Below are 57671 nucleotides of genomic sequence, written 5' to 3'. Positions count from 1 at the left end.
GATCTGGCGCATAATGGGCTAAAATCCGCGTGATCCCGTCGCCGCCCCGTTCCTACTGGCGCGGCAATCGGATATAAAAACCGCAACAGACCCAAATGGGTCAAAGTCGGGGTGAAACGTGCGGTTATTCAGGTCAATGTTGTCAGGGACAGCCCTGTTTTGCGCGCAGATGGCGGCGGCGCAGGACGTCACGCTGGTGCTGGATGATCCAGAATTGCGATCCGTGGTGCGGGATGCGTCCCTGACGCTGCAATTGCGCAATGATGCGGATGCCAGTGCGGCTGATTATGTCGCGGCTGCACGGGTGGATTACCGGCGGATTCTGACCGGGCTATATTCCCAAGGTTATTACAGCGGAACCGTATCGATATTGATTGATGGGCGCGAGGCAGGCACGCTTGCGCCGTTGGATGCGCCCCGTCAGATCACGCAGGTACAGATCATCGTCGATCCCGGCGCGGCGTTTGTGTTTGGACAGACCGATCTGGGCCCCCTGCCAGAAAATGCGGTTCCCCCCGAAACCTTTGCGCCCGGCCAGCCCGCAAAAACCGGCGAAATCAGCAATGCGGTTGATCAGGGCATCACCGCTTGGCGCAGCCAGGGTCACGCACTGGCACAGCGATCTGATCAACGGATACTTGCCCATCACCCGGATCATCGTCTGGATGTGGCGATCAACATCGATCCCGGTCCTCAGTTGCGGTTTGGCCCCCTAACGATCACTGGCAACACCGCCGTTCGCACCGACAGAATTGATGAAATCGCGGGGCTGCCATCCGGCATTTTTGACCCCCAAGAGGCAGAGCGCGCCGCGTCCCGATTGCGGCGCACCGGTGCATTTCAATCCGTGGCGCTGATCGAAGGCGATACAATCGTCAACGGCGATCAGCTGCCTTATGAATTGCAAGTGGTTGAAATGCCCCAACGCCGGTTGGGCTTTGGCGTCGAATATTCCACCGTAGAGGGGCTGACCCTGTCCAGTTTCTGGCTACATCGCAACCTGTTGGGCGGGGCGGAACGACTGCGCGCTAATGGCGAAGTCACCGGCATCGGTGGCACAACCGGCGGGATCGATTACGAATTGGGCCTGACCTATGGCCGCCCTGCCACGCTTAATCCCGATACGGATTTATACGCTGAATTGCTGGCCCAACGCATTGATGATCCGGGCTATGCGCTGGATCAATTCAGCGCAGAAGTCGGCCTGACCAAAACCATCCATGACTGGCTTAGCTACAATGTTGGGGTGGGCTATCTGACGGCGGATGTGTCCGACGATCTGGGGGTTCGCACCTATCAATATCTGACCTTTCCTGTTTCGGCACAAGCGGATCGGCGTGACAATGCGCTAAATCCCAGTGACGGCTGGTATGCCCGTGTCGAACTGACACCCTTTTCGCGCATTGATGCCAATGACAAAGGTGGACGGCTTTATGGGGATGGGCGGCTTTATCGCACGGTTGGCAATGACCGCGCTGTTTTGGCCTTTCGCAGCCAAATCGGCAGCGTGTTTGCCGTGACCGCGGATCGGGCACCTGCGGATTATCTGTTTTTCTCAGGCGGGGGGGGCACGGTGCGTGGCCAACCCTATCAATCCTTAGGCGTGGCGGATGGCGCGGATCTGATTGGCGGGCGATCCTTTCTTGGGTTCCAGACCGAAGCCCGCATAGACGTGACCGACAGCATCGGGGTTGTGGGGTTTTATGATACGGGGTTTATCGGGGCAGATGCGTTCGATTTTACCAACGGGGATTGGCATTCTGGGGCTGGATTGGGCGTGCGGTATGAAACCGGGATCGGGCCTATTCGGCTGGATGTCGCGGCCCCTGTTTCTGGCGACAACAGCGGTGGCGTTCAGTTTTACATCGGTATCGGGCAGGCCTTTTGATGCGCCGGGTGTCTTTTTCTTGCGCAATTAGCTTTTGCACAATTGGCCCCATCTGCGCGTTGATGTTGGTGGCCCCCATCGGGGCGGCGGCGCAGAACCTGGGTGACACAGACCAACCTGACAAAGGCTGGCTGGTTGAACTGTTACAAGACAACCTGTCAGATGCCGGGCGAGACGTGCAAATTGACGGGTTTCGCGGCGCGCTTTCATCCACCGCCGAGATCGACAAACTGACCATTTCGGATGTGGATGGCGCGTGGCTGATCGCGCAGAACCTGTCACTGGATTGGGATCGCGCGGCTTTGTTTAATGGCGTTTTGGATGTCACATCATTGCGTGCGGACCACATCCATATCTTACGCGCGCCGGTGCCCGACCCCAATGCCCCGATCGCGTTGCCCACGGCCACCGCCACGCCCTTTTCCCTGCCCGACCTGCCCATTGCCATCAAACTGGATGCGTTGAACATCCAAGATATCCAACTGGACGCAGCCCTATTGGGTCAGGAAATGCACCTGCAACTCAGCGGCAATGCAAATCTGGAAAACGGAGCAGGCACAACAGCGTTTCAGGCGCGTCGAATTGATGAACGCGCCGATCAGTTTGACATTTCCGGGCAATATTCCAATGCAACGGGGCAATTGCAGCTCGCGATGCAATTGACCGAAGCTGCGGGTGGTCTGGTATCCAAAGTGATTGGACTGCCCGGCGAACCATCGATTGATTTGGATTTGGACGGCGCAGGAACGCTGGACGATTTTGTCGCGTCATTGCGTCTGGCCACGGATGGACAGGATCGCGTGACCGGCCAGCTTAACATCCTTCAGGATGCGGCCACACAGGATCGCCGTTTGAATGTCGATATTGGTGGCGATGTTACCGCGCTGTTTGCCCCGCAATATCAGGCGTTTTTTGGCCCTGACACGTCTTTGCGCGCCCAGACCCAGCGTCAGGCGGATGGGACCCTGAAACTAACGGATTTGGACCTGCGTGCACGCGCCATCACTCTGTCCGGTCAGGCTGAAATCAGCCCCGAAGGCTGGCCAAAACATTTGCAACTTACCGGTCAGATATCGGACCCAGCGGGGGTCGTGACCCTTCCTATTCCGGGCGATGTCACACAGGTTGCAGCCGCGGACATATCGCTCAGCTTTGATGCTGAGGCGGGCCAGCAATGGTCGCTGGTCAGTGATGTTCGGCACCTTGATCGTCCTGACATGCAAATTCAGTCCCTGACTTTGTCCGCCAATGGTGTTTTGGAAAATGGCGATGGAGCCCAAATCGGGGCGGTGACGGCGGGCCTGTCGTTTGGGGCTGATGGCCTGACCTTGGCCGATCCCGCCTTGCAGCAGGCCCTCGGCGATCGGATCAGCGGCTTGATGGACCTGAACTGGACCGAAAACGCACCGCTGCAAGTGCCGCAAATCCTGTTATTGGGCGCGGGCGTCGAAATTTTGGCCGATGCCAGCATCCATGATGGGCAGGTGAACACAAATGTTCTGGCCTCGGCGCGCAATTTTGACCGGTTTTCCGGCCTTGCGGGGATGGATCTGACCGGTGCGGGCGATGTGACATTGTCCGGCACGCTGACCCCTCTTGCGCGATCCTTTGATCTGTTGATCACGGCCAACACGGATGATCTGGGCCTCGGCCAGCCCCGGCTTGATCCGCTTTTACGTGGGCCCAGCCGCGCGGCGATGCATGTGGTGCGCGACCAGACCGGCACCCAGATTGACGGGCTGACCTTGCGCAACGGCATGTTGTCGCTGAACGGGTCGGTTGATTTACAGCCAGATAGTATAGAGGCCCATATCGATGCAGCCCTCAGCGATCTGGCCCCTGTCATCCCCGGACTATCCGGCCCTGCCCGACTGAACGGGGATGTGACCCAAATTCAGGATGGATCTGCCAAGGCCGACCTGTCCCTGACCGCACCGGGCACCGATCTGACCATCACTGCCAGCATGGCCCCGCGGGCGGACGCCTATGAAACCAAGGGCCAAATTTCCGGTCGGATCGACAATCTGCGCCCCTATGGGGCCGTTATTGGGCAAACGTTGAACGGCGGCGCATCCGTGACGGCGCAAATCACCGCCCAGCCGACTGAACGATCTGCGCAAATCACACTGGAAGGTCAAACCACCGATATCGGCATGGGCGACGCCCAAATTGACCAAGTGCTGCGCGGCATTGGCGCCCTGTCAGCCGAGATCGACATCACGGATCAAACCAACCTGACTGTCACAAACCTGCGCGCCACATTTCCCAATCTGACCGCGTCTGGCGCGTTTTCCACCGATGGCGTGACCGGCAACAGCCAGTTTCAGGCGCGGCTGCGCGATATTGGCCTGTTTGCCCCCGGATTGAACGGCGCAGTCACCGCCCAAGGCACCGCCACATTGCGCCGCGATGGTGTATGGCAGATCGCCGCGCAATCCAGCGGCCCCGGATCCGCGGGCATGAATGTTGCCGGGGATGTAACCGCCAGCGGGCTTTTGGATTTGGGCCTGACGGGCAATGTGCCGCTGGGGCTGATCAACGGCTATATCGAACCGCGCCGGATTGATGGCACGGCCCGCCTTGATTTGCGTCTACAGGGCCCCGCCGGGATCAACGCCGTCTCAGGGGATGTGCGGATTGATGATACCGGGCTTTCGCTTCCGACGATTGGGCGCGCTTTGCGCCAGATCAACGGCGTGGTGACCCTGCGCGCGGGGCAAGCCACCCTAGCGATCACCGGGGACGACACCAAAGGCGGCGCGGTTGAAGTGTCCGGATCGGTGGGGCTTGCGGTTCCGTTTGTGGCAGATTTAGACGCGCAAATCGACGGTTTGGTTCTGCGCGATCCAACCCTTTATGATACGCGTCTGGATGGCCGGATCACCGCACAGGGGCCGTTGGCCGGTGGGGCGTCCATCATTGGCGACATGAATTTGGGCCGCACCGAATTGCAAATCCCGTCCTCCAGCATTTCGATTTTGGGGGAATTGCCCGACATCACCCATTTGGGCGCAGCGCCGGATGTCCAACAAACCCTCGCACGCGCCGGACTAAGCCTGCGCCCAGTACGCAGCGCCCCGACCACCGCACGGCCCTATGATCTGGACCTGTCGATCAATGCCCCGTCCCGGATTTTTGTGCGCGGGCGTGGTCTGGATGCAGAACTAGGCGGCACGCTGCGTTTAACTGGCACCACCCATAATATGGTCCCGTTGGGGGAATTTTCCCTGATCCGTGGTCGCATTGATATTTTGCAGCAGCGGTTTGACCTCACCAAAGGCGCCGCCCGGATCGAAGGTGACTTTTCCCCGTTTCTGACATTGACCGCCGTGACCGAAACCGAGGACGGGATCGAGGTGCAGATCACCCTCGAAGGACCGGCCGACAGTCCCAGCATCACGTTCACCTCTTCGCCGGAATTGCCACAAGACGAAGTGTTGGCGCATCTGCTGTTTGGTCGCAACCTGACCGAAATTTCAGCCCTGCAAGCCGTGCAATTGGCCTCTGCGATTTCGACACTTGCCGGGCGCGGCAATGGTGGCGTCATAAATCAGTTCCGCGAAAGCGTTGGTTTGGACGATCTGGACATCACCGCTGACGACCAGGGCAACGCCGCCGTGCGCGCCGGCGCCTATGTCAGCGAAAACGTCTATACAAATGTGACGATCGACAGCTCCGGCACCACAGAAATCGAGCTGAACCTCGATGTGACCGATGATGTGACCGTGCGCGGACGCACCACATCTGATGGGGAAACGGCCTTGGGTATCTTTTATGAGCGGGATTATTAAAAAATCCCCCTTCTCTTGCTCCCTTTTGCGTGAAAACCAGCAACAAAAGCCGCCAAAACCCTGATCACATTTTTTCTAGCAAAAAAATTTCATCCAAATGTTACAACTAAACCGGTCGGTTCAGAACGCCATTCGCGCATCTGCGCACCAATTCCGTGCGCGCCCCCACAGAACCCCGACCCCCGGGTCGGTTTGCGCGGATTTCAAGCTTTGTTTCAAAGAAAAATCCATCCCATTTCTGTGATCAGCCCCCCCCTTTTAATCCCGCCAAACATGCCCCAAATCCTAATCATCGAAACGCGGTTCCTCCCGCCGCACACAATCAGGCAAATCGCCTAACACACAGACACACAAAGGAAATATAATGACTAAATTCGCACTTATCGCCGCCCTGACTGCTTCTGTAGCTGCCGCTTCTGCTGCTTCCGCTGACAGCAACTTCTCTTTTGACGCCGCACAAAACTCTGGTTCGATTTTGGAACTGGGCGTTGTGAACTCCGCCGCTGACGGCGTGATCGAAGTCTACGATTACCGCTTGGGCGAGCAGGGCAAATTGCTGGCCGTAGAGAGCGTCCACGCCGGCGCAAACCGCGACACACGCATCAACCTGAACTCTGAGCCCTTCGGCGACGTTCTGGCCGTGCTGAAATCCGGCGGCCAAGTTCTGGCAACACAACAGGTCGACGTCCGCGCAAACTAAGCGCTACGCCACCACTCACGAAAGGGTCGCCCAAACGGGCGGCCCTTTTGCGTTTTAACCCGGTCATTTTGACTCCATAAAAAAGGGCGCACAGATTTATCTGCGCGCCCTTTTGTTGTCAGTTCTGACCTTAGGTGTTGGCCATCAACCCGGCACTGCCCAAATCCGCGTCATGTTCAGCCACAAAATGGCTGGGCGTCACTTCGACCAATTGCGGGCGATATTGTTGTGCATCCGGATCATCGATCAGCTTGGATTTCAGGAACCGCAACGGGGCGCGACTGTCCAGCGGGCTGGGCAGGTCCCCCTCTAGGCGGATGCGTTCGCGGGCCCGTTCCAGTTTTGGATCCGCATTGGGCACCGCCGCGATCAGCGCTTTGGTATAGGGGTGGCGCGCATCCTCATAGATGTCGTGCCGCGTGGCAAATTCGACCACCCGCCCCAGATACAGCACCATGACCCGGTGACTGACTTCGCGCACCACCGACAGGTCGTGACTGATGAAAATCATCGTCAGGCCCATGGATTTTTGCAGCTCAATCAGCAAATCAACCACTTGCGCCTGCACAGACACGTCCAATGCCGACACGGCTTCGTCACAGATCACCAGTTTCGGCCCCAAAATCATCGCCCGCGCAATGCCGACACGCTGGTTCTGACCGCCCGACAATTCATGCGGATAGCGATTGATCAGCGCCACATCCAGCCCCACTTTGGGCATCATGTCCCGCACCATTTCTTCGCGTTGTTTGCGGTTCAGATCACTGCGATGGATCGACAAAGGTTCGGCAATCGACGACCCGATGGTCATGCGTGGATCAAGGCTGGCCAGTGGATCCTGAAACACGATTTGCAGCTCATCACGCAGGGCGCGCATTTGCTGGCGATCGGCCTTGGAAATGTCGCGGCCCAGCCACGCCACGGTGCCATCGGTCGGTGGGATCAGGTTCAACACCCCGCGCGCCAAAGTGGATTTGCCACAACCGGATTCCCCCACAACGCCCAGCGTTTCCCCGGGACGCAGATCAAAGGACACGCCATCAACCGCGCGCAGCATTTTGGTGCGCCCAAACAGCCCGCCCGACATTTTAATCGGGAAATGGATGTTCATGTCTTGCACTGTCAGGATCGGGTCGACGTCGTCCGCTTGGGCGGGACCAATCGCAGGCCGTCCACGACGGTCGGGCTGATCAATACGCGGGACAGATTCCAGCAGCATTTTGGTGTAGTCATGCTGCGGATTGTAGAAAATGTCATCCACCGTGCCGGTTTCGACCACTTCACCATGACGCATCACGATGATGCGGTCACACATGCGCGCCACAACCCCCATATCATGGGTGATCAACGCAATGCCGGTATTGGTTTCGTGCTTTAACTCGTCCATTAATTCAAGCACTTGCGCCTGAACCGTCACATCCAGTGCCGTGGTGGGTTCATCCGCAAATAACAGCCGCGGACCACAGAGCATCGCCATCGCGATCATCACGCGCTGGCGCATTCCGCCGGACAATTCATGCGGATATTGACGCAGACGGCGCGCGGCTTCGGGGATGCGCACCTTTTCCAGCCATTCAATACAGAACTGATCTGCGGCACGGCCTGACAGGCCTTTGTGCAGCTGCAGAACCTCGCGCATTTGCTGGCCCACGGTCAGCTGCGGGGTCAGCGACGTCAGCGGATCCTGAAAAATCATCGACATTTTGGCACCGCGGACCCGTGAGAGGTCCGTTTTCGACATGTCCAGCATATCTGCGCCGTCAAACAGGATTTCCCCTGTGGCCATGCCATTGCCCGCCAACAGGCGCATCGCGGCCAGCGCGGATTGGGATTTGCCCGATCCACTTTCGCCAACGATGCCCAGACATTCGCCCGGATGCACATCAAAGCTGATGTTTTTGACCGCGTGGACCACGGAATCGGGGGTGGCAAATTCTACGTTCAGATTGCGCACCGATAGGATTGGATCATGCATATCAGCGGTCCTTTGGATCAAGCGCGTCCCGCAGGCCATCGCCCACAAAGAACAACGCAAACAACGTCACAAGGAAAGAGCCCAGCGGAAAGGCCAGCATCCACGGGGTCTTATTGTGGATCTGTGCCACGCCCCCTTGCAGCAACGCGCCCAGCGATGTGGCCGGTTCCTGAATGCCCAGCCCCAGATAGGAAATGAAGCTTTCAAAGATGATCATTTGCGGCACCAAAAGCGACGCATAAACGATCACAATCCCAGCCAGATTTGGCACGATGTGACGCAGGATAATCATCGCGCGCGACGCCCCCATCGCATGGGCGGCTTCGACAAATTCCTTGTTTTTGATGGTCAGGGTCTGCCCCCGCGCAATCCGCGCCATATCCAGCCACGAAATCATCCCGATGCCGATAAACAGCATCAGCATAGACCGGCCAAAGATCACCAGCATCAGGATCAGCACAAACATAAACGGGATCGACATCAGCACATCGACGATGCGCATCATCCAGTTATCCGTGCGCCCGCCCACAAAGCCAGCCGTGGCCCCATAAAGCGTGCCAAACACCACCGCGACCAACGCGCCGACGATGCCAACCAGCAACGAAATCCGGGTGCCCATCACCGTGCGCGCAAATAAATCGCGCCCGTCATTATCCACCCCGAAAAAGTGGCCGGTTTCAATGGATGGCACGCCGCGATAGGCATTGGCGCCCATCAGGCTGAAATCCACATGGTCCGGTTCAAATTGCGCCAGCATTTGCCCGAAAAAGGCAAAGACCATGATCGCGACCAGAATGATCAGACTGATCATCGCCGCTTTGTTGCGCAGGAAACGCCCGCGCGCATCCTGCCACAGGGACCGCCCTTGGACGGGCAACGGTGCCTCGGCCAGTTTGGCGGCTGTTGAACGATTAGCAAGCATGTCCCAGCCCCCTTAGTAGCGGATTTTCGGGTCGATCCACGCATAGAGGATATCGACCAACAGGTTGAACGCGACCGTCAAAACACCCACCAGAATGGTGATGCCCATGATCACGGCATAGTCCCGGTTAAAGGCTGAGTTCACGAAAAACTGCCCCATCCCACCGGTAGAGAAAATGATGTCGACCACAACGGACCCGGTCACCATCCCCACCATGGCCGGCCCCAGATAGGAAATCACCGGCAGCAAGGCGGGTTTAAACGCATGGCGCAGGATTACGGTGCGCATCGGCAGGCCCTTGGCTTGGGCGGTGCGGATGAAGTTGGAATTCATCACTTCGAGCATCGAAGACCGCATGATCCGCGTGATCGACGCCATATAGGACGTCGATAGCGCGATCACCGGCATGATCACATGGTTCCATTGGCCGCCATTCCAGCCGCCACCGGGCAACCAGCCCAGCCATAGGGTGAAAATGATCACCAAAATCGGCGCCATCACAAAGTTTGGCAGCGCCTGTGCGCCGATGGATGTGCCCACGGCGAAATAGTCGATCCAAGTGTTCTGCCGGATCGCGGCAAAGGTGCCCAGCGTCACGCCCACAACAAACGCGGCAAATGCGGACCAGGCCCCATAGGTCAGGGTCACAGGGAACCCTTGGGCGATCACGTCATTGACGGTTCTGTCGGTATATTGAAACGAAGGTCCGAAATCGAACTGGGTCACAATCCGCCAGATATAATCCAGCATTTGTTTCCAGACGGGCTGATCCAAACCAAATTTGGCTTCGATATTGGCCATGACTTCGGGGGGTAAAGGACGTTCAGAGTTAAACGGACCACCGGGGGCCGTATACATCAGAATGAACGAAAAGACGATCAAAATCAGGATCGTCGGGACGGCAATGGCAAGCCGTCGAAGGATATAGCTGATCATTTGTTTAATCCGCACAATGTGCGACCCCCGCGTCCCAAATGGCACGCGGGGGTCTGTTTCAGAAGGTCTTATTCAGCGACTTTGTACAGATCGCGGGAATACCAATTCTGTTCCACATTGTTCACCGGCCAAGAGCCGACAACGCTGTCATCCAGCATGTAAACGCCAGCGTAGTGATAGACAGGGATCACGGGCATTTCTGCTGCGATGATCTCTTCTACTTTGGTGTAGTTTTCTTGGGGATTATCCGCAGTGCGTGCGCCCTGCATCAGATCATCCACCATAGCGTTGGCGTATTTGGCGTCGTTATAGCCTGAATCGGACTGTAGCAGATCCAGGAATGTGGACGCTTCGTTATAGTCGCCACACCATGCGCCACGGGCCAGTTCGAAATCGCCATTGCCGCGGGCTTCGAGGAAGGTTTGCCATTCTTGGTTGGCCAGGGTTGCCTCGACGCCCAGTGTTTGTTTCCACATCTGGGACATGGCCACAGCCACCGAACGGTGGGCTTCTGAGGTGTTATAAACCATCTCAAAGGCCAGTGGGTTGTCTTCGCCATAGCCTGCTTCGGCCAGCAATTCCTGCGCACGTGCATCACGTTCCGCTTGGGACATTGCCGCCATTTCGACCTCTGGTGTTGCAAACCCAGCGGTCGCAGCGGGCGTAAAGGAATACGCCGCAGTCTGACCACCGGCCAGCACGTTTTCAACGATCACATCGCGGTTCACAGCCAAGGCCAGCGCCTGACGGACACGCACGTCTTTGAACGCTTCTGGGCCATCTTCACGCAGGTTGAATGTGTAATAATAGTTACACAAACGTGGGAAGCTCACGGCCTCTTCTGGGTGCTCTTCGCTTAGACGTGGGAACTGACCGGCGGGCACTTCTGTGCGGTCCAGTTCGCCAGCCAAGAAACGGGTCAGCGCTTGGTTTTCATCATTGATGATCAGGGCTGTGACTTCGTTGATGATGGTGGCGTCGTTGTTCCAGTACATGTCATTGCGCACGCGCACGGACCGTTCCTGTGGGATATGTTCCTTCAAAACATACGCGCCGTTGGACACGATGTTTTCAGGGTTGGTCCATTCATCGCCATACTCAGCCAAAACAGCCTGCGGCACGGGGAATGTGGTGGTGTGTGTGGTCATCTGCGGGAAATACGGCAGTGGCGTGGACAGGCGGACTTCTAACGTTTGGTCGTCAATCGCTGTCACACCCAGGCTGTCAGGTTCGGCTTCGCCCGCGATGATTTGGGATGCGTTTTCCAGCGACATCAGTTCAACATACCACGCATAGGGGGATGCGGTTTCTGGGGTCGCGGCGCGTTTCCATGCGAATTCAAAATCGCTGGCGGTGACGGTTTCACCGTTGGACCACTTCGCCTCTGGGCGCAGGTGGAATGTGTAGGTCATTTTGTCGTCGGAAACGTCAAAACCGGTTGCAACGCCCGGGATCAGATTGCCGTCGGCGTCTTGGTTCATCAGGCCTTCAAACAGGTCGCGCACGATTTCGGCGCCAGACACGTCTTCTACGATGCCGGGATCGACGGAACTATGTTCGTCCAGAACCCGGTATACAAAAGTCTGTTCTGCGGCCAATGTTTCGCCGGTGACCGGATGGGTCGCGTGACCGTCAGCAAAGGCCAATCCGCCCATCCCGATCAGTGCCGCAGCGGTTGTCGCCTTGAGTGTTGTTTTGATTGTCATGTGTAGCTCCCTTGTCAGTCCATTTAGGATCTTGAACTTAGACATGCGGATAAAATGCACGTCATAATGGTGTGATCCTTTGGCGAAGTGCCCGAAATGGCAAGTACGACGCCACGAGACATGGCGTTTTGACGTGTGTCAAAAACTGCGCGAAATGGGTCATTTCTTTGCAACTTCACAAAACGTTTCTGCTTTGTGTCACAAATGTTCTAACTTTGTGAAATTTCATCACCATATAATTTCTGAATTCACATGCCGGAAATGTACGTTTTTACAGCGCGTTACACTAAACCATGCGTTTAGTTGCAAAAAAAACCGACTTTTCTTGAGTCATTTGGTAACTCATCTGGCCGTCGCGACAATTTGACCAAATATTCAAAAAATAACAGGCAATTTGACGACGCGCCCTTCGATATGACGATCTGGGAAAACGACTCACTTTCAACGATTATCGCATTGGACGCCTGTGCGTTTACTTTCCTTTCCAGACCGGGTCGCGTTTTTCGGCAAAGGCACGCGCGCCTTCCAACTGATCCTCGGACCCATATAGGGTCTCAACGGTTTTGAACTGGCTCTTGGTGATTTTGTTCATCGCGTCCTGAAACTTCATATCCTCAGCCTCGCGCACCACTTCTTTGATGGCCGCCATCACCAACGGAGGACCAGAATCCAACAGGCGCGCCAAATCCCAAACGGAGTCCAGCAATGTTTCAGGACTGGTCACCTGTCGCAGCAATCCCCATTGCAGCGCCTCAGCCGGGTCAAACCACCGCCCTGTCAGCAACAGATCCATCGCCACGTGATAGGGGATGCGTTTGGGCAGCTTGCAGGATGCGGCATCGGCCACCGTGCCTGACCGGATTTCCGGCAGGGCAAAGCTGGCATTATGGGACGCGACAATCAAATCACAGCTCAGCGCCAGTTCCAGCCCACCGCCACAGCAGATACCGTTCACCGCCGCAATCACCGGTTTGTTCAACCCCGGCAATTCCTGCAACCCGCCAAAGCCCCCGACCCCATAATCACCATCCACAGCGTCGCCGTCGGCAGCGGCCTTTAAATCCCAACCGGGGCAGAAAAACTTATCACCTTCGGCACGCAAAATGGCCACGCGCAGGCTATCATCGTCACGAAAATCGCGAAACACCTGCCCCATGATCCGACTGGTCGCCAAATCAATGGCATTGGCTTTGGGCCGGTCTAGCGTGACTTCTAGGATGCCCCCGTCGCGGCGGGTTTTGATTGGTGTCTCAGTCATATTTTGTCCTTTCGGATGAGCGCGTCCACCGCCACAGCGCCGGAATCACAGGCCAATAGCGGATTAATTTCAATGTCTTCGATGTCGGGTGATTTATGCAATAGATCCTGCAATAACAGCGCCACATCGACCACTGCGTCGATATCCGCCGCGGGTTTGCCGCGATATCCGTGCAGCAGCGGCGCCAGTTTCAACCTGTTCAATGCAGTGCGAATGTCGGAGGGGGTAATTGGCAACACCAATGTCACCACATCAGCCAATAATTCCGCCTGCACCCCGCCAAATCCCAGCGTCAGCGTCGCGCCATACACCGCGTCACGCTGCACGGCGATGATCAATTCGGCAACGGCGCCTGTGACCATTTCTTCGGCCAGATAGCCGGTCGCGCCTTGCATCTCGGCTTGGGCGGTCACATCGGTGACGTTCAACCGCACCGCACCAGCGTCTGATTTATGGGCAAAGCCCAGCCCCTTTAGAGCCAAAGGCGGTTTTAGGGTTTTGGCCAATGGGGCCAAGGCATTCAAATCGGGCGCGACCACGCCGTTTGGCACCGCGATCCCGGCCTGCGCCAAAACCTGTTTGCCAGCGGCCTCGTCCAGCATCAGGCAATCGCGCGCGGGTTGGGCCCGCCATGGGTGCCACGCAGGCGGTGCGGGCAGGCTTGCGGCCTCAATCGCGGCCAAGGCCGTGTCCAGCCCACATAGGGGCACCACCCCTTGGGCGATTTGGCCCCCAATCCAGGTTTCGTCGTAATTTTCTGGCAAGGTTGCCACCGGAAAGGCAGGTTTTCCGGTTTCAGTGGCCGCCATTTGGATCGCGTCCAATGCCGGTTTAAATGATGCCGGATCACAGCGATCCGTGCGCGGGGGATCAACCACAAACAGACCCGCATCAAATGGGCGCAATGTCTGGGCAAAAACAGCCGCGGTTTTATCCAGATCCCCCCAGATAAAGGTGTGATAATCCAGCGGGTTCGACAGGGTCACCAGCGGCCCTAAAATGTCGCCCAGTTTTTGGGTCTGATCCACAGACAAAGGCGGAAATTCCAATTCATAGGCGGCGGCCAGATCAGAAACCAACCCCGCCTCGCCCCCCGAACAGGACAGGGAACACAACCGCCGCCCCGGCAATGGCCCATGCACATGCAGGATTTTGAGCGTTTCAATCAAAGTCGCCAAATCGCGCACTTCGCCCATGCCCGATTGCGCCAAAAACGCCGATGATGCGGCCCCGCCCCCCACCAGCGCCGCAGTATGGGACACGGCCGCCGCCGCCCCGGCTGCTGTTTTACCGGCCTTGAGCACCACAATGCCTTTGCCATCTCTGCGGGCCTGTTGGGCCAGCTGCGCCATGGCCTGCGCATCGTCGAACCCTTCTGCATAAAGCCCCAGCGCGGTGACGCGGTCATCAGCCAGCATCGCATGGGCCAATTCGGCCATGCCAACCTGTGCAGCATTGCCCAAGCAAGCCACATAGGCGATCGGCAATCCACGCGCCTGCATGGTCAGGTTGATCGCGATATTAGAGCTTTGGGATAGGATCGCCACGCCCCGATCACAGGGCAATGCGCCGTGTTGATCGGGCCAGATCACAGCCCGGTCCAGCAGGTTCAGCACGCCGTAACAATTGGGTCCCAAAACGGGCATATCCCCCGCCGCGCTGACCAATTCGGCCTGCAAATCCGCCGCGCCAGCTTCGGCCCAGCCGCTGGCAAAACAAATCGCCCCACCCGCGCCCATTGCGGACAGGTCCCGCACCACATCCACGCTGGCGCTGCGGTTCACCCCGACGAAAGTCACATCCGGCGGCATTGGCAAATCATGCACGCTGCGAAAACATGCGCGGGCCCCGATGTGATCGTGTGTAGGATGCACCGGCCAGATGTCGCCGCCAAATCCGATCCGGTCACATTGCTCAATCACATTGGCCGCCCAGACCGATCCCAGAACCGCAATGGATTTGGGGCGCAACAACGGCGTCAAATCCCGTTTTGTGTGTTGGGCCGATCCCGCTGCCAATGGCATCTCAGGCCCCCAACGGGCGCAGCAGATCGCGGCTGATGATATGGCGTTGAATTTCGCTGGTCCCATCCCAGATCCGTTCCACACGCGCATCCCGCCAGAACCGTTCAATCGGGAAATCATCCATCAGCCCCATGCCGCCGAACACCTGCAATGTAGCATCCGTCACCCGCGCCAGCATTTCCGAGGCATAAAGCTTGGCACTGGCGATTTCACGATTTGCGGGCAGGTTTTGATCCAGCCGCCATGCAGCCGCCAATGTCAGCCAATCGGCGGCATCAATTTCGGTGATCATATCCGCGATCTGAAACCCGATGCCCTGAAATTTGCCGATCGGTTGGCCGAACTGGGACCGTTCCGATGCGTATTGCAGCGCATAGTCAAAACAGCGGCGCGCGCGGCCCACACAAAACGCGGCGACCGTCAGGCGCGTGGCATAAAGCCATTCATTCATCACGGCAAAACCGCCATCAATCTCGCCCAGAACCTGCGTATCTGGCAGGCGACATGCGTCAAAGGTAAGGATGTAGTTTTTGTACCCTTTGTGGCTAACCGATTGATATCCTTCGCGCACTTCGAACCCCGGTGTGGCGCGATCCACCAGAAATGTGGTGATGCGTTTTTTGGGGCCTTTGGGCGTGTCATCCACCCCGGTTGCGATGAAAACAATAAAGAAATCCGCGTGTTCCGCCCCGGAAATGAAATGTTTGGACCCGTTGACCACCCAGTCACCGCCGTCGCGGATCGCCTGACATTTCATGCCCCGCACATCTGACCCGGCATCCGGTTCGGTCATGGCCAGCGCATCCATCCGTTCACCGCGCACAGCCGGGAATAGATAGCGTTCGCGTTGCTCAGCATTACACGCCATCAGGATGTTTTGCGGACGGCCAAAGAAATGCGTCAACGCCATGCTGCCGCGCCCCAATTCCCGCTCAACAAGCGTGACATCCAGATGGCTCAGCCCGCCGCCGCCAACTTCTGCAGGGAAATTGCAGGCATAAAACCCCAGATCGATGCATTTCTGTTTGATCTCTTGACCCAGCTCAGCGGGGACATGGCCTGTGCGTTCGATCTCTGCTTCATGTGGGTAAATCTCTTTCTCCACAAAGGTGCGCACGGTGGTGGCGATCATGTCCTGTTCTTCGGTCAGTCCGAAATGCATGGCTTAGGTCCCGTTCTGTGATGGCAGATTTGCATGGGCATTGGCCAGCACGCCCAGCGCCGTGGCGACATGGGGCAAGGGCGGGCAGGATTTGCGGGTGTCCAGGCTGACATGCAGCAACATCTGCGTCGCCTCGGCCATGATCGATCCGTCGGCTTTGATGATCTGATGGGCCAGCCGCATCTTTTTGCCCGCGCCAACCAAGACCTGCGTCAAAACCCGGATCGGTTCGCCGGCCAATGCTTCGTTCAGGTAGCGGATGTTGGTTTCCACGGTAAAGAAACTGTTGCCCGCAGCCACATAATCCGCATCTGCCCCGATATGTGCCATGACCGCATCGGCGGCATCTGAAATTGCCTGCCCAAAGCGGCTTTCGTTCATGTGGCCATTATAGTCGGTCCAATCGATGGGCACGGTGCGATCCACGGTGATCAGGCGGCCATCGTCATGCAATGGGCATTGCCCCAGCGGGCCTTCGTGGGTGTTGATCAACGCGCCTGCCGCAGCATCGCGTGCCTTTAGCGCGCGCATCATGCCCACCAGATTGGTGTCACGCAGGCGTTCCAAGTCGCGGATGGTCATGTGACCCGATTGTGCATCCGATTGACCGGCGATCAAATCCACCAGTTCGTCGGTGAATTCAGGCACATCCGTCAATTTGGTCCACGGCCATTCCAGACAGGGGCCAAACTGATCCAGGAAATGTTTCATCCCCGACTCGCCCCCGGCAATGCGATAGGTTTCAAACAGGCCCATCTGCGCCCAGCGCAGACCAAAGCCATAGCGGATGATGTTGTCGATTTCTTCGGTCGTGGCGATCCCGTCTTTGACCAGCCACAGGCTTTCGCGCCAGACGGCCTCTAGCAATCGATCCGCTACATGGGCGTCGATTTCTTTGGCAATCCGTTGCGGGGACATGCCGATTTCGGTCAGGATCGCATGGGCGCGGTCCAGCATTTCGGGGCTGTTTTTGGGGGTGCCGACCACTTCGACGACGGGCAACAAATAGACCGGGTTAAACGGATGGGTGACAATGATCTGTTCCGGGCGGGTGGCGCAGCCTTGTAACTCTGACGGTTTGAACCCGCTGGTCGACGATCCAATGATCGCATCAGCGCGGCAATGTTCCTGTAGGGTTTGATATACTTTGCGTTTCAGGGCCAATCGTTCCGGCACGCTTTCTTGGATCCAGTCCGCATCGGCCACCGCGCCCGATATCGTGTCGTGAAATGTCAGGGTGCCTTCATTTGGCATCGCCCGATCATAGAGCATCGGCAAAGCAAAGCGCGCATTGGCCAGCACCGCGTCGATTTTGCGCTTTGCCTCTGGGTCCGGGTCAAATACCCGCACATGCCACCCGTTTAGCAAAAACCGTGCGGCCCATCCGCCGCCGATCACACCGCCGCCTAATATTGCAACTGTTTTGGTCATATCCGTTTTCCCGCAAGTATCGGGTCGCCAGCGCGGGTGCATTTGCGCGATGCATCCCCAAAACAGGAGACCCAAGATGAAGATCGCATTTCATGGCCTGCCCAGCGCAGTGGTGGCCGATATTCGCCGCACTCAGATAGATGCCTATGGCAACCCGGTTGAGGAACATATGTCAGACGGTGACGCCTATCCGTGCCGCCATTGTTTAGGCGCGATCCCCAAAGGACAGACCTATCTGATCCTGGCGCATTGCCCGTTTGAAACACGCAACCCTTATGCGGAAACCGGACCGATATTCCTATGTGCCACCGATTGCGCCCCTGCCCCGCACAGGGCCGATCTGCCTGCAATCCTGTTGGCCCCCAATTATATCGTCCGGGGCTATGGCGCGGATGAACGCATCCAATATGGCACAGGCCAAGTGACCCCAACGGATCAGATCGCGACCTATGCGGCGCACTTGCTGGACCGCGACGATGTCGCCTTTGTGGATGTGCGATCCGCGCGCAACAATTGTTTTCAATGTCGGATATGGCCTGCATCCTGATCACCGGTTTGGGGCGCGTTTGGTCAGGCCCAACTTGGCGCGCACTGCCTCTGGCCCCATCACACGTGCCCCTAGGTTTTCAACGATGCTGACCGATTTTTCGACCAATTGCGCATTGGTGGCCAGCACGCCTTTTTCCAGCCATAGGTTGTCTTCTAATCCGACGCGCACATGCCCCCCGGCCAAAACAGATGCCGCCACATAGGCCATCTGATCGCGGCCAATGCTGAACGCGGACCAGTTCCAATCAGACGGCACATTATTGACCATGGCCATAAATGTGTTCAGGTCATTGGGCGCCCCCCACGGGATGCCCATGCACAATTGCACCAATGCGGGACTGTCCAGCACGCCTTTGTCGACCAAGGATTTGGCCAGCCATAAATGCCCTGTGTCAAAGGCTTCTATTTCGGGTTTGACGCCCAGTTCGGTCATCATCCGCCCCATGGTTTCCAACATGCCGGGCGTGTTGGTCATCACATAATCGGCCTCGGCGAAATTCATCGTGCCGCAATCAAGCGTGCAAATTTCGGGCAGGCAATCCGCCACATGGGCCACGCGTTCCTGCGCGCTGACCATATCGGTCCCCGCCACCAGCGGCAGCGGCTGAGACGCAGGCCCAAACATCAAATCGCCCCCCATGCCCGCCGTCAGGTTCAGGATCATGTCAACCTCGGCATCACGGATCCGGTCGGTGACTTCGCGGTATAAATGCCGTGCGCGCGCCGGTGCGCCGGTTTCTGGATCGCGCACATGACAATGCACAATCGCCGCCCCCGCCTTGGCCGCATCAATGGCGCTGTTGGCGATCTGTTCAGGGGATCGCGGCACATGGGGGCTGCGGTCCTGCGATCCGCCCGATCCAGTGACCGCGCAGGTGATAAAAACGTCTTTGGTCATGGCCAGGGGCATCGCATTCTCCTTTTGTTGGGGTCAGCGTGGCCCGGATTGACGGGGCCAATTGTGCAGAGATATAAATAATCATGCAGCTTTGGAAAATTCCTGACGCCCCAAGCCAACAATATGGTATTTTGCTGTTTGATCAGTTTTCAAACCATTGTCTGGCCAATTTCATCGAACCCTTGCGCGCCGTGAACGGGTTTACGGGGGAAACGGTCTATGATTGGCAAATCCTGACGCTGGATGGCGGGCCGGTCACATCGTCCAGTGGCATTCCGATCATGCCTCATGGTCGGCTCAGGGATGCGCGCGGCGATGCGTTGGTGTTGATGCCATCCTATGGGTATCGGGCCTTTGCGACCCCGGCGATGGATCGCGCGTTGCGCGCGGCGGCCACCCGATTTCAGACCTTGATTGGGCTGGATACGGGCGCGTGGTTGCTGGCCCATGCAGGGTTGCTGGATCACGGCCCGGCCACGATCCACACCTCTGAGCTGGATGTTTTTGCCGAACGGTTCCCGGATGTGGATGTGCAGCGGGACCGGTTTGTGATCGGGGAAACCCGGATCACCGCAGGCGGAGCCATGGCCGCCTTTGACCTGGTGCATCACCTGATTGTGCAACGTCACGGCGCGGCAATCGGGCTGCAGGTTGCGGACCTGTTTATGCTGAGCGATCAGGCGATCCCGACCCAATCCAACATCGTGTCACGCGACAAATACGTCCTGCGCGCCTTGGCCGAAATGAATGCGACCCTCGCGGAACCGGTCACCGTGGCGGCCATCGCTGCGCGTTCTGGTCTGCGTCAGCGGGACCTTGAACTGCGATGTCGCAAGGCGTTTGGCACGACACCTGCACAGGTCTATCGTCGTCTGCGGCTGACCTTGGCCCATCGGTTGATCCGCGAAGAAAAGATGAGCATCGCCGAAATCGCCCTGCGCTGTGGCTACGAAGACGCGTCCAGTTTTGCGCGTGCCTTTAAGGGCGAATTTGACCAAAGCCCAACCGATCTGCGTCGATAGCAATTTGATCCAGATTTGTCGCGCTTCGGCTTTACAAGTTCTCGCAGGTTTCCTATAGGAAACACACGTACTAAATTGTGGATTCGGTTGCCCGACGGAGGCCCCATGACAAACACGCCCCAAGAACACGCCCCAACCCCCAAACGCACGCCGCTGCATGATCTGCACGTCTCGCTGGGTGGCAAAATGGTGGATTTCGCCGGATGGGATATGCCCGTTCAATATCCAACCGGGATCATGGCGGAACATGCCCAATGCCGTGCCAAAGCCGCGCTGTTTGATGTCAGCCATATTGGTCAGGTGCATCTGATCGGCGACAATGCCGCCCAAAAACTAGAGGCGCTCTGCCCGTCGGCCTTTACCACGCTCAAGGATGGCAAAGCCCGCTATACGTTTTTCACCAATGACGTGGGTGGTATTCTGGACGACCTGATTGTCGCCAATGCCGGGGATTTCCTGTTTGTGGTGGTCAATGCATCGATGCGTGATCAGGACATCGCCCATATGCGCGCCAATCTGGATGGGATCGACGTGGTGGAAATCACCGATCACGCCCTGATCGCATTACAAGGCCCCGCCGCAGAATCCATTCTGGCGGATCACTGCCCTGACGTGCGTGACATGGGGTTCATGGAAACCATTCTGGCCCAGATCGACGGCCAAGCCGTGCGCATTTCGCGGCTGGGCTATACCGGCGAGGACGGGTTCGAAATTTCGATCCACCAAGACGCCGCCGACGGGTTTGCCCGCCAATTGCTGGCCCATCCGGATTGCGAACCTGCCGGGCTTGGGGCCCGTGACAGCCTGCGACTTGAGGCTGGATTGTGCTTATATGGCAATGACATAACCACGGACACCACACCGATTGAGGCTGGATTGATCTGGGCGATCCAAAAACGCCGCCGCACGGGTGGCGGGTTTCCGGGGGCGGATGTTATTCAGGCACAAATCGCCGATGGACCTGCGCGCCATTTGGTTGGGATCAAACCTTTGGGTCGCGCCCCGGCCCGTGCTGGTGTGGTTTTGCAAATGGCCGGTCAGGATGTCGGGATCATCACATCCGGTGGCTTTGGTCCGACAGTTGGCGGCCCGGTTGCCATGGGCTATGTCACCCGCGATCATGCCGCTATCGGCACCAAGATTGACCTGATCATTCGCGGCAAGGCCCAGCCTGCCGAAATCGTATCGCTGCCTTTCGTGCAGCAAAACTACAAACGCTAAGGGAGCTTTCACATGGCCACCACATATTATTCCGAAGACCATGAATGGATCGAAGTAGACGGCGACATTGCCACAATCGGCATCACCGAACACGCCGCCGTTCAACTGGGCGACATCGTGTTTGTTGAGCTGAAAGAAGAAGGCGACGAATTTGCCAAAGGCGACGATATCGGCGTGATCGAAAGCGTGAAAGCCGCGTCCGAAATCTATGCGCCTGTGGATTGCGAAGTGGTCGAAGCCAACGAAGAACTGGAAGGCAACCCCGCCATGATCAACGAAAGCCCAGAAAGCGGCGCGTGGATCTACAAAGTCAAACTGTCCGACCCATCCCAGCTGGATGATCTGATGGATGCCGACGCCTACAAAGCCCTGATCGGATAAGGAACAGACCGATGACCTTTAAACTGACCGATTACGCAGCCTATGATTTCGCCAATCGCCGTCATATCGGGCCAAGCCCGCAAGAAATGGCGGATATGTTGCAGGTCATCGGATTTAAAACACTGGATCAACTGATCGACGCCACGGTGCCGGTCAGCATCCGCCAGCAGGATCCGCTGGAATGGGGGCCGGCCCTGTCAGAACGTGACGCTTTGCACCACATGAAACAGGTCGCGGGCAAAAACAAAGTCCTGACATCCCTGATTGGTCAGGGCTATTACGGCACTGCCACACCGGCGCCGATCCTGCGCAACATTCTGGAAAACCCAGCCTGGTACACGGCTTACACCCCCTATCAGCCGGAAATTTCCCAAGGCCGGCTTGAGGCGCTGTTGAATTACCAAACCATGGTCAGCGATTTGACCGGGCTCGACATCGCCAACGCATCCCTGCTCGATGAATCCACGGCAGCGGCCGAGGCCATGACAATGGCCAAGAGGGCCGGTAAATCCAAGGCCAAGGCCTTCTTTGTCGATGAAAACTGCCACCCCCAGAACATCGCCGTGATCAAAACCCGCGCTGAACCGCTGGACATTGAAATCATCGTGGGCAACCCGGATGATCTGGTCGCCGAAAATGTGTTTGGTGCGATTTTCCAATATCCCGGCACCTATGGCCATGTGCGCGATTTCACCGCTGAAATCGACGCGCTGCATGCGGTCAAAGCGTTGGCAATTGTCATTGCCGACCCGCTGGCGCTGACCCTCCTCAAAAGCCCCGGTGAAATGGGCGCTGACATTGCGGTTGGCTCAACCCAGCGCTTTGGCGTGCCCATGGGCTTTGGCGGGCCGCACGCGGCCTATATGGCTTGTCGCGATGCTTATAAACGCGCCATGCCGGGCCGGATTATCGGCGTGTCTGTCGATGCGCGCGGCAATTCCGCCTATCGGTTGTCGCTGCAAACCCGCGAACAGCATATTCGCCGCGAAAAGGCCAATTCCAACGTCTGCACCGCGCAGGCATTGTTGGCGGTTATGGCATCGATGTATGCGGTCTATCACGGGCCTGATGGGCTAAAGGCGATTGCCCAGACCGTGCATCGACGCACCGCCCGTCTGGCCAATGGGCTAGAGGCGGCAGGCTTCGCTGTGGAACCGGAAACTTTCTTTGATACCATCACGGTAGAGGTCGGCGCGTTGCAGACCACAGTGATGAACGCAGCCGTGTCCGAAGGCATCAACCTGCGCAAAGTGGGCGATACAAAGATCGGGATTTCGCTGGATGAAATGACCCGCTTTGACACAATCGAAGCGTTGTGGCGCGCCTTTGGCATCAATCGCAAAGCCACCAAAGATCAGGCCTATCGCCTGCCCGACGGCGCCCTACGCGAAAGTGCCTACTTGACCCACGAAACGTTCCATCGCAACCGCGCTGAGGCGGAAATGACCCGTTATATGCGGCGTCTGGCCGATCGCGATCTGGCGCTGGACCGCGCGATGATCCCGCTGGGGTCCTGCACAATGAAGCTGAACGCCACCGTGGAAATGATCCCGGTGACATGGCCGGAATTTGGCGATCTGCATCCATTTGTGCCCAAAGATCAGGCCGCCGGGTATCACGAAATGATCGATGATCTGAACGACAAACTGTGTCAGATCACCGGCTATGACGCGATTTCACAGCAGCCCAATTCGGGCGCGCAGGGCGAATATGCCGGTCTGCTGACCATCCGCAATTATCACATGTCTCAGGGCCAAGCGCAGCGCAATGTCTGCCTGATCCCCACATCCGCCCACGGCACCAACCCCGCCAGCGCCCAGATGGTCGGCTGGAAAGTTGTGCCAGTTGCGTCAGATGAGGATGGCAACATTGATCTGGACGATTTCCGCGCCAAGGCGGAAAAATTTAGCGACACATTGGCGGGTTGTATGATCACATACCCGTCCACTCACGGCGTATTTGAAGAAACCGTGCAAGAGGTCTGTCAGATCACCCATGATCACGGCGGTCAGGTCTATATTGACGGCGCCAATATGAACGCCATGGTTGGCCTGTCCCGACCCGGTGATATCGGCGGTGATGTCAGCCATTTGAACCTGCATAAAACGTTTTGCATTCCCCATGGTGGCGGTGGCCCCGGTATGGGTCCGATTGGGGTGAAATCCCACCTGACCGAACACCTGCCCGGTCACCCGGAATATGGCAGCGCGGTGGGTCCTGTATCTGCGGCTCCGTTTGGATCGCCGTCGATCCTGCCGGTGTCGTGGGCCTATATCCTGTTGATGGGCGGCAATGGTTTGACCCAAGCCACCAAGGTTGCGATCCTGAACGCCAACTATATCGCGGCCCGCCTGAAAGACGCCTATGACATTCTTTACACGTCCACTTCTGGTCGTGTGGCCCATGAATGTATTCTGGATACGCGCCCACTGGCAGACAGCGCGGGTATCAGCGTTGACGACATCGCCAAACGCCTGATGGATAGCGGGTTTCACGCGCCTACCATGTCGTGGCCTGTGGCGGGCACCTTGATGGTGGAACCCACAGAATCTGAACCCAAGGCCGAACTGGACCGATTTATCGACGCGATGCTGTCGATCCGCGCCGAAGCCCAAGACATCGAAGACGGCAAGATCGACGCCGAAAACAACCCGCTGAAACATGCACCACACACGGTTGCGGATTTGGTTGGGGATTGGGATCGTCCTTATACGCGGCAACAGGCCTGTTATCCGGCTGGATCGCTGGGGGTCGATAAATATTGGCCGCCGGTGAACCGGGTTGATAACGCCTATGGGGATCGCAATCTGGTCTGTACATGTCCGCCAATGGACGCCTATGTAGACGCCGCAGAATAACAGCTGCACACTATCACCAAAAGGGGGCCACGCGCCCCCTTTTATATGTCTGGTGACATGTCTGGGATACAGCCCGGTTTACCGGCGCATTGCAGCCCCGGCACACATTCCACATCCACATCAATCAGGGATTTAAAGCGCGCGCAGCCTTGCCCCGCCCCCAATAGGCGCACCACATTGCGCCCCTCAGCCGCATCGCGCGCCATCATCGCCTCGGCCCCCGGCAGATCCGGTTGCAACTGACGTCGCTCTGCATCCCGACGGGCCAATTCCAGAATGTCTGGCGGCGGGCCATCGTAGTAAATCACATCCGCTTCTTGCAGGCGTTCCACCGCGCGCAGGGTCAACAAATCCCGCGTTTCCGGCAGGGAAATCAACGTGATCCCACCGCCGGTGTCACCTGCCCCGCCTGCGGCAATCGCCTGTTTCAGCATCTTGGCCGCGTCCCGTTCCGCGCCACGTTTAAACGCCTGCCACGGCCCCTGCCCAAAGGCCCAGCGCCAGAATGCCCGGCGTTTTTGCGGTTCAACATCACGCGCCACGGCCACCCGTAACCGCCCCGCCAACGCAGCAAAGGCCCCAAGCCGCGGATCCAGCAATTGTTCGATCCGGGTTTTTAATCCGCGCGCCAAAATCGGCGCTGTGCCTTCGGTGCCGATGGCCACCACAACCGGGTCACGATCCACAATCGACGGGGTTGTCACATCACATAAATCCGGCCGATCCACGACATTGACCAATGCGCCGACGGATTTTGCCACGCCGTGCAACGCGGCGTCGTGATCCTCATCCCCAGTGGCGATAAACACCAGCGCAGCATCGGCAAAAACACCCGCCGTTTCATCGTGGATATGCGTGGCACGACCCTCATCCACCAAGGCCTGTAATTCGTCATCCAGATCCGGCGCGGCCAGCACGATTTGTGCCTCGGTTTTCAGCAGCAAACGCGCCTTTTGGGCGGCCTGTTCGCCGCCCCCTGCAATCACAACCCGCCGGTTCGCGACAACAATAAACATCGGAAATGATTTCATCTGGCGTCCCACAATGCCTGAATGCGCGCCCGTGCATCCGCAACGCCCAGCGTTTTCAGCGCCGACGTGGCCGTGCCTAAAACGATCGCTTCGGCAAAGTCATCCTGCAGAGTGCCCCCCCAAAGTGCCGCCAAGGCGGATGGGTCAGAGGGCGCTTCGGCCAGGCGTTGCACCTGATCGATCTGCGCTGGGGCCGATGTATCAAACGCCACCCCGTCGCGCAGACCAAATAGCGCGATTTCTTTGCTGGGATGACGTTCAAATTCGCCGCCGCCGCCCTTTAGGACGGTCAGGTTTTTCTGCCCTAAAATGCGCCCAACATCCTGTTGCAGCCCCCGATAGGGCGGGTGAAACACGCCTTGCACTGCGGCATCCGCGGCAAACGGGTTCAACACGCGCAATAACGTGTTCACACAGGACCGCAGCCCCAAAACATCGCGCAATCGCAACAGATCAAACAGCGCTGGCGACAGGGTTTCCAACGGCAAATACGCGATATTACTCAGGCGCAGATTTTCGCCCGCCTCGGCCACAGATGCGGCTTTGACCACGCCAATTACTGACAGGGCATTGCGCACGGATGCGGCTGGGTTCTGATGCGAATTCCAGCCATGTAACAGCACAGGGTACCCCGCCCGTGCCACCAATTTGGCCGACAGCAAAAACCAAGGCAGCCCCCGCGTGCGCCCCGCCGCATAGGTCGGCCAATCCAGCGCGGGTTGTATCGGGATCGGCGGCAACGTGGCCCGCGCGGCGCGGGCGAACCCGGCCAATTCTTCGGGCTGTTCACCCTTCATGCGCAAGAGCATCAGCAACGCCCCAATGGATTCCGGGGCCGCGTCCCCGTTTAGGATCAGGGTCATCGCCTCTTGGGCTTCTTCTAGCGTTAAGGATCGCGACCGACCCGGTCCACGCCCCAAAATCCGCACATAGGGCGCCAGCCCGGTTTTGGCATTCATAAAGGGTTCAGTTTCATTCTGCGGCGACTTTCACCTGTGCCCGGCCCAATAATGCGGTCAATTCGGGTTTGCACGACCCGCAATTTGTGCCCGCCTGCAATGCCACGCCAATGGCATCGACATTGATCAGCCCCTGCGTTTCAATTGCCGTCAGGATAGTGTTCACACCAACCCCAAAACAAGAGCAAAGCGTCGGGCCCGGATCCGGCATGTCCGCGCCGGGGCGTCCGGCCAGAATGCGCGGGCTGTTTTGCCCCAGCTGCCCGGCCAGATAATCGCGAGACACCGCAATCGGGTCCGGCCCCGCAAACAAGGCCCCAACGACGATCCCATCCCGCAAAATCGCAATTCGCGCATGACCGCGCGCTTTGTCGAGCACAGAAATCACGTCGCCGTCGGACAAGCCCAACAAACTGCGCGCATAGGTTTCCCAATTGTCCGGCACGTCATCCGCGGCCAATTCCAGACGCCATCCCCCCGCCACACGGGCCTTGGCCCAATAGGCGGTGTTGGGATTTGGCGTCTGGGTTGTGATCGCATAGCCGTACCAATTGGCGTGAAATTTTTCGACCGAAACCACAGATGCTTTGCTGTCGGGCTGGCCGCTAAACGGGTCCACATTAGCCGTCACAAGGTCATCAATACGCCCGCTTGGGGCGGTTTCCCCGGTCCAGTGGATCGGCGCAAACGGATTGCCCGGACTTACCGCGTCAGAAATCAGCACCCGCAACAGGGCTGTGCCAGTGGGGCTATTCAGACGCACAATATCCGAAGGCGACAGGCCCAGATCGGTGGCATCCTTTGGGTGAAGTTCCAAAAACGGTTCAGCCAAATGCGCCGACAAACGCGGTGATTTGGCGCTGCGGGTCATCGTGTGCCATTGATCGCGGATCCGCCCGGTATTCAGACGATAGGGGTATTTGGCACTGCGTTTGGACGGTAGATCGGCCTGTTTAACCGCCAGCATTTGCGCCTTGTGATTGGGGGTATAAAACACCCCATCCGCAAAGAAACGCCCGCCACGGCGGGATGCAGTCACCGGCCAGCGCGTGGGGGGCAACGTCGCATAATCCGTATCTTTCAGATCGCTAAACCCCGATATATCAAAGTCTTTTCCCAATGCGCCTGCGCGCCCCGACAGGGCTGCATATTCGCGAAAAATCTGCGCAGGTGTTTGGTAATCAAACGCGTGTTGCCAACCCATGCGACGCCCCACTTCGGCCAGTTGCGCCCAATCGGCGCGGGCCTGACCGGGAATGGGCAAAAACGCCCGTTGGCGGCTGATTGTGCGATCCGAATTGGTGACGGTCCCGTCCTTTTCGCCCCACCCGGCGGCGGGCAAAACCACATCGGCCAGTTGTGCCGTGTCGGTTTGATCGGTCAGATCACTGACCACCACAAAGTCGCAGGATTTGATCGCGGCGCGCACAGCCGCCGCGTCGGGCATGGACACGGCCGGGTTGGTGTGGATGATCCACAGCGCCTTGATCTGACCATTGCCAGCGGCTTTGAACAGATCAACGGCCTTTCGTCCCGGTTTATCCGCAACATTGGGCACATCCCAAAAATCCGCCACACAGGCGCGGTGATCCGGATTTTCAATATCCAGATGACAGGCCAGCATATTGGCAAGCCCACCCACTTCGCGACCGCCCATCGCGTTGGGCTGACCTGTGACGGAAAATGGCCCCATGCCGGGGCGTCCGATGCGCCCGGTGGCCAGATGGCAGTTCAGGATCGCGTTGACTTTGTCGGTGCCATTTGCGCTTTGGTTGACGCCTTGGGAATAGATCGTGACCACGTTTTTATGTGCAACCCAAAGGTCATAGAAATCCTGTAATTTCTGAGGGTCAAGGCCGGTTTTGGTCAGATCAACCTGTTGAGCAATGTCCAACGCTGCATCAAACCCGTTCACATGTTGTAAATATGTGCGGTCAACGGCATCGGCCTGTGCAATGGCCGACAACAGACCATTAAACAGCGCCACGTCGCTGCCGGTTTTTAGCGGTAGATGCAGGTCTGCGATGTCGCAACTCGCTGTGCGGCGCGGGTCGATCACCACCACTTTGGTGCCGTGATCCTTGCGGGCGGCGACCAATCGCTGGAACAGGACCGGATGGCACCACGCCAGATTTGATCCAACCAAAACCACCAGATCGGCCTGTTCGATATCGGCGTAGGTGCCTGGCACCGTATCGGTCCCAAAGGCCCGTTTATGCCCCGCCACCGACGACGACATGCAAAGCCGTGAATTGGTGTCGATATTGGCCGATCCGATGAAACCTTTCATCAGTTTATTGGCCACATAGTAGTCTTCGGTCAGCAATTGACCGGACACATAAAACCCAACACTGTCGGGGCCATAGGTGCCAATGGCGGCCTTGAATTTCTGTGCCACCAGATCCAGAGCAGTATCCCAGCTGGCCTGTTGCCCGCCCACCATCGGGTGTAGCAAACGGCCCGTCAGGTCCACCGTTTCCCCCAATGCGGACCCTTTGGAACACAGGCGACCAAAATTGGCCGGATGGTTTGGGTCGCCTTGGATTTGCACGCCGCCCTGCCCGTCCGGGCTGGCGATCACACCGCAGCCCACGCCACAATAGGGACAGGTTGTGCAGATGCTCATGCGGCGCTCCGTTTGCCCAAAGTTGCGCCGTCGATCAACAAACGGCCCTCTTCGATGCGGATCGGATAGGTGGCGATTTGGCCCTGATCTGCGCCCTGCGCCTGCCCGGTTTCCAGCGAAAACACCCAATTGTGCAGCGGGCACGTCACAGATTTGCCATGCACGATACCTTCTGACAGGGGGCCTTGTTTGTGCGGGCATGTATCCGATGTGGCAAAGGCTTCGTTTTCGGCAGTGCGAAACACTGCCACGCAGCCCACGGGTGATTTGATCACGCGCGCCCCGCGCAAAGGGATGTCGGTGATGGCGCCAATGTCGATCCAGCTCATTCTGCGGCCTCCAATGTCAGGTCCGCCATCGGGCGATAGGCGGCGGCGTTATTGTCAATGTGATCGGCCCAAGGATCGGCGCGATAAACCGATTGGGACAGATCAAACCGGGCGGCCAATGCGGCGCGACTGTCCAGATCGTTGATCTGTTCCTTGCACCAATCCAGCCCAACACGGCCCACCCATTTGAACACGCGGTCCAGATAGCGGGCGTTTTCACGATAAAGCTGGGTAAAGGCGTTGATGACCTCGATCACCTCTTCTTCGGTGGTGACTTTGATCAGGGCTTCGGTTTCTTTAACCTCCATCCCGGCCGCGCCTGCGACCGAAATTTCATAGCCCGAATCCACGCAGATCACGCCGATATCTTTGCAGGTGGCTTCGGCGCAATTGCGTGGGCACCCCGATACACCCAGTTTCAATTTATGCGGAGTCCAAGACCCCCATAATTCCTTTTCCAGCTTGATCCCCAACCCGGTGCTGTCTTGGGTCGCAACCCGGCAATGGTCTGTTCCGACACAGGTTTTCACTGTGCGCAGGCCCTTGGAATAGGCGTGTCCTGACACCATGCCCGCCTGATTGAGGTCATACCAGATCGCCGGCAGGTCCTGTTTTTTGACCCCCAGCAAATCGATCCGTTGACCACCGGTCACCTTGACCGTTGGCACGTTGTATTTGTCGGCGGCATCCGCAATGGCGCGCAGCTCAGATGGGGTGGTGATCCCCCCCCACATGCGCGGCACAACGGAATAGGTCCCGTCCTTTTGAATGTTGGCGTGGTTGCGTTCATTGACAAATCGCGACTGCGGATCGTCGATGTAATCCACGGGCCAATCCGACAGCAGGTAGTAATTGATCGCCGGGCGGCACACGTGACACCCGTTGCGGGTTTTCCAACCCAGTTCCTGCCAAACCGCGTCTTGGGATTTGAGTTCCTGAGATTTGATCAACCGGCGCACATCATCATGGCCCAGATCGGTGCAGCCACAGATCGATGCAGCCGCCGGAACAACAAAGTCGTCCCCCAGCGTGGAGGCCAAAACCTGTTCCACCAAGGAGGTACAGGTGCCACAGGATGCGGATGCTTTGGTCGTGGCCCGGATCGCGCCCAGATCGGTTGCGCCATCGTTGATCGCGTCGGTGATTGTGCCTTTGCAAATGCCGTTACAGCCACAGATTTCCGCATCAAGCGGTAAGGCTGCAACGGCCACCAAAGGGTCCACTTGGGCACCCCCTTGGAACGATGGGCCAAAAATCAATGTATCGCGCATTTCGGACACGTCGGTTTTGTCTTTGATCAGACCAAAGAACCAGTTGCCGTCTGCCGTATCGCCATACATCACCGCCCCAATCAGACGGTTTTGTTCCAACACCAGACGTTTATAAACGCCCCGCGCCGGGTCACGGAAAACGATGTCTTCGCGCCCCTCACCTTCGGCAAAATCCCCCGCACTAAACAGATCACAGCCTGTGACTTTCAGCTTGGTGGCGACCTCTTTGGGTTCAAAAACCGCCTCTTCGTTCAGCAGGGTCTGGGCGACCACGCGGGCTTGGTCATAGATCGGCGCGACCAGCCCAAACAGCTGCCCGCGATGTTCCACACATTCGCCCATCGCCAGAATGGACGGATCAGAGGTGCGCATCGCATCATCCACGGTGATGCCACGTTCCACTTCGATCCGGGCATCGGTGGCCAGCCGCGTTTCGGGGCGGATGCCAACGGCCATCACCACCAGATCAGCCTCCAGACCTTCGTTATCTTCCAGCATCACGCCTTCGACCCGGTCTTCGCCCAGGATCGCCGCTGTGGACGCCTTGCACATGATGCGGATGCCTTTGTCTTCTAGGCTGCGGCGCAACAGATACCCTGCGGCTTCGTCCAGTTGACGTTCCATCAGGTGACCCATCAGATGCAACACTGTCACATCCATGCCGCGCAGTTTCAGACCTGCCGCTGCCTCTAGGCCCAGCAGACCGCCGCCGATGACCACAGCCTTGGCGCCCGGTTTGGCGGCCGCATCGATCATGGCGTTGGTATCGTCCAGATCGCGATAGGAAATCACCCCCGGCAAATCCTTGCCCTGAACGGGGATGATAAACGGCGCTGACCCGGTGGCGATCAGCAGCATGTCATAGGCCACTTCGCCGTTTTGACCGATCACTATTTTGCGGTCGCGATCAATGGCCGTGACATGTTCGCCAAATCGGCAGGTCACGCCGCGCGCTTCGTACCAATCGGCGTCATGGGTGACGATTTCTGCATAGGTTTTTTCGCCCGACAGAACCGGCGACAACATGATGCGGTTATAATTGCCACGCGGTTCGGCGTTAAACAGCGTCACCTCATAGGCGTCTGGATCGGCCTCCAGCAAATGTTCGAGCGCACGGCCCGATGCCATGCCTGCGCCGATAATAACAAGCTTCTTTTTCATGGTTTACTCCGCCGCGATTGCTTTGGTGGGTTTGGGCTTTGGCTGTGTTTTCGGGGTGGTGCCGTGTTCATATTCCTCAAGGAAATCAAGCACCTCTTGGCGATATGTGTAGTAATCCGGATGTTCCAACAGCGCCTTACGACTACGGGGGCGGGGCAGTTTCACATCGGTGATTTTACCGATGGTCGCCTGTGGTCCGTTGGTCATCATCACCACGCGGTCCGCCAGCAAAATCGCTTCGTCCACATCATGTGTGACGCAGATTGCGGTCACTTTGGTGCGCGACCACACCTCCATCAGCACCTCTTGCAATTCCCAGCGCGTCAGGCTGTCGAGCATCCCAAACGGTTCGTCCAGCAACAGCAATTTTGGCGACAACGCAAAGGCGCGTGCAATGCCGACCCGCTGTTTCATCCCGTTGGACATTGACGCAGCGCCCCGGTCCATCGCATCGGCCAAACCGACCCGTTCCAGATAATATTCCACCACGTCCTGACGTTCGGCTTGGGACGCTTTGGGGTATACTTTGTCCACGCCAATCGCGACGTTTTCCTTGGCCGTCAACCATGGGAACAAGTTGGGGGATTGGAACACAACCGCGCGTTCCGGGTCCGCCCCTTCGACGTGGCGACCATCCAGTTTGATTGCGCCTTTGGAAATGTCGTTCAACCCAGCGGCCATGGTCAGCACCGTGGATTTGCCGCAGCCGGAATGGCCGATCAGCGAAATAAATTCGCCGCGATTTACCTTTAGGTTAAAATCCTCAACCACGGTCAGGGGACCTTTGGGGGTTGGATAGACCTTGTGCAATTGGGAAAAGTCCAGGAACCGTTCGTTGATCATGCCCTTTTGCGCATCTGCCACGGCGGCGGGTACGGCGTGGATCGGCGTCACATCCGGCAATTCGCGGCTGCCTTCGACTTTGGCGTCGATCCCGACCTCCATCAGGTATTTGGTGATGGTGACCCGCAGTTTTTTAAAGTCCGGATCTGTGTTCATATCCCCACGATCCCGTGGGCGGGGAATGTCGATTTCAAACGGATCGGCCAGCGTGCCATCCGGGTTCAAGACAATCACCCGGTCGGCCAGCAAAATCGCTTCGTCGACGTCATTTGTGATCAGAATGCAGGTCTTTTTGTCCTGTTCCCAGATGTCCAGAATTTCATCCGCCAGATTGGCACGGGTCAACGCATCCAGCGCCGACAAAGGTTCGTCCAACAGCAACATTTCCGGATCCAACGCCAAGGCGCGCGCCACCGAAACCCGTTGCCGCATCCCCCCCGACAATTCCGCCGGACGACGATGGGTGGCATGACCCAGCCCCACCATGTTGATGTAATGTTCGGCCTTGGTCTGTTTGTCGGATTTGGACAATTTGGGATGGGCCGCATCGATGGCCAGCATCACATTTCCAAGCACCGTCAACCAAGGCATCAGTGAATAGGACTGGAACACCAGCCCCCGTTCGGGCCCCGGCCCGTCGATGGCTTTGCCTTTGAATTTGACCGTCCCGCTATCGGGTTTTTCCAGCCCGGCAACCAAATTCATCAACGTTGATTTACCGGTCCCGGAAAAGCCGAGGATCGCTAGAAATTCGCCTTCTTTGACCTCTAGGTTGATGTCTTTGAGGATTTCGACGCGGTCCAAACCTTCGCCGAACCCTTTGTTTACATTTGTGAAAACCAGATTTTCCATATTGATCACCGGTTATTTGAAAATGTGAACAGGGATTGCAGCGCAAACATCACACGGTCCAGCAGGAACCCGATGATCCCGATGGTGAACACGGCGACCATGATTTTTGCCAGCGAACTGGACGACCCATTTTGGAATTCGTCCCAGACAAATTTACCAAGTCCGGGGTTCTGCGCCAGCATTTCTGCGGCGATCAAAACCATCCAGCCCACACCCAATGACAGGCGCAACCCAGTAAAGATCAACGGCAGGGCAGAGGGCAAAACCAGCTTGGTGATTTTGGTCCAAGTGTTCATTTTCAACACGCGCGACACGCTGACCAGATCTTTGTCGATCGACGCCACGCCAAGGGCCGTGTTGATCAGGGTCGGCCAGAGCGAACACAGGGTCACGGTGATCGCCGACACGAGGAACGATTTGGCAAAAAGCCCGTCATTGGTCGCATAAACCGCCGACACAACCATGGTGACAATCGGCAACCAAGCCAGCGGCGAAACCGGTTTAAAGATTTGCACAATTGGGTTGATCGCCGCGTTTGCTGACGGGGACAGGCCCGCCAGAATGCCGGTTGGGATCGCGATGGCGGATGCGATCAGGAACCCAAAGAACACAGTCTGGATCGAGGTCCAGATTTGGTTGTAATAGGACGGCGCCCCGGTAAAGGTCATCTGTTTGACCTCATCCGCGCGTCCCGCATCGATCAAACGTTGGTTGCGCTGGTCCACACGTTCCTGAAATTGCGCTTCTTTTTCGGCCTTTTCGACCGCGTCATGGTGCAGGTTGACGGCTTCGGTCCACACCGCAGCCGGTCCCGGAATAGCGCCCAATGATGTCTGAACCCGTGGGGCCAATGTGGCCCACAGCATCAAAAACACCGTAATCGCCAGCAACGGCACGCCCAACAGACGCCAGATGTCTTTCAACTGGCCTTTGGGATTGTCGCCAGCGGCGGCCTTGATCATCGGTGTCAGCCAAGCCAAGCCCAGCACCTGAAACCATTTGTCGGCTTTGTTGATACGGGTGAACAGACGGGCGCGGCGGGCTTCTTTGGCGGCGTCTGCGTCAAAATTTGGATCGGCAATTGTCATCGGGTTTCTCCGGGGAATGGGGGCCGCCCCAACCAGTGGGGCGGCGAAGTTTTAGCCTTGGATTTCGTTGCCAACGACGATCTGGTCGCCCTTGAGCCCGATCGGCAAACTGTCGAGATATGCGTTTGGTGTGCGCCCGTCATAGGCGATACCGTCGATCACATCCTCTGGTGGGGTTGGTGCCTTGTAACCGTCTGTATCCCATGGGAAATCTGCCTCATTGGCCAGACCTTCGTCGACCAGCATACGCGCGGCTTCTAGATAGATTTCGGGTTTGTAGACGGACCGGGCCACTTCGTCATACCAGCTGTCTGGCTGCGCTTCGGTGATTTGGCCCCAACGGCGCATCTGTGTCAGATACCAGACCGCATCGGAATAATAAGGATAGGTCGCATTATACCGAAAGAACACGTTGAAATCAGGCACTTCGCGCACGTCGCCGGGTTCGTATTCAAACGTTCCGGTCATGCTGGCGGCGATCACATCCGCATCTGCCCCCACATATTCCGGGCGGCTTAGGATTTCGACGGCCTCTTCGCGGTTGGCATTGTCGTTTTCATCCAACCAGATGGCGGCGCGGATCAGCGCTTTGGTGATGGCCAAAGTGGTGTTTGGATTTTCTTCGGCAAATTCAGCCGAGATGCCGAACACTTTTTCCGGGTTGTTGCGCCACAATTCGTAATCGGTGATCACAGGCACACCGATGCCTTTGGCCACGGCCTGTTGGTTCCATGGCTCGCCAACGCAATAGCCATTGATGGTGCCGGCCTCTAGTGTGGATGGCATTTGCGGCGGAGGCGTCACCGACAGGAACACGTCAGCGGCGATTTGGCCGGTGATGTTGTCAGCCGAATAATAGCCCGGCTCGATCCCGCCAGCCGCCAACCAATAGCGCAGTTCGTAATTGTGGGTGGAGACAGGGAACACCATGCCCATGTTGAACGGTTTGCCCTCTTCGGCGAATTGATCAATCACCGGCACCAACGCTTCGGCAGAAATGGGGTGCTGCGGGCGGCCATCATCCATAGTGGGGATATGCGGTTTCATCATGTCCCAGACTTCGTTGGAAACGGTGATGCCGTTACCGTTCAAATCCATGGAAAACGGGGTGATGATGTGGGCTTCTGTGCCATAGCCGATTGTGGCGGCCAGGGGTTGACCGGCCAGCATATGCGCCCCAGCCAATTGGCCGTCGATCACGCCGTCCAGAAGCACTTTCCAGTTGGCTTGTGCCTCCAGCGTGACAAACAGGCCTTCGTCAAAGAAATAGCCCTGTTCATAGGCCACGGCCAGCGGTGCCATATCGGTCAGTTTGATGAACCCAAAGGTCAGCTCATCTGTTTCCAGCTCTAACATGTCGGCAAAGGCGGGTGTGGCCAGCAGGGTTGTGGCGGCCAGAATGGCGGAAAGTCGTGTCATGTATATTCCCCGTGTCAGGCCCAATCCGGGAGGGGGATCGGGCAGAAATGCAAAAAAGCCGACGACTCAACTGCCCTAAGAAGCAGAAGGTCGAGCGGCTTTGCTCGGTTCACCCAAAATTTGGGAGTGTTCACTTCAGACAACCCCGTTGCTGCCTGATAATGTTAATGGGACATTTACATAGGTCAGGTTCAAGGCACGTGAGGGGATTTCTGCAACGCAGCAACTACGCCCGCTGCAAATGCACAAAAATTACGCAGAACCCCTAGGTCGGATCAAAAATGCAGCCATCAAAGAATTGGTTGGTCTGCAAAAACAGTTTGCCTGATTCCCCGGCCACAGGCATCGGGTTGTCCACTGCGCCTTCTAGTTTTTCGTTGGCGCCGGGCAAATCCGCCCCTGTCCCGCGCAAAGCGGCGCGATGCAAATCCGGGCGAAACACCGATTTGGCGATGTGGATGCTGTTCACCGGGTCCAATCCGTGCCGAGACGCCAATTGCGCCCCAATCCACGCCGCCTGAGAACGCCATGGAAAACTGGCGGCCCCTGCGTGAAATTCCACAAAACGTTCGGTGCGCCGTTCATCGCCGCGGCTGGAAACCACCAGCCGATTGTTCAAAGACCGGTCAATGATTTCAGCCGAGATATTCAGGCGTTCGGGCTTTGACAGCAATTCCGCAGCAGTGATGCGCGACGATGTTTCCCCAAGCCACCGCCCGGCCCGCCAAACGGCGCGGATCAATCGCGCGACCAATTCGGGTTCGTTGGCGGCCCAGTCGTCGCGTGTCGCCAGCACCTTTTCGGGGGCAAAGGACCAGATCGCGGATCCGGGCAACAGCAATTCACCGACGTTGTTTTCAACCGCAATCGACCCCCAGGGTTCGCCCACGCAAAACGCGTCGATTTCACCGGCTGAAATCGCCTGCGCCATCAACGGTGGCGGCACGGTGCGCACGTCGATCCCATCGGGCATGTTCAGCCCCAGTTTTGACAGCCAATAATACAGCAGCTCGGCATGCATCGAAAATGGGAACGGCACGCCAATGCGCAGTTTTCCGGCCCCGATCAACGCCCGCCCAGCCGCATTCGCATCTTTGAAATCAAAGGCATAGCCTTTGGCGCGCAGCAGATCGGCAATGCGGCGGCTCACCCCGATCACATTGCCATTGACCGACATAACCGACACGGCCGACATGGCAGCAGCGCCCCCGCCCAGCCCCAACGCATTGGCGATCGGTACGGGTGACAACATATGCGCGGCCTCGACCCGACCATAGCTGACCATGTCGCGCAACGCCGACCAAGACGGGGCCTGCACCAGATCCAGCGCCAATCCTTCTTCGGCGGCAAACCCCATATCTTGGGCGACAATCAGCGGTGCGGCGTCGACCAGCGGCATGATTGCGATACGTAAAACGGCTTCGTTCATGACAACAGCTCCGCTGCGGTGACCAGCGCCTGCGCCACATCGGCCACCTTGCGCCCCTGATCCATCGCAGCCTTGCGCATCAAGGCATAGGCAGCGTCTTCGTCGATATTGCGCGCCTTCATCAGCAGGCCTTTGGCGCGATCGATGACTTTGCGTTCCTCAAGTGCGCGTTTGGTTTCGGCCAATTCGGTACGCATCCGCTGGAACATGTGAAACCGGGCAATGGCCGCGTCCAAAATGGGTTTCAATCGTTCTGGCTGCAGACCATCGACCACATAGGCAGACACGCCGGCCTCGATCGCGGCCTTGGTCAAACCGTCATCGCTGCGATCCACAAACATCGCCACGGGTCGGTCCATAGGGGCCGATGCCAGCGCCAATTCTTCGAGTGTGTCGCGCGACGGATTGGCAATATCGATCAGCACCACGTCAGGATTCTGGGTGGATATGCGCCGCGCGAGGCTGGTTTCTTCGGCGATGACCTGAATGTCATGAGAACCGGTTTCGGCCAGCGAATCCACGATCCGCAACGCGCGATCACGATCCTTTTCGACAACAATGATCGACAGTTTCTGGCTCATGCTGCATTGCAGCACAGCGCCCTAATATTGAACAGAACCCGGTGCAAACTATCCGGTCCAGACTTGGATGACGCTTAAATTATGGGCATCCCCCAACAAGATACCCAAAAATTGCGCAAACTGCGTCTGGCGCCTAATCCCCCGGGCAAGGCATCCCAGCCACACCCCAAGCCAGCACATCATCCACATGTTCCTGCAATGAATAAGGCGCGGGTTCACGTCCGCCTCCGGGGTTCCAGGCCCAGTGCAAAATCACGTCGTGATCCAGATGTTGTGCCAATTCCAGGTAATCACGCCCCCCATTGCGGTCCGGATCGCGCAGCTGGTGGCACACCTCTGTTGAGGATTTCCCGAACCATTCTGCCGCAACCGGGGCCAGCATCCATGTGGCGTCCACGCGGGGTGGTTCATGGGGCGTTTCATTGCCCCGCGTCGATGTGGTGTGGCAAGTCGAACAAAGCACGTATTCGACGCCGATCCGGCTTTCTCCGGCATTGATGTTCATCCCGTGCGGGCGGGTTTCACCGTAGCTGGGACCGGACCACATGGGCACGTTTTCAGCGCCTACATGACAATTGGAACACCTTGGATGGGACGCCACATCATAGATGCGATCCCAGGCCTGCAACCCCTGTACCACGCTGACCGAGCCCGCTGCAGGTGGGTTAATTTGGGTGTCGCCCATAGCTGCGCCTGCCACCAAAGCCGCAGGTAAAAGGATAAATTTCAAACACTTGCCCATCACACGAAATCCACAAATTTGTTGAATGGCATTTCACGCAGCCGGGTGCCGGTGGCAGCAAAAATCGCCCCTGCCAACGCCGCCGCCGCGGGTGGAACCGGCGGTTCACCGATGCCGCGCACCTGATCGCCGTTTTCCAATCCCCGCACTTCGATTTCTGGGGCTTGGTACAGGCGCATCCCTTCGTTGAGGTGATAATTGTCCTGATCCGCGATCCCGTCGCGATAGGTCATTTCACAATTCATCGCCATGCCAAGCGCGTAGATCACCCCGCCCTGCACCAAGTTTTCAAAGTTCACTGGATCAACCACGGTCCCCACTTCGGCGGCGACCCAGACCTTGTCGATTTTGATCCCGGCGGGGGTGTTGGACACTTCGATCACCTCGGCGCAATGCACCCCAAAGCTATAGGTCAACGCCACGCCGCGGCCTTTGCTGTCGCCCAATGGACCCTGCCAGTTGGACATGTCGCCGACGGTTTCCAGCACCTTGCGGGCCAGATCGTCATTGCACAGGCGCAACCGTTCGGCCAACGGATCAGCCCCTGCCGCATGGATCAATTCATCCAGCGCGGCATTGTAGAAAAACCCGTTGCTGGACGCCCCGACAGACCGCAGTGAACTGATCGGCGCTAATTCCGGCGCGCGGTATCCAGTGACCCGTTGGTTCGGAATATCAAAGGGTTGGTCCCATGCGCCCGCCACAATCTGGCTGTCTGGCCCCGGAATGTTCAGCCCCTGCCGCCCCATCTGGCTGACAATGACCGATGGCATCGAAATGCCCAGATCAAAGCTGTCGACACGGCCGTCTTTGACGCGGCCTTGCATCCGGGCCATGGCGATTTGGCGGGGGAATTCATGCATCATATCCTGTTCACGCGAATAGGTCAGCTTGACCGGAATACCGGGCATTTGCATCGCGATTTCAGCGGCTTGCTTGACCACTTCGTCCTCAAGCCGATGACCAAAAGACCCGCCCATCATCTGAACATGCACGTTGATCTGATCCGCATCCATGCCGGTGATTTTGGCCAAATTGGTTTGGATCATTCGCGGGATTTGGGTGCCGGTCCACACGTCAACGGATTGTGCGTTCACGCGAACAATGGCGTTAATCGGTTCCAGTGGCGCGTGCGGAACATAGGGCGCGCGCAGTTCGGATGTGATAATGTCGTCACCTTGCAACGCGGTCGATACGTCGCCATCATCCAACATCCGGCTGTCCTGATGGTCCGGGGTGAACGCATCTGCCAAGGCCTGCCAGTGATCGTCCATGTGATCGGGAAACGGCGCGCGGCCCCAATTGGCCTGCACCGCCTGCGCGGCCTGAAAGGCCCGCCAAGTATTGTCGGCCACCACGCCAAAACCACCGGTCACAGGCACCACGGCCTGCACGCCGCGCATGTTCAATGCTGCACTGGCATCAAACCCGATCATGTCCCCGGCTTGAGCCGGATTTAACACAATCGCAGCATGGACCATCCCATCCACATGATAGTCGATCCCATAGGCCTGCGTTCCCGTTGATTTAGCAACGATATCAATACGCTGCATCGGTTTGCCCACATATCGCCATTGCGACGGGTCCCGCAGGGTGACGTCCTGAATGGGCGTAATTTCAGCCGCGATTGGCGCCAGTTCAACATAAGATAACGCCGTCCCATCCGGCAAAATAACAGCGCCGTTTTCTGTTTTCAAAGACGCGCGATTGATCCCGGTTTTGTCTGACGCCGCCTGCTTCAATGTTTCACGCGCGCTGGCCCCGGCTTGGCGCAGTTTCACAAATCCATCCGGTACAGTGGTCGAGCCGCCGGTGATCTGCATGCCCATAAATTTCATGATGGCATCAATGGTTCCATGGGCGATTTGCTGCCCCACGCCCCCGCCCGGCACGGCAAAGGCCGCGGCCTCTTCGGAGAGGGCGGTGTTCCAATAGGCCGGGGATGGCGGGCCGGGGTCGACCTTAATCTGGTTCAGATCCACATCCAATTCTTCGGCGATCAACGCGGCCTGCACGTGATAAACGCCCTGCCCTTTGTCGGCGCGCGGTGTGATCAATGTCACCCCATCCGCGTCGATTTTTACATAAGGGGTCAACGCCGCCTCGCCTTGGTTCAGCCCGTCCAGCAACGGATTGGCCACGTCGCGTCTGTACATATAGGCGCCAAAGGCCACACCGCCGACGATCGCTGCGGACCCGATCATGAACGTGCGGCGGGCTATTTTTCCAACTCGGCTCATGGCTTAGACCCCGTTCAAGCTGGCGGCGGCGGATTTAACCGCAGCGCGGATACGCGGATAGGTGCCACAGCGGCACAGATTGGCAGACATGGCGCGGTCGATCGCCGCGTCGTCGGGGTTGGGGTTAAAGTCCAGAAACGCGGCGGCGGCCATGATCTGACCAGATTGGCAATATCCACATTGCGCGACCTGATGATCGATCCAGGCCTTCTGCACCACATGCAGGGCGTTTGGGGTTCCCAACCCTTCGATTGTGGTGATTTCTGCACCGACCGCATCCGCAGCCGTGACCTGACAGGATCGCACCGCCTGCCCATCCAGATGCACGGTACATGCGCCGCATAGCGCAATTCCGCAGCCAAATTTCGGGCCGGTGATGCCCAATTCATCCCGCAAAACCCACAGCAATGGCATGTCGTCTTCTACGTCGATCTGATGATCGGTTCCGTTCACCTGCAAATGCATTTTGGCCGCTCCGTTGTGGGGTTCTGACCATAGATATAGTGGTCATTTTTGCGTAGCGACTTGCAGATCGCGCCAAAACACTATCAGGTTGCGCCACGTCACCTATGTGAGGCCAAAATGCAAAAAGACCGTTATCCTGTGGTTCAAAACCTCATTCTGATCAGCCGTATTTTGGACATTTCACCAGAACGAGTATTGCAGCGTGCCGGGTTGCCCCGCGACCTTGTTCACAACGAAGGCAAAGGCGTAACCGCCGCGCAGTTTTTCAGCCTTTTCAATGCCATGGACCAAGAAGCCGAGGCCCAAGATTTGCCGATCAAGCTGGGGCGTGCCTTTGCCAAAGGGCCGACAAATGCGGCGATGTTTGCCTTTTCTTGCAGTCCCAACACCGAAGAAGGGATCAAGCGGTTATCCCTGTTCAAACCCTTGGTTGCGCCCTGTGATCTGGGTTTGGAACGCCTGTCGGATTCGGTTGTGATCACAACTCGGTCAGCGGATTTGGAACATCCGATGCCGCCCCGTTTGGCAGCGTTTGAAATGGTGTTTTTTACCGAATTGATCCGCAATCATACGATGTCACATGTGGTGCCATTGGCCGTCAATTTGCCCAGCGATGTGGCGGGCCGCGCCCGGTTGGATCGCTATTTTGGCGTAGCTTCGGGAACCGCGCTTTACCCCAGTTTAACCCTGTCGCTAAACGATGCGCATCGTCCGTTATTTTCCGAAAATGCCGCGCTTTGGGCCGGATTCGAGGACGGGTTAAAACAACAAATGGATGCGCGTAAATCCGAAACGCCCATAACCATACGGGTGCAATCCGCGTTGATGGATTTGTTGCCCGCGGGGCATTCTTCGATCGATGCGGTATGTGGGCGGTTGCATATCAGTCGGCGCAGTTTGCAACGTCATTTGAAACAGGAAAACACGTCATTTCAGGCGATTTTGGACCACACGCGATCCAAATTGTCGCTACATTATCTGGCCCGCCCGGACATGAGCGTCGAAGATATTTCCTATCTTCTGGCCTATCGCGATCCGAATTCGTTTTACCGTGCGTTTCAGAATTGGACCGGAAAAACCCCAATGCAGGCCCGCCAAGACGCGCTGCATTAGGGCCTGAAAACAAATACTTAGTTGTTGAACAAGAAATGCAGAACGTCGCCGTCTTTGACTTCGTAGGCTTTGCCTTCGGCGCGCATTTTACCGGCTTCTTTGGCCGGGGCTTCACCGCCCAATTCGACAAAATCCGCATAGGCGATGGTTTCTGCGCGAATAAACCCTTTTTCGAAATCTCCGTGGATCACGCCCGCGGCCTGCGGGGCAAGCGTGCCTTCTTTGATGGTCCAGGCGCGGGCCTCTTTGGGGCCGACGGTGAAATAGGTCTGCAGGTGCAGCAATTCGTAACCGGCGCGGATCAACCGATCCAGGCCCGCTTCGTCCAGCCCCATTTCCGACAGGAACATGTCCGCCTCATCTGGCTCTAGCTGGCTGATTTCTTCTTCGATCTGGGCCGAAATGATCACATGGGCATTGCCTTCGGCGGCGGCCATTTCGGCAACCTTGGCCGAATGATCATTGCCGGTTGCCGATTCATCTTCGCCCACGTTGCAGACATAAAGAACCGGCTTGGTGGTTAGCAATTGCAGCATTTTCCACGCTTTCAGGTCGTCTTCGTCGACCTCCACCACACGGGCGGGTTTGCCATCCTCAAGCGCGGCCATCGCGGCGCGCATCAACCGTTCCTGTTGCACGGCTTCTTTGTCGCCACCGCGCACCTTGCGCACGATGTTTTGCAGGCGTTTTTCGATGCTTTCCATGTCGGACAGCATCAATTCAGTTTCGATGGTCTGCGCATCGGCCACCGGATCGACGCGGCCATCCACATGGGTCACGTCGCCGTCTTCGAAACAGCGCAGCACATGGGCAATGGCGTCCACTTCGCGAATATTGGCCAGAAACTGGTTGCCCAGACCTTCGCCTTGGGACGCGCCTTTGACCAGACCGGCAATGTCGACAAATGTCATGCGGGTCGGGATGATGTTGGCGGATTTGGCAATCGCAGCCAGTTTATCCAGACGCGCATCAGGCACGCCCACTTCGCCCACATTGGGTTCGATCGTGCAAAACGGAAAGTTCGCAGCCTGCGCAGCGGCGGTTTTGGTCAACGCGTTGAACAACGTGGATTTGCCAACATTCGGCAACCCAACAATCCCCATTTTGAAACCCATGATCCGACCCTTTGTAATATGGTTTGCCGCCTTTTATGCGGATGTATTCACCACTGCAATGCAGGTCATGCTAGAAAGGTGCGGTTTCAACTTTGCAGGGCAGGCAAATGCCGATTGGGGTGGCCCTCTTTTCCCAACGGGGTCGGGCTGTGGCGGAATCGATGCTTTTCCTATGGGTTTCCTTTCTGCGGGGCATTGATTTTCCGGGTTGAATTCGCCAAACCAAGCGTAACTTAATCGAGGAAACCCAATGTCCCGGATCGACGCAAAATTTGCCGCCCTTCAGGCCCAAAGAAAAAAGGCCTTTGTTGCCTATGTGATGGCGGGCGATCCCGACTATGATACGTCCCTTGAAATCATCAAAGGTCTGCCCGGGGCCGGCGTTGATATTATCGAACTGGGCCTGCCATTTACCGATCCAATGGCCGATGGCCCCACGATCCAACTGGCCGGGCAACGCGCGCTGGCGGATGGTCAAACACTTGAAAAAACGCTGCAAATCGTGCGCGAATTGCGCAAAGACGACACCACAACGCCGGTTGTGCTGATGGGGTATTACAACCCGATTTACAATCGCGGCGTGGATACGTTTTTGGTCGATGCCAAAGAGGCCGGTGTTGACGGTCTGATTGTGGTCGACCTGCCGCCCGAAGAAGACGACGAATTGTGCATTCCGGCGCAAAAGGCGGGGTTGAACTTTATCCGTTTGGCCACCCCGACCACAGATGACCAACGTCTGCCTGCCGTTTTGCAAAACACATCCGGCTTTGTGTATTACGTGTCGATCACGGGCATCACTGGCGCCGCCGAGGCCCAGTCAGATGCCGTCGCCCCAGAAGTGGCCCGGATCAAATCCGCCACAGACCTGCCGATCATTGTCGGCTTTGGCGTGCGCACACCCGACACGGCCCAAGCGATTGCTGGCGTCGCTGATGGCACTGTTGTAGGGTCCGCAATCGTTGAAAAAATCGGCAATGGCGACAGCCCGGAACAGGTTTTGGCCTTTGTCAAAACCCTAGCCGACGGGGCGCACCGCGCCTGACGCCCTGCCCTGATTAGGCCGCTTTGGGTGGGTAAAGCGGGGTGAACAGCCCTTTGGATTGCGCGGTTTGAACATCCGCTAGCAGATCGCGCTCCAACGCTTCGAACAGATCATCCAGTTTATCAATCACGTAATATAGCGGTTGATGAATATCGATCCGGTAGGGCGTGCGTAGGATGTCCAACACGTCAAATGGGCGACGCACCACATCTTTGGCCAGAACCGCATGGGGCAATTCGGTGGGCGACGATGCCAGCCCCGATCCCAACGCTTTGATTTCACCATTTTCGCGGGTCAGACCAAATTCGATGGTGAACCAATAAAGACGGATCAACCAAGAATACTGATCTTTGGTGGCGTTTTGCCCGGCCTGCCCGATCGCTTGGGAAAACCGCGCGAACCGATCATCGGTCAGCAATGGTGTGTGACCGTAGATTTCATGAAAGATATCAGGCTCTTCGATATAGTCGAAATCTTTGCGGGACCGGATAAAACTGGCCGCCGGAAAGGTTTGTTCTGCCAACATGTTAAAGAATGTTTTGAATCCAATCAACGCAGGAACTGGCGCCACGGACCAGCCGGTCAACCCCGCCAGTTTCGCTGATATGTCAGGGCATTGCGGCACGCGGTTTGTGGGAAGGTCCAGCAATTTCAACCCTTTCAAATAGGGCTGCGCCATATGGGTTTGCACCGCCTCAGACTGCGCCGCCACCAAATCTGTCCAGACGGAATCTTCGTCGGACGTATAGGCGATATATCCCTGATCATCGGGGATTTTTGCGGTGTAATCTGTGGATTTCGGCATGGATTTCTCTCTTTGTTATGTCCAATCAGCGTTGCAGAAATTGCGCGAAAAATTCCCCCTCTTTTTGCTGAATATTGATCCTATGGGGCAAAATGTGCTTCATTAGAGGCAAAACTGGGAATGATTTGCCTTGGACACTTTAGACGCCACCGATCGCCGCCTTCTGGAATTGCTACAGCATGACGGAAAAATGAGCCTGCAGGAATTGGCAGAGGCAACAAATTTGTCGACCTCCCCATGCTGGCGACGCATTCGCAAACTCGAAGAGTTGGGCGTGATCAATCGCTATGTTGCGGTGCTGGACCGGCGGAAATTGGGGTTGCACGCCATGGCCTATGTGCAGGTGCAATTGATCGACCATTCCGAAGACACAATCGGCGCGTTTGACCGTTTTGTACAAACCGAACCGCAGGTGGTGGAATGTGCATCGATCACCGGATCCAATGATTACATGCTCAAGGTGGTCGCGCAGGACCCTGAATCTCTGGAAACGTTTCTGCTGAAACGCATTCTGCGGCTGGGTTTGGTGCGGTCGTCGCATACCCATTTTATGTTGCGTCAGACCAAATCCAGCACCGCATTGCCGGTGTGACTTGCCTTTAATGGCATAAATTGGTAAAGGTCTCTTACCAATTCATCCGAAAGCACCTGCCATGCCTGTGATTACCTGTATCGATGACCTGAAACGCCTGCACAAACGTCGTGCGCCTAAGATGTTTTACGACTACGCCGAAAGCGGCAGCTGGACCGAACAGACGTTCCGGGAAAATACATCGGATTTCGATCAAATCCGCCTTCGTCAACGGGTGGCGGTGGACATGTCCAACCGCACCACCCGCAGCAAAATGATTGGTCAGGATGTGTCCATGCCCGTCGCATTGGCCCCCGTGGGCCTGACCGGGATGCAATGTGCAGATGGCGAAATCAAAGCCGCGCGCGCTGCGGAAAAGTTTGGCGTGCCCTTTACCCTGTCAACCATGTCGATCTGTTCCATCGAAGATGTGCGCGAACAGACCAAGGCGCCGTTTTGGTTTCAGCTCTATGTGATGCGCGACGAAGACTTTGTGGACAACATCATCGCAAGGGCAAAAAATGCCGGTTGTTCTGCGCTGGTCATCACCCTTGATTTGCAAATCCTAGGACAGCGTCACAAGGATCTGAAAAACGGCCTGACTGCGCCGCCCAAATTGACCCCGTCGACCCTGCTTGATCTGTCGACAAAATGGCGCTGGGGTTTGGGCATGTTGGGCACCAAACGCCGCACATTTCGCAACATCGTGGGCCATGCCAAAAGCGTGGAAAACATGAATTCCCTACATTCCTGGACGGCAGGGCAATTTGACCCGCAATTGGATTGGGACAAAGTTGCCAAGTTGAAGGAAAAATGGGGCGGCAAAATCATCCTCAAGGGGATTTTGGACGCCGAGGACGCGAAAAAGGCCGTCGAAGTGGGCGCCGATGCCATCATCGTGTCCAACCATGGCGGTCGTCAGATTGACGGATGTCTGTCATCGATCAAAATGCTGCCGTCGATTGTTGCGGCTGTTGGCGGACAAATCGAAATCCATCTGGACAGTGGCATTCGGTCCGGTCAGGACGTGCTAAAGGCCTTGGCGATGGGTGCCACAGGCACCTATATCGGACGCGCGTTTATCTATGGGCTTGGCGCGATGGGCGAAGCGGGCGTGACCAAGGCGCTGGATGTCATTCGCACGGAATTGGACACGACGATGGCCCTATGCGGCCGCCGCGATGTGACCACGCTAGGCAAAGATATCCTATTGATCCCAAAGGATTTCGAAGGTGACTGGCAGGCCTAGCGCCGCCGCAGGATCACAGCAAACGGGATGGCGAGCAGCAACACGCCTGCCACCCCAACATAGGACCAGCGCAGCCCGACATATTCAGACGAAAACCCCATCAAGGTCGGCGCGATAAAGAAACCCGAAAATCCGATCACAGCGACGCGGGAAATCGCCTTGGTGCGGTCCTTGGACGAAACACGTTTGCCGACAATCGCCAGACCAATGGGGCCAATGACCGACACGCCCAGACCCAGCACGCCAAAGCCCAGATAGCCCATCATCGGGGAGGTCGCCCCGGCGGCGATCAGCGCCCCGCCCGCCGCGATCAGGGCCGCGACAATCACCACGCTGGTTTCGCGAAACCGTTCCGATACGGCCTGTCCGGAAAACCGCCCAATGGCCATGGTGATGCCCAACATGGCCGGACCCAGCGCGCCTTCGGCGGCGCGCCCTAACAAAGTGCGTTCGATATGCAGGGCCGACCATGCTTCAACCGTGGCTTCGGACATGAATGCGATCAGGGTCACCGCCCCGCACAACAACACAATCGACCAGGACGCATTGCCGCCTTCGTCAGCGTCGTCGACCTCTGCTGGGGTCATGATCAGGCCCGGTGTCAGTGCCAAGGTCACCAGCCCAACGATTGCAAACACGTAAATTGGCTGCAATCCAGCCTCTCTTGCGACGCCCGTTAACAGGGCCGAAATCGCATATCCGACGGAAAACATCGCGTGATTGGCATTCATCAAGGTGCGCCCGGACTGGGATTCAAGCTCACTTACGCGGGCATTCATGATCACGTCCAGCACGCCCGACGCCATGCCCACCATCATGATCGCAAACGCAAATAACAGCGGCGTGGTGATCAGCGGTGGAAACATCCAGAAAACCGCAAACATCACCGCCGCGATCTGCATGCCGCGCGCGCCCAGCCATTGATCGACCCTGGGGGCCAGCCACATGGCCGACACCAACCCAATGGACGACCCCAACAATAGCTGCCCAAACAGCGCATCCCCGGCCCCCAGCTGGTCTTTGATGACGGGGACCTGCGCGGCAAATGCGCCCCAGAACAGACCAATGATGGTAAAGGCGCGGGCGGGGCGATGGGATAGCTTCAAAGCGCTTTGAATAGACATAATCCATAAGACTCACACTTAACCTTCCAAAGCAAGCGCCAAAGTGGGTTTGCCCCTTTTCAAATGGGGAAATCACCGCTATAGGCACCGCTTCACTGGGCGCAATGCGCGCCCTCATTTGAAAGTGAGTCCCGATATTGGGATGCGCGAGATGAAAGGACATACCATGGCTGGTCAAATTCCAGATCTTATTGCAGAAGCCCGCGAAAATTCCGGCAAAGGTGCAGCACGCGCCGCACGCCGCGCAGGCAACGTTCCCGGCATCGTTTATGGTGGCGAAGGTGAGCCACAGGCGATCAACGTGAACTTCAACATGCTGTTGAAAAAATTGCGTGCTGGCCGTTTTATGTCGACATTGTTCAACCTGAAAATTGAAGGCCAAGAAGACGTTCGCGTTATCTGCCGCAATGTTCAGCGTGATGTTGTCAAAGACCTGCCAACACATATCGACCTGATGCGCCTGCGTCGCACATCACGGGTGAAATTGTTCATCCACGTCGAATTCACCAACGAATCTGCGGCACCCGGCATCAAAAAGGGCGGCGTTCTGACGGTTGTTCGTCCCGAAGTTGAGCTGGACGTTCTGGCGGGTGAGATTCCTGAGCAAATCGTTGTTGACCTGACCGGTCTGGAAGTTGGCGATACCATCACCATTTCCAACGTCACATTGCCAGACGGCGCAAAGCCAACGATCGACCGTGACTTTGTGATCGCAAACATTCAGGCTCCGTCCGGTCTGCGCTCTTCTGACAACGAAGATGACGGCGAAGGCGAAGCAGAAGAAGCTGCTGCTGAAGAATAAATTGCAGAAATGCGATGCGAACGGCGCCTTTGGGCGCCGTTTTGCGTTTTAAGATTGCAAAAAAGCGATCCGGGCCGCGACATCGGCCCAAGTTGGTTCATCCACCGCGCAGATCAAAACGCCGTCACTGATATGGGCGTCATAGTCGCGACCATCCAACATCCGTGCCACACCGCCGGCCTCTTGGACGGCCAAAGCGCCAGCCAGATGGTCCCACGGGTTCAATTTGGCCGACACGCAGAAATCAACATGGCCTTGGGCCAGCATCCGGTATTCATGACAGGAACAGCGCAGCGATAACACGCGGCGAAATTCCGGAAATGTTGCAGCCAATTGGTGTTGCTGTTCTTTGGTGAACAAAAACAGCGGAATATATCCCGTTGGCGGCGTTGCGCCCTTTGATGGGGGGATCGCGCGGTTCTGAAACATCGCGCCCTGCCCGGTGCTGGCTTCGACCCAATCCTGCAATACCGGATCATAAAGCAGACCAAAAACCGGTTTGCCAAACTGCGTCACCGCCAAAATCACCCCAAAAACCGCCAGACCATGGGCAAAATTCCACGTCCCATCCACCGGATCCAAAACAAAGGCCAACTCCGCCCCCGCCAAATCTGCCAACACAGCAGGATTGGCCGCGACCGCCTCTTCTCCGATCACCAATGCATCTGGAAACCGCGCTGAAATCCGTCCTGTCAGGCAATCTTCGGATCGCAGATCGGCTTCGGTCACCAGATCATCGGGCGCAGATTTCGATGCGATCTGATCCACAGACAAATGGCGGAACCGCGGCATGATTTCGGTTTGTGCAACCTCGCGCACTTGGGCAATCAACCAATCTTTGTCGTCGCGGTTTAATGGGCAGGTCAATGTCATCACAAATCTCTCTTTCATTCGGCGCATGCCCCTTCTGGAAATGCGGCCAAAGACAGGGTACAGACCGGATATGAAACTTTTTGTTGGATTGGGCAATCCTGGCCCGAAATATGCGCAAACCCGGCACAATATCGGCTTTATGGCCGTGGACCAAATCGCGCGCGATCATGGATTTCCGTCGTTTCGAGCGAAATTTCAGGGCGAAGTCAGCGAAGGCCGTATTGGGTCTGATCGCGTTATCCTACTGAAACCTATGACATTTATGAACCTTTCGGGTCAATCCGTGGGCGAAGCGATGCGGTTTTACAAATTGGACAGCACTGATGTGACCGTGTTCCATGATGAACTGGATTTGGCCCCCGGCAAGGTGCGGTTGAAATCCGGTGGCGGGCATGCGGGGCATAACGGGCTGCGTTCGATGCACCAACATATCGGTCCACATTATGACCGCGTGCGTCTGGGCATTGGCCATCCGGGTCACAAGGATGCGGTTTCGGGCTATGTGCTGCATGATTTTGCCAAGGCCGATCAGGACTGGCTAGATGATGTGATCCGTGGCATTGGCGATGGGGTGGGGTCGCTGGTGGCAGATGATGGACCACAGTTTTTGAACGCCATTGCCCGGCGTGTGGCCCCGGCGCGGTCCTCAACCAGCAAACCCAAGCCAAAGCCAAATCCGCCCGAACCAGAGGCCGAGCCAGACACCCGCACAGCCATGCAAAAACTGGCGGATCGGTTCAAATGACGGATCGTTTGCGCGCGGCATTTCGCTGGCAGGCCGGGGCGTGCCGTGATTTGGGATCGCCATTTATGGGGCAGCTTTGCGATGTTCTGGCGCAGCGGTTACAGCCCGGAACGGCGCTGACGGATCGGATGTTTGACTGGCCCGGGGATTTGTCCCCAAAGTCCGAAAGCGTGCCGTTGCGTCTATGTGGTGCGCTTCATGCGCTGCGGCTGTCGGGTCGTGCTGGGCTGGAACAGGTCTATCCGCCGCATCACGTCAGCGACGATGAGCTTTGGCAAGCCATTGAAAAGACGTTGATATCAGAGGCGGGCTTTGTCGATGATTTCATCAATTCACCGCCCCAAACCAACGAAGTGCGCCGTCAATGCGCATTGATCGCGATGGGGCATTTCCTGACCCAAACCTATGATCTGCCGATTGTGCTGTCCGAATTGGGGGCCAGTGCGGGGTTGAACCTGACATGGGATCGCTCGACGTTGATCGCGGGTGATGCCCAATTAGGACCGGATAAACCAGTGATGGTGCTGCGCCCTGAATGGACCGGCACGCCACCAACCGGCCCGCATCCCAACGTTGTGGAACGGCGCGGCGTTGACCTGAACCCGCTTGATCCGCATGCAGACAGCCTGCGGCTGCGGGCCTATCTGTGGCCCGACCAGCCAGAGCGTCTGACCCTGACCGCAGCCGCGATTGACGCGGCAGAGGGCCACGTGGATCGGGCGGACGCGATTGACTGGATTGAACAGCGCCTGACCCCGCGCACGGGCCATTTGCACCTGATTTATTCCACCATCGCGTGGCAATATTTCCCAAAAGCGTCCCAAACTCGCGGCACCGACCTGATCGAAGCAGCCGGGGCAAAAGCCACCACTGAAACACCGTTGGCATGGTTCGCCATGGAGCCAGATGATCAGAAACCCGGTGAGCAAAAGCCGGGGGCTGCGATGACACTGCGATTATGGCCCGGTGATCTGCGATTTGATCTGGGGCGCGTTGATTTCCACGGGCGTTGGATCCATTGGGATCCACAACAGCATTGATTTGGCGGGTCTTTTTGTGATTGGCTGGTCCTATGGAAAAAGATGCATCAACCAATGTTTTGGGCAAAGCCCTGACATCCTGTTCCACCAATCCGGTGACCGGCTATTTTCGCAACGGGGCCTGTGATACCTGCGCCCAAGACGAAGGCAACCACACCGTCTGCGCCGTGATGACAGCCGAATTTCTGGCCTATTCAAAATATGTAGGCAATGACCTGTCCACACCCCGGCCCGAATTCCATTTTGCGGGGCTAAAGCCGGGCGATCAATGGTGTCTGTGTGCGGCGCGATTTTTGCAGGCCCATGACGAAGGATGCGCGCCATTGGTGTCCCTGACGGCCACCCATGAACGGGCATTGGACATTGTTTCATTGGATATTCTGGCGCAACATGCCCTGCCCGTTTCGGATGGTCCGGCGGAATAAGCCGAGGTTCCTAAACAAAAAAGGGCAGCCAAAAGCTGCCCGATTTAAGCTATTTTTCCAATGTCTTAATCTTCGGCCGAGCGGCCTTCTGTGTCGGACATGTCAAAGCCTAGATATTTCGCCACCGTAAAGATGTCTTTGTCGCCGCGCCCGCACATGTTCATGCAGATGATGTGGTCCTTGGGCAGGGTTGGTGCGATTTTCATCACATGGGCCAATGCGTGGCTGGGTTCCAACGCGGGGATGATACCTTCGGTGGAACAGGACAATTGGAACGCTTCCAACGCTTCTTTGTCGGTGATCGACACGTATTTGGCGCGGCCGATTTCATGCAGCCAGGAATGTTCCGGCCCGATGCCCGGATAATCAAGGCCCGCCGAGATCGAATAACCGTCCAGAATCTGACCATCATCATCCTGCAACAGATAGGTCCGGTTGCCATGCAGCACGCCGGGCCGTCCACCGGTCAGGGATGCGCAATGTTCGACCTTGTCGTTCACACCTTTGCCGCCAGCCTCGACACCAATAATATTCACCGATTTGTCGTCCAGAAACGGATGGAACAGACCGATCGCATTGGACCCGCCCCCGATAGCGGCGATTAATGTGTCGGGCAAACGGCCTTCGGCCTTTTGCATCTGTTCGCGCACTTCTTTGCCGATGATCGATTGGAAATCACGCACCATCGCAGGATAGGGATGCGGCCCAGCCGCGGTGCCGATGCAATAAAACGTATCCGCCACGTTGGTCACCCAGTCACGCAGCGCATCGTTCATCGCATCCTTTAGCGTACCCCGGCCCGATTGCACAGCGACCACTTCGGCGCCCAGCAGACGCATGCGGAACACATTGGGCGATTGGCGCTGCACATCATGCGCGCCCATATAGACCACACATTTCAGGCCAAATTTGGCACAAACCGTCGCGGTCGCAACGCCGTGCTGACCGGCCCCGGTTTCGGCGATGATCCGGGTTTTGCCCATGCGCCGCGCCAGAATGATCTGGCCCAACACGTTGTTGATTTTATGCGCGCCAGTATGGTTCAGCTCGTCACGCTTCATGTAAATCTTGGCACCGCCCAGATGTTCGCTCAGCCGTTCAGCGTGATAAAGCGGGCTGGGACGGCCCACGTAATGGGTCCACAGATCATTCATTTCCGCCCAGAAACTGTCATCGGTTTTGGCAATTTCGTACTGCTCTTGCAGCTCTAGGATCAGCGGCATCAATGTTTCAGAAACAAACCGCCCCCCAAAGTCGCCAAACCGTCCCCGTTCATCAGGGCCGTTCATGAAGGAATTGAATAGATCGTCTGCCATTTTGCTCTCCTGGTGCGGATACCAAACAGACCTAGCGCCCCCTCTGGGGCGGGGCAAGGCTCTGGGGTGGCAAAAACACACGGACATGTATGTTCTTGGGATGAATAATGGTGATTGGGGCTTGGCGCGCGATCAGGCCTTGGCGGCGCGCACAAAGGCATCGATCAATGCTGCGTCTTTGATGCCGGGTGCAGATTCGACGCCAGTGGACACATCGATCTGTTTCGCACCGGTGCGACGCACGGCTTCGGCCACGTTGTCAGGGGTCAGCCCCCCGGCCAACATCCACGGTTTGGTCCAATATTTGCGATCCGCCAGCAGCGTCCAATCAAAGGCCAGCCCGTTGCCGCCCGGCAGATCTGCGCCTTTGGGGGCTTTGGCATCAATCAGCAATTGATCCGCCACCTGGGCATAAGCATCGATTTGCGGCAAATCCGCGACGTCACGCACACCGATGGCTTTCATCACCGGCAATCCATAACGGGCTTTGATTTCCGCCACGCGTTCGGGGCTTTCGCTGCCATGCAGCTGCAACATATCCAGCGGCACCTGATCGGTGATCGCATCCAGCTGCGCGTCATCCGCATTGACCACCAGCGCCACCTTGGCAATGCCCATAGGCACGTCCACCGCCAACGCAGCAGCATCCGTAGTGCTGACAGCACGCGGGGATTTTGGGAAAAAGACAAAGCCGATATAGGCCGCACCAGCATCTGCCGCAGCGCTCACCATCTGCGGAGTTTTCAGCCCGCAAATTTTCACTTTCACATCGGTCGACATGGCTTAGCTGGACTGCTCCAGCAGCGCCAGAACCTCGTCTTTGCCTTCATGTTTCTCGGCCTTCAGCCGGTCCACTTCACGACGCAGACCTTTGGCCGCACGTGTTTGGGATTTTGCTTCGGCGCGGAAACGATGTTCGCGCAGCCATTCCCACATGAAGCCGACCAACAGGCCAACCCCAACGGAGGCCGCAATGACCACATATAAAGGCAGTTCGATCACTGGGGACATGCCCAGCAAGTCAGCCAAGAATTCAGGCATGGCGCGCAATGTCACCAACCCACGATTAGCTAATCCGACCGCAATCAGACAGATAGCCACAATGGCCCAGAAGCCGTAACGAATATAACGCATAGCGCTTGTTTATCCGCCGTTCAGCCTGTCGCGCAAGAGCTTACCGGTCTTGAAAAACGGAACATGTTTCTCATCGACCTCAACAGACTCGCCCGTGCGCGGATTTCGGCCGACACGTGCGTCGCGTTGTTTGACCGAAAACGCGCCAAAGCCGCGCAATTCAACCCGATCGCCACTGGACATGGCATTGGTGATTTCGTCGAAAATCGTGTTCACAATCTTTTCGACGTCCCGCTGATACAGATGCGGATTTTCGTCGGCGATCTTTTGAATTAGTTCCGAACGGATCATGTGGAACCCCCAGTTGGTTGTTTTTGCAGGTTTCCCCTGCTTTTCCTTCGTGAACTATTGCGCGAAACCCGCGCCAAGAAAAGAATGCAGATGCAGCAAATGCCGCTTAATTGCAGATTTCTGCGGGTTTTAGGGGGGAAGTGGCGGAAAATACGGTTAAATTTCGCGCCCGATTTTCGAATTAGACCCGAATTGCCACTTTAACCCCCACCGATTCGGGACGGTTGCCCCCAGACATAGCCGCGTTTACCAGAGATGAAGCCACGTCCAATGCAATTGCCTTGAAAACCCACTAGGTCCTTATGTTGTGATAAACACACCGGATGACGGCTTTGCGGACTTTGCCGACCTTGGGTTTTCAGTCTTTACTAACGCAGCACTCCTTCGCATCTGCGGCACACCTTTTGTTGCGATGCAACGCAAGTCGTCGAAGCTTCGTTCAACGACACCGATCTGGTCCGGATCGACACTGCACTTTCGCCACAACTGAATCAGACAACTCAGATGCGGGACAAAGTGAGCATTCGCTGCAGCTTCTCTAATGTTCGCTTTGTTCTGACCCGTTCCCTATCGAGTCCGTCAAATTCAGTCAGCTTCACACTGTTTCCCATCGAGATACCGATCTCGACGGGTTTGCGTGCCTAGACAGAATCATCGCTACAATCGGAACAGTAGTTTCGCTACATAACCCTATTGGGGCCGCGATTTTGACAGCTCCTGAAGCAGGATCCGGTAGTCCAGCACCAGCGAAACAAAAAACACGCCATAAGCGGCCATAAGCACAGCCATCGCAACAGGTTCTGCTGGCCCTTGGCCCAGATAAACCTGATGAACACCGTAGGCCAGCACCGTCGGCCAAGCGATGAAATGCGTGGCGGCAAGCACGTTAATGTTGCCGGTCAGGTTGAATGACAATGGCGCAAAGATGCCAACCGTGATCAGAAACGTGACCAGATTGATCACATGCAATTGGCTATCAAGGTAGAACGCCTGCGCGGCAAAGGTGAGAACCATCACCGCCATCCAGAGCTTTACGTGGGTTGGCAAGTGTCTGCTTTCTTTCATCATTCCCAGCATTTCAAGTCTCCGATTGGGGTTGAGTGATCAAGGCAGATTCAAGCATCTTGCCAAACTGTTTTGTCACCATGTTCCGGGGCATCAGTCGAGCCATACGTGTCATAAGGCGGTTTTTCCGTGCCGGTACAATCGTGGTGCGCTGCCCGAGTGCCGCTAGGCTCTCTTGGGCGACAACGGCGGGGTCGCCCATTGGCATGGACATTTTTTTGAGGTCGATGACCTCTCCAAGTTGGTCACCCATGCGGGTCTTTGTGCCGCCGGGAGCGACGGATAGAACATCGATATTCTTGTCCCTCAGCTCAACTGCCAGCGCTTCACCGAGGTTAAGAATGAACGCCTTGGCCGCGCCGTAAACGCTGGAAAATGGCATCGGGAACATCCCAAAGACGGAACTGATCAGGATAATCCCGCCGCCGCCGCGCGCCACTAACCGTTGCGAAATTGCGCGGGTCAGATGGGCCGTTGCGGAAACATGAATGGCAATAAGCCCTTCATCCATATGGTCCGGCGCATCAAGATAGGGACCGACATAGGCATTCCCGGCCGAGTGGACAAACAGGCCAACATCCAGCACCGCGATCTCTTGCAACAGTAAATCGCGGCCCTCTTGTGTCGCTAAATCGGCGGAAATCACCTTGGTTTCTGTCCGAATGTCCTGCGTGGCTGTTCGTGTCAAAGCATCGGCTGAGCGAGCGACAAGGATGACTTTCATCCCCTGTTTGGCCAGTCCGATTGCGAATTGCCGCCCGATGCCGGAACTTGCGCCGGTGACCACGGCCCATTCGCCATATTTTTGTGGGTCTTTCATTAACTTCTCCAAGTTGTTTGTCAAAATGTCAGCGCCCACGCTCCGATTATCAATGGACAGAAGTTGACAATTTTGGTGCAAAAATGTACGAAGCTGGGATGAACTGGGATGATCTCAAAATTGTTTTGGCCGTTTTTCGCAGCGGGAATGCAGGAACAGCCGCAACAGACCTTGGGCTAAGTCATGCAACGATCTCTCGGCGCATAGCTGAGATTGAACGGAACCTTGGTGTGGCACTGGTCGATCGTAGCGGGCTAAGCTGGCGGCCCACCCCAATATGCGCGCAGGTGGCCGCGCAGGCTGAACAGATGGAGGTGCTCCATGACGAAGCTCTGCGCGTTGCCACTGCCCATAGTTCGGACTTGTCGGGACCCGTTCATATC

Annotated in this window: 50 protein-coding genes (2 of these 50 only partly in view); 18 read left to right on the top strand and 32 right to left on the bottom strand. The window is 57.1% G+C overall.

The window, feature by feature from the left end; translation table 11 throughout:
- The 4 genes from truA to AB1F12_RS04600 form a co-directional block, all read left to right on the top strand.
- Nucleotides 1-14, top strand: the end of a protein-coding gene (gene truA / locus AB1F12_RS04615) for a tRNA pseudouridine(38-40) synthase TruA (protein WP_368186927.1). 766 nt of this gene lie to the left of the window's left edge; the window shows 14 of its 780 coding nt (coding positions 767-780); the start codon falls outside the window, past its left edge; its stop codon occupies nt 12-14.
- Between the two features lie 122 nt (nt 15-136).
- Entirely contained in the window at nt 137-1888 is a 1752-nt protein-coding gene (locus AB1F12_RS04610; RefSeq protein WP_368186925.1) for an autotransporter assembly complex family protein, read from the top strand.
- A gap of 62 nt (nt 1889-1950) precedes the next feature.
- A complete protein-coding gene (locus AB1F12_RS04605) occupies nt 1951-5679 on the top strand; it encodes a translocation/assembly module TamB domain-containing protein (protein WP_368186924.1) in 3729 nt (1242 codons plus the stop codon).
- A gap of 364 nt (nt 5680-6043) precedes the next feature.
- Nucleotides 6044-6379 carry a hypothetical protein gene (locus tag AB1F12_RS04600; RefSeq protein ID WP_368185114.1) on the top strand — a complete coding sequence of 112 codons (336 nt, stop codon included), beginning with the start codon at nt 6044-6046 and terminating at the stop codon, nt 6377-6379.
- 130 nt (nt 6380-6509) lie between these two features.
- Here AB1F12_RS04600 and AB1F12_RS04595 read toward each other — a convergent pair whose 3' ends face one another.
- The 8 genes from AB1F12_RS04595 to AB1F12_RS04560 form a co-directional block, all read right to left on the bottom strand.
- The gene (locus AB1F12_RS04595; protein ID WP_368186922.1) at nt 6510-8354 is read right to left on the bottom strand and encodes a dipeptide ABC transporter ATP-binding protein; all 1845 of its coding nucleotides are present in this window, start codon (nt 8352-8354) and stop codon (nt 6510-6512) included.
- A 1-nt stretch (nt 8355) separates the two neighbouring features.
- Nucleotides 8356-9276: an ABC transporter permease subunit gene (locus AB1F12_RS04590; protein WP_368186921.1), complete on the bottom strand. Its 921-nt coding sequence runs from the start codon at nt 9274-9276 to the stop codon at nt 8356-8358.
- Between the two features lie 12 nt (nt 9277-9288).
- On the bottom strand, nt 9289-10212 hold the full coding sequence (oppB, locus tag AB1F12_RS04585) for an oligopeptide ABC transporter permease OppB (protein ID WP_368186919.1): 924 nt from the start codon (nt 10210-10212) through the stop codon (nt 9289-9291).
- A gap of 68 nt (nt 10213-10280) precedes the next feature.
- On the bottom strand, nt 10281-11918 hold the full coding sequence (locus AB1F12_RS04580) for a peptide ABC transporter substrate-binding protein (RefSeq protein WP_368186917.1): 1638 nt from the start codon (nt 11916-11918) through the stop codon (nt 10281-10283).
- Between the two features lie 472 nt (nt 11919-12390).
- Nucleotides 12391-13176: a carnitinyl-CoA dehydratase gene (locus AB1F12_RS04575; protein WP_368186915.1), complete on the bottom strand. Its 786-nt coding sequence runs from the start codon at nt 13174-13176 to the stop codon at nt 12391-12393.
- Nucleotides 13173-15200, bottom strand: coding sequence for an acetate--CoA ligase family protein (locus AB1F12_RS04570; protein ID WP_368186914.1), 2028 nt, complete (start codon nt 15198-15200; stop codon nt 13173-13175). Before AB1F12_RS04570 ends, AB1F12_RS04575 begins: the two co-directional genes overlap by 4 nt.
- A gap of 1 nt (nt 15201) precedes the next feature.
- Nucleotides 15202-16362, bottom strand: a complete 1161-nt coding sequence (locus tag AB1F12_RS04565; RefSeq protein ID WP_368186912.1) for an acyl-CoA dehydrogenase family protein — start codon at nt 16360-16362, stop codon at nt 15202-15204.
- Nucleotides 16363-16365: 3 nt separating this feature from the next.
- Nucleotides 16366-17793: a carnitine 3-dehydrogenase gene (locus AB1F12_RS04560; protein WP_368186911.1), complete on the bottom strand. Its 1428-nt coding sequence runs from the start codon at nt 17791-17793 to the stop codon at nt 16366-16368.
- Between the two features lie 76 nt (nt 17794-17869).
- Here AB1F12_RS04560 and AB1F12_RS04555 point away from each other — a divergent pair, with 76 nt between their 5' ends.
- On the top strand, nt 17870-18340 hold the full coding sequence (locus AB1F12_RS04555; RefSeq protein WP_368186910.1) for a DUF1203 domain-containing protein: 471 nt from the start codon (nt 17870-17872) through the stop codon (nt 18338-18340).
- On the opposite strand, the gene AB1F12_RS04550 is transcribed toward AB1F12_RS04555, so the two are convergent.
- The gene (locus AB1F12_RS04550) at nt 18341-19252 is read right to left on the bottom strand and encodes a 3-keto-5-aminohexanoate cleavage protein (RefSeq protein ID WP_368186909.1); all 912 of its coding nucleotides are present in this window, start codon (nt 19250-19252) and stop codon (nt 18341-18343) included.
- Between the two features lie 71 nt (nt 19253-19323).
- On the opposite strand from AB1F12_RS04550, the gene AB1F12_RS04545 reads away from it, so the two are divergent.
- The 4 genes from AB1F12_RS04545 (at nt 19324) to gcvP (ending at nt 24722) form a co-directional block, all read left to right on the top strand.
- Nucleotides 19324-20262 carry a GlxA family transcriptional regulator gene (locus tag AB1F12_RS04545; protein WP_368186907.1) on the top strand — a complete coding sequence of 313 codons (939 nt, stop codon included), beginning with the start codon at nt 19324-19326 and terminating at the stop codon, nt 20260-20262.
- 105 nt (nt 20263-20367) lie between these two features.
- Nucleotides 20368-21483, top strand: a complete 1116-nt coding sequence (gene gcvT / locus AB1F12_RS04540) for a glycine cleavage system aminomethyltransferase GcvT (protein ID WP_368186905.1) — start codon at nt 20368-20370, stop codon at nt 21481-21483.
- Between the two features lie 12 nt (nt 21484-21495).
- Nucleotides 21496-21864 carry a glycine cleavage system protein GcvH gene (gene gcvH, locus AB1F12_RS04535; protein WP_368186903.1) on the top strand — a complete coding sequence of 123 codons (369 nt, stop codon included), beginning with the start codon at nt 21496-21498 and terminating at the stop codon, nt 21862-21864.
- 11 nt (nt 21865-21875) lie between these two features.
- A complete protein-coding gene (gene gcvP / locus AB1F12_RS04530; protein ID WP_368186902.1) occupies nt 21876-24722 on the top strand; it encodes an aminomethyl-transferring glycine dehydrogenase in 2847 nt (948 codons plus the stop codon).
- Between the two features lie 41 nt (nt 24723-24763).
- Here gcvP and AB1F12_RS04525 read toward each other — a convergent pair whose 3' ends face one another.
- The 13 genes from AB1F12_RS04525 to AB1F12_RS04465 form a co-directional block, all read right to left on the bottom strand.
- Entirely contained in the window at nt 24764-25753 is a 990-nt protein-coding gene (locus AB1F12_RS04525) for an NAD(P)-dependent oxidoreductase (protein ID WP_368186900.1), read from the bottom strand.
- The gene (locus AB1F12_RS04520) at nt 25750-26712 is read right to left on the bottom strand and encodes a glycosyl transferase family protein (RefSeq protein ID WP_368186899.1); all 963 of its coding nucleotides are present in this window, start codon (nt 26710-26712) and stop codon (nt 25750-25752) included. The genes AB1F12_RS04525 and AB1F12_RS04520 overlap by 4 nt, the downstream gene beginning before the upstream one ends.
- A gap of 13 nt (nt 26713-26725) precedes the next feature.
- Nucleotides 26726-29338 carry a molybdopterin-dependent oxidoreductase gene (locus AB1F12_RS04515; RefSeq protein ID WP_368186897.1) on the bottom strand — a complete coding sequence of 871 codons (2613 nt, stop codon included), beginning with the start codon at nt 29336-29338 and terminating at the stop codon, nt 26726-26728.
- A complete protein-coding gene (gene nirD / locus AB1F12_RS04510) occupies nt 29335-29667 on the bottom strand; it encodes a nitrite reductase small subunit NirD (RefSeq protein ID WP_368186895.1) in 333 nt (110 codons plus the stop codon). The genes AB1F12_RS04515 and nirD overlap by 4 nt, the downstream gene beginning before the upstream one ends.
- Entirely contained in the window at nt 29664-32099 is a 2436-nt protein-coding gene (nirB, locus tag AB1F12_RS04505) for a nitrite reductase large subunit NirB (RefSeq protein WP_368186893.1), read from the bottom strand. The genes nirD and nirB overlap by 4 nt, the downstream gene beginning before the upstream one ends.
- Before the next feature lie 3 nt (nt 32100-32102).
- Nucleotides 32103-33794, bottom strand: a complete 1692-nt coding sequence (locus tag AB1F12_RS04500) for an ABC transporter ATP-binding protein (protein ID WP_368186891.1) — start codon at nt 33792-33794, stop codon at nt 32103-32105.
- 5 nt (nt 33795-33799) lie between these two features.
- Nucleotides 33800-34882, bottom strand: a complete 1083-nt coding sequence (locus AB1F12_RS04495) for an ABC transporter permease (RefSeq protein WP_368186890.1) — start codon at nt 34880-34882, stop codon at nt 33800-33802.
- Between the two features lie 51 nt (nt 34883-34933).
- A complete protein-coding gene (locus AB1F12_RS04490; protein ID WP_368186888.1) occupies nt 34934-36301 on the bottom strand; it encodes a CmpA/NrtA family ABC transporter substrate-binding protein in 1368 nt (455 codons plus the stop codon).
- A 265-nt stretch (nt 36302-36566) separates the two neighbouring features.
- Entirely contained in the window at nt 36567-37730 is a 1164-nt protein-coding gene (locus AB1F12_RS04485; RefSeq protein ID WP_368186886.1) for an ABC transporter substrate-binding protein, read from the bottom strand.
- The gene (locus tag AB1F12_RS04480; protein ID WP_368186884.1) at nt 37727-38311 is read right to left on the bottom strand and encodes an ANTAR domain-containing response regulator; all 585 of its coding nucleotides are present in this window, start codon (nt 38309-38311) and stop codon (nt 37727-37729) included. Before AB1F12_RS04480 ends, AB1F12_RS04485 begins: the two co-directional genes overlap by 4 nt.
- A 133-nt stretch (nt 38312-38444) precedes the next feature.
- On the bottom strand, nt 38445-39041 hold the full coding sequence (locus tag AB1F12_RS04475) for a hypothetical protein (RefSeq protein ID WP_368186883.1): 597 nt from the start codon (nt 39039-39041) through the stop codon (nt 38445-38447).
- A gap of 11 nt (nt 39042-39052) precedes the next feature.
- A complete protein-coding gene (locus AB1F12_RS04470; RefSeq protein ID WP_368186881.1) occupies nt 39053-41293 on the bottom strand; it encodes a molybdopterin cofactor-binding domain-containing protein in 2241 nt (746 codons plus the stop codon).
- A 3-nt stretch (nt 41294-41296) separates the two neighbouring features.
- Nucleotides 41297-41758 carry a (2Fe-2S)-binding protein gene (locus AB1F12_RS04465; RefSeq protein WP_368186880.1) on the bottom strand — a complete coding sequence of 154 codons (462 nt, stop codon included), beginning with the start codon at nt 41756-41758 and terminating at the stop codon, nt 41297-41299.
- A 117-nt stretch (nt 41759-41875) separates the two neighbouring features.
- On the opposite strand from AB1F12_RS04465, the gene AB1F12_RS04460 reads away from it, so the two are divergent.
- Nucleotides 41876-42871, top strand: coding sequence for a helix-turn-helix domain-containing protein (locus AB1F12_RS04460; protein WP_368186879.1), 996 nt, complete (start codon nt 41876-41878; stop codon nt 42869-42871).
- Nucleotides 42872-42888: 17 nt separating this feature from the next.
- On the opposite strand, the gene ychF is transcribed toward AB1F12_RS04460, so the two are convergent.
- On the bottom strand, nt 42889-43986 hold the full coding sequence (gene ychF / locus AB1F12_RS04455; protein ID WP_368186877.1) for a redox-regulated ATPase YchF: 1098 nt from the start codon (nt 43984-43986) through the stop codon (nt 42889-42891).
- Between the two features lie 250 nt (nt 43987-44236).
- Here ychF and trpA point away from each other — a divergent pair, with 250 nt between their 5' ends.
- Nucleotides 44237-45028: a tryptophan synthase subunit alpha gene (gene trpA / locus AB1F12_RS04450; RefSeq protein WP_368186875.1), complete on the top strand. Its 792-nt coding sequence runs from the start codon at nt 44237-44239 to the stop codon at nt 45026-45028.
- A gap of 13 nt (nt 45029-45041) precedes the next feature.
- Here the strand turns inward: trpA and phhA are convergent, their stop codons facing one another.
- On the bottom strand, nt 45042-45833 hold the full coding sequence (gene phhA, locus AB1F12_RS04445) for a phenylalanine 4-monooxygenase (RefSeq protein ID WP_368186874.1): 792 nt from the start codon (nt 45831-45833) through the stop codon (nt 45042-45044).
- A gap of 130 nt (nt 45834-45963) precedes the next feature.
- Here phhA and AB1F12_RS04440 point away from each other — a divergent pair, with 130 nt between their 5' ends.
- Nucleotides 45964-46425, top strand: coding sequence for an Lrp/AsnC family transcriptional regulator (locus tag AB1F12_RS04440; RefSeq protein WP_368186872.1), 462 nt, complete (start codon nt 45964-45966; stop codon nt 46423-46425).
- A 61-nt stretch (nt 46426-46486) separates the two neighbouring features.
- Nucleotides 46487-47653 (top strand): L-lactate dehydrogenase, encoded by a 1167-nt coding sequence (locus AB1F12_RS04435; protein ID WP_368186871.1) that lies wholly within the window; start codon nt 46487-46489, stop codon nt 47651-47653.
- On the opposite strand, the gene AB1F12_RS04430 is transcribed toward AB1F12_RS04435, so the two are convergent.
- A complete protein-coding gene (locus AB1F12_RS04430) occupies nt 47650-48777 on the bottom strand; it encodes an MFS transporter (protein WP_368186870.1) in 1128 nt (375 codons plus the stop codon). The genes AB1F12_RS04435 and AB1F12_RS04430 overlap by 4 nt on opposite strands.
- A 166-nt stretch (nt 48778-48943) precedes the next feature.
- Here AB1F12_RS04430 and AB1F12_RS04425 point away from each other — a divergent pair, with 166 nt between their 5' ends.
- Entirely contained in the window at nt 48944-49579 is a 636-nt protein-coding gene (locus tag AB1F12_RS04425) for a 50S ribosomal protein L25/general stress protein Ctc (protein WP_368186869.1), read from the top strand.
- A gap of 48 nt (nt 49580-49627) precedes the next feature.
- Here AB1F12_RS04425 and AB1F12_RS04420 read toward each other — a convergent pair whose 3' ends face one another.
- A complete protein-coding gene (locus AB1F12_RS04420; RefSeq protein ID WP_368186867.1) occupies nt 49628-50470 on the bottom strand; it encodes an inositol monophosphatase in 843 nt (280 codons plus the stop codon).
- A gap of 52 nt (nt 50471-50522) precedes the next feature.
- Between AB1F12_RS04420 and pth the strand changes: the two genes are divergently transcribed.
- Genes pth through AB1F12_RS04405 form a run of 3 tightly spaced genes read left to right on the top strand, consistent with a single transcriptional unit; the run spans nt 50523 to nt 52662 of the window.
- On the top strand, nt 50523-51197 hold the full coding sequence (gene pth / locus AB1F12_RS04415) for an aminoacyl-tRNA hydrolase (RefSeq protein ID WP_368186866.1): 675 nt from the start codon (nt 50523-50525) through the stop codon (nt 51195-51197).
- On the top strand, nt 51194-52237 hold the full coding sequence (locus AB1F12_RS04410; protein ID WP_368186864.1) for a DUF2332 domain-containing protein: 1044 nt from the start codon (nt 51194-51196) through the stop codon (nt 52235-52237). Before pth ends, AB1F12_RS04410 begins: the two co-directional genes overlap by 4 nt.
- A 32-nt stretch (nt 52238-52269) precedes the next feature.
- A complete protein-coding gene (locus AB1F12_RS04405; protein WP_368186863.1) occupies nt 52270-52662 on the top strand; it encodes a DUF2237 family protein in 393 nt (130 codons plus the stop codon).
- 65 nt (nt 52663-52727) lie between these two features.
- Here AB1F12_RS04405 and trpB read toward each other — a convergent pair whose 3' ends face one another.
- The 6 genes from trpB to AB1F12_RS04375 all read right to left on the bottom strand — a co-directional run bounded on the left by trpB (nt 52728) and on the right by AB1F12_RS04375 (nt 57288).
- The gene (gene trpB / locus AB1F12_RS04400) at nt 52728-53978 is read right to left on the bottom strand and encodes a tryptophan synthase subunit beta (RefSeq protein ID WP_368186861.1); all 1251 of its coding nucleotides are present in this window, start codon (nt 53976-53978) and stop codon (nt 52728-52730) included.
- Nucleotides 53979-54110: 132 nt separating this feature from the next.
- A complete protein-coding gene (locus tag AB1F12_RS04395) occupies nt 54111-54758 on the bottom strand; it encodes a phosphoribosylanthranilate isomerase (protein ID WP_368186860.1) in 648 nt (215 codons plus the stop codon).
- 3 nt (nt 54759-54761) lie between these two features.
- Nucleotides 54762-55112 carry a LapA family protein gene (locus AB1F12_RS04390; protein ID WP_368186858.1) on the bottom strand — a complete coding sequence of 117 codons (351 nt, stop codon included), beginning with the start codon at nt 55110-55112 and terminating at the stop codon, nt 54762-54764.
- A gap of 9 nt (nt 55113-55121) precedes the next feature.
- Nucleotides 55122-55403 (bottom strand): integration host factor subunit beta, encoded by a 282-nt coding sequence (gene ihfB, locus AB1F12_RS04385; RefSeq protein WP_368186857.1) that lies wholly within the window; start codon nt 55401-55403, stop codon nt 55122-55124.
- A 690-nt stretch (nt 55404-56093) separates the two neighbouring features.
- Complete coding sequence (locus AB1F12_RS04380) at nt 56094-56480, bottom strand: hypothetical protein (RefSeq protein WP_368186855.1); 387 nt, start codon at nt 56478-56480, stop codon at nt 56094-56096.
- 1 nt (nt 56481) lies between these two features.
- Nucleotides 56482-57288, bottom strand: coding sequence for an SDR family NAD(P)-dependent oxidoreductase (locus AB1F12_RS04375; protein WP_368186854.1), 807 nt, complete (start codon nt 57286-57288; stop codon nt 56482-56484).
- 98 nt (nt 57289-57386) lie between these two features.
- Between AB1F12_RS04375 and AB1F12_RS04370 the strand changes: the two genes are divergently transcribed.
- A protein-coding gene (locus AB1F12_RS04370; protein ID WP_368186852.1) for a LysR family transcriptional regulator crosses the window boundary here: on the top strand, nt 57387-57671 show its beginning. Its footprint extends 603 nt past the window's final position; 285 of the gene's 888 nt are visible here — the first part of the coding sequence; it begins with the start codon at nt 57387-57389; its stop codon lies beyond the right edge, outside the window.

Origin of the sequence: Aestuariibius sp. HNIBRBA575, from assembly GCF_040932005.1 — a bacterium.
In the GTDB taxonomy this organism is placed as follows: domain Bacteria; phylum Pseudomonadota; class Alphaproteobacteria; order Rhodobacterales; family Rhodobacteraceae; genus CANLNM01.
Note: the sequence above shows the minus strand (reverse complement) of the source record. Positions and strands in the feature narration are given on the sequence as shown.

Coding starts and splice junctions, on each gene's coding strand:
- AB1F12_RS04610 (WP_368186925.1), top strand. CDS start 137: ATGTTGTCAGGGACAGCCCTGTTTTGCGCGCAGATGGCGGCGGCGCAG.
- AB1F12_RS04605 (WP_368186924.1), top strand. CDS start 1,951: ATGTTGGTGGCCCCCATCGGGGCGGCGGCGCAGAACCTGGGTGACACA.
- AB1F12_RS04600 (WP_368185114.1), top strand. CDS start 6,044: ATGACTAAATTCGCACTTATCGCCGCCCTGACTGCTTCTGTAGCTGCC.
- AB1F12_RS04595 (WP_368186922.1), bottom strand. CDS start 8,354: ATGCATGATCCAATCCTATCGGTGCGCAATCTGAACGTAGAATTTGCC.
- AB1F12_RS04590 (WP_368186921.1), bottom strand. CDS start 9,276: ATGCTTGCTAATCGTTCAACAGCCGCCAAACTGGCCGAGGCACCGTTG.
- oppB (WP_368186919.1), bottom strand. CDS start 10,212: ATGATCAGCTATATCCTTCGACGGCTTGCCATTGCCGTCCCGACGATC.
- AB1F12_RS04580 (WP_368186917.1), bottom strand. CDS start 11,918: ATGACAATCAAAACAACACTCAAGGCGACAACCGCTGCGGCACTGATC.
- AB1F12_RS04575 (WP_368186915.1), bottom strand. CDS start 13,176: ATGACTGAGACACCAATCAAAACCCGCCGCGACGGGGGCATCCTAGAA.
- AB1F12_RS04570 (WP_368186914.1), bottom strand. CDS start 15,200: ATGCCATTGGCAGCGGGATCGGCCCAACACACAAAACGGGATTTGACG.
- AB1F12_RS04565 (WP_368186912.1), bottom strand. CDS start 16,362: ATGCATTTCGGACTGACCGAAGAACAGGACATGATCGCCACCACCGTG.
- AB1F12_RS04560 (WP_368186911.1), bottom strand. CDS start 17,793: ATGACCAAAACAGTTGCAATATTAGGCGGCGGTGTGATCGGCGGCGGA.
- AB1F12_RS04555 (WP_368186910.1), top strand. CDS start 17,870: ATGAAGATCGCATTTCATGGCCTGCCCAGCGCAGTGGTGGCCGATATT.
- AB1F12_RS04550 (WP_368186909.1), bottom strand. CDS start 19,252: ATGCCCCTGGCCATGACCAAAGACGTTTTTATCACCTGCGCGGTCACT.
- AB1F12_RS04545 (WP_368186907.1), top strand. CDS start 19,324: ATGCAGCTTTGGAAAATTCCTGACGCCCCAAGCCAACAATATGGTATT.
- gcvT (WP_368186905.1), top strand. CDS start 20,368: ATGACAAACACGCCCCAAGAACACGCCCCAACCCCCAAACGCACGCCG.
- gcvH (WP_368186903.1), top strand. CDS start 21,496: ATGGCCACCACATATTATTCCGAAGACCATGAATGGATCGAAGTAGAC.
- gcvP (WP_368186902.1), top strand. CDS start 21,876: ATGACCTTTAAACTGACCGATTACGCAGCCTATGATTTCGCCAATCGC.
- AB1F12_RS04525 (WP_368186900.1), bottom strand. CDS start 25,753: ATGAAATCATTTCCGATGTTTATTGTTGTCGCGAACCGGCGGGTTGTG.
- AB1F12_RS04520 (WP_368186899.1), bottom strand. CDS start 26,712: ATGAATGCCAAAACCGGGCTGGCGCCCTATGTGCGGATTTTGGGGCGT.
- AB1F12_RS04515 (WP_368186897.1), bottom strand. CDS start 29,338: ATGAGCATCTGCACAACCTGTCCCTATTGTGGCGTGGGCTGCGGTGTG.
- nirD (WP_368186895.1), bottom strand. CDS start 29,667: ATGAGCTGGATCGACATTGGCGCCATCACCGACATCCCTTTGCGCGGG.
- nirB (WP_368186893.1), bottom strand. CDS start 32,099: ATGAAAAAGAAGCTTGTTATTATCGGCGCAGGCATGGCATCGGGCCGT.
- AB1F12_RS04500 (WP_368186891.1), bottom strand. CDS start 33,794: ATGGAAAATCTGGTTTTCACAAATGTAAACAAAGGGTTCGGCGAAGGT.
- AB1F12_RS04495 (WP_368186890.1), bottom strand. CDS start 34,882: ATGACAATTGCCGATCCAAATTTTGACGCAGACGCCGCCAAAGAAGCC.
- AB1F12_RS04490 (WP_368186888.1), bottom strand. CDS start 36,301: ATGACACGACTTTCCGCCATTCTGGCCGCCACAACCCTGCTGGCCACA.
- AB1F12_RS04485 (WP_368186886.1), bottom strand. CDS start 37,730: ATGAACGAAGCCGTTTTACGTATCGCAATCATGCCGCTGGTCGACGCC.
- AB1F12_RS04480 (WP_368186884.1), bottom strand. CDS start 38,311: ATGAGCCAGAAACTGTCGATCATTGTTGTCGAAAAGGATCGTGATCGC.
- AB1F12_RS04470 (WP_368186881.1), bottom strand. CDS start 41,293: ATGAGCCGAGTTGGAAAAATAGCCCGCCGCACGTTCATGATCGGGTCC.
- AB1F12_RS04465 (WP_368186880.1), bottom strand. CDS start 41,758: ATGCATTTGCAGGTGAACGGAACCGATCATCAGATCGACGTAGAAGAC.
- AB1F12_RS04460 (WP_368186879.1), top strand. CDS start 41,876: ATGCAAAAAGACCGTTATCCTGTGGTTCAAAACCTCATTCTGATCAGC.
- ychF (WP_368186877.1), bottom strand. CDS start 43,986: ATGGGTTTCAAAATGGGGATTGTTGGGTTGCCGAATGTTGGCAAATCC.
- trpA (WP_368186875.1), top strand. CDS start 44,237: ATGTCCCGGATCGACGCAAAATTTGCCGCCCTTCAGGCCCAAAGAAAA.
- phhA (WP_368186874.1), bottom strand. CDS start 45,833: ATGCCGAAATCCACAGATTACACCGCAAAAATCCCCGATGATCAGGGA.
- AB1F12_RS04435 (WP_368186871.1), top strand. CDS start 46,487: ATGCCTGTGATTACCTGTATCGATGACCTGAAACGCCTGCACAAACGT.
- AB1F12_RS04430 (WP_368186870.1), bottom strand. CDS start 48,777: ATGTCTATTCAAAGCGCTTTGAAGCTATCCCATCGCCCCGCCCGCGCC.
- AB1F12_RS04425 (WP_368186869.1), top strand. CDS start 48,944: ATGGCTGGTCAAATTCCAGATCTTATTGCAGAAGCCCGCGAAAATTCC.
- AB1F12_RS04420 (WP_368186867.1), bottom strand. CDS start 50,470: ATGAAAGAGAGATTTGTGATGACATTGACCTGCCCATTAAACCGCGAC.
- pth (WP_368186866.1), top strand. CDS start 50,523: ATGAAACTTTTTGTTGGATTGGGCAATCCTGGCCCGAAATATGCGCAA.
- AB1F12_RS04410 (WP_368186864.1), top strand. CDS start 51,194: ATGACGGATCGTTTGCGCGCGGCATTTCGCTGGCAGGCCGGGGCGTGC.
- AB1F12_RS04405 (WP_368186863.1), top strand. CDS start 52,270: ATGGAAAAAGATGCATCAACCAATGTTTTGGGCAAAGCCCTGACATCC.
- trpB (WP_368186861.1), bottom strand. CDS start 53,978: ATGGCAGACGATCTATTCAATTCCTTCATGAACGGCCCTGATGAACGG.
- AB1F12_RS04395 (WP_368186860.1), bottom strand. CDS start 54,758: ATGTCGACCGATGTGAAAGTGAAAATTTGCGGGCTGAAAACTCCGCAG.
- AB1F12_RS04390 (WP_368186858.1), bottom strand. CDS start 55,112: ATGCGTTATATTCGTTACGGCTTCTGGGCCATTGTGGCTATCTGTCTG.
- ihfB (WP_368186857.1), bottom strand. CDS start 55,403: ATGATCCGTTCGGAACTAATTCAAAAGATCGCCGACGAAAATCCGCAT.
- AB1F12_RS04380 (WP_368186855.1), bottom strand. CDS start 56,480: ATGCTGGGAATGATGAAAGAAAGCAGACACTTGCCAACCCACGTAAAG.
- AB1F12_RS04375 (WP_368186854.1), bottom strand. CDS start 57,288: ATGAAAGACCCACAAAAATATGGCGAATGGGCCGTGGTCACCGGCGCA.